The sequence below is a fragment of the Nocardiopsis deserti genome, assembly GCF_008638355.1.
Lineage (GTDB): Bacteria > Actinomycetota > Actinomycetes > Streptosporangiales > Streptosporangiaceae > Nocardiopsis > Nocardiopsis alborubida.
This window is the reverse complement of record NZ_VWVS01000013.1, coordinates 1-56,817: the sequence shown is the minus strand read 5'-3', so window position 1 is coordinate 56,817 and position 56,817 is coordinate 1. Positions and strand designations below refer to the sequence as shown.

Here is a 56,817-nt window from a genome sequence, read left to right as displayed (position 1 = left end):
GGCTACCAGCGCCAGCTCATCGAGACCTTCGCCCGCGGCGTGGAGGTGACCGCGGTGGCCTGCGCGGGACTGGCCGAGGCGGTGGAGTCGGCCGACCCGCGGCTGATCGACGACGCGGTGGCCTACGCCGCCGACCTGACCCCCGGCGACGTGCACGGCGTGGTGCTCGGGTGCACGCACTACGACCTGGTGGGCGGGCGGATCTCCGCGGCCCTGGGCGGACGGGCGGAGCTGTTCACCGCCGCCGGAGCGGTCGCCGCGCAGGCCCTGCGCCGGATCGGCGAGACGCCCGTGGGCGCCGCGCCGGGCCGGGTACGGGTGCTGGCCAGCGGCCGACCCTCCCGGCTGCCCGCCGCCGCGCTGTCCTACCCCGCGGGGCGCTCCCTCGCGTCCGGAGCGGGTGCGGCGACCGTGTGAGGGCGCTCCCTGACGCGATCCAGCTCACTCCCTGCACCGTGATCTTGTACCTCTAGCGAGCCTGGGCCGTCGAACCTCGCTGCAAGTACAAGATCATCGCAGGTCAGAACCCTCGCATCACATCGGCAACGGTTCCGGCCGGTCCACGGGCGGATTCGCCCGCGACCCGACCGTCAGGAATGGGGCGCCAGGGCCCCCTGCCCGGTGATCCCGACCCGCACGGGACCGTCCAGCGCACCGGCGGCGAGGGTGCTCACGAGGGTGCGCACCCCGACGGTGTCGTTGTCGTGCAGGAGGGTCTCCAGCAGCGACAGCGCCGCGCGCTGGTCCCCAGGCTGCTCGCGCACGTGGCGCCACTGGGGCTCGGTCGCCGCGTCCGAGAGCATCAGGGTCCGGCCGACCTGGCCGAGCGCGGTCAGCAGCGGGGTGTCGTGCGGCATCCTCTCCAGGGCGGCGTTGACCTGTTCGGCCTGCTGCTCGGGGTCGACCTCCTCCACGGGCTGCGCCCGCAGGAAGTCCAGCACGCCCTCGGCCGGTGCCAGCGGCCGGACCGGGGGCATCGTCGCTATCATGGCGCGCACCTCGGCCAGGTCGCCCAGGATCTCCTCGGTGCGCCCCAGCTCCCCGATGAGCCGCTCCGCCCGCTGCGCGGAGCAGCCCGCCACCCAGCGGGCGCCGCGGACCGAGGCCAGGCGGGCGGCGGACAGGGCGAGCTCGGCGCCGCGGCGCGGCGCCCCCACCCGCTCGAAGTAGCGCGACCAGGTGGTCACCCGCACCCCCAGCCGCCAGTCGTTGCGCACCGCGCCCTGACACACCAGGTTCTCCACCGCCTCCACCCACGCGGGCCGCAGGCTCGGGTACGCCTCGGCCTCCTCCACGGTGGGCAGCGGGAGGATGGCCTCCTGGGGCGGGCAGTGGCCCAGGCGGGCCAGCCAGGACAGCAGCCGAGCGCGCTCGAAGCGGATGCGGCGGTGCAGTGCCGCCCTGCGCGGGTTGGCCTCGTCCAGGACCAGCTCCGCCTCCATCCGGTCCAGCACCTCCAGGGCCTGGGCGTGCTCGTCCTGGTGACGCAGGGCTCTGACGAGGGCGAACACCCCGTCGGCACCGAGCATGGCCGGGCCGGTGGCGGTGTGCTCATAGCGCCGCAGCTCGTTCTCGGCCCGGTCGGCCAGGTCCTCGTCGATGAGCAGGTTCACCCGGGCGAGGGTGAAGGCGGGCCAGGCGGGGGTGCGCTCCCAACCGGCCAGGCGCCGGGTGGAGAGCAGTTCGCGGCGCTGCTCGGCGGTGCCGCGGGCGTCGACGTTGGCGTGGCAGCGCACCAGGGTCTCCAGCAGGGACACCGGCAGCGGACCGTGGGCCAGGGGCTCGGGTTCGTCGTCGGCCGCCGCGCTCACCTGGGCGAGCGCGCGCCCGCCCTCGGCCAGGGCCCCCACGCGCACGGCCAGGGGCCAGTGCGCGAGGAAGAACAGGGTCGGCGGGCCGAAGACCCCCGGGACCGCGGCCTCGGCCGCGCCTGCCTCGGCGACCAGCCGGCGCGCGGTGCGCAGCGCCGAGCGGGCCACGGCCTCCACGCGCACCGGGTCCCCGGCCTCACTGAGCACGGGCAGGCTCGCGACCGCCTCGGCCAGCTCCGCCTGCCCGGCCGCCCGGAGCCGTCGTGCGGTCTCCCCCGCCCACGTCCACATCGGCATGGTCTGCACCCCCTGTAAGCACCACGTGAGAACAGAACGTAGCAGCGCGGTGACAGAGCTGTCCGGAAAACGCGCAAAGCCGTGGAGCACGGGGATACACGTCCTGTCGGGGCGGTTGCTGCCCGCTAGACTCGGGGGTCGTGGTGCCCGGCGGGGACCGCCGCAGGGTCCCGAGTATCCAGCCGCGCCGAGCCGCACCGAGTTGCACCAAGGGGACATGAGCGCCGATGGGATGGCGAGACCGTTTCGGACTCCGCAAGGCCAACCGCAAGGGCAAGGCCCGTTTCGACCGGGCAGCCGAGGATTCGGACATCAAGGCGCTGATCGACTTCGCCAAGAGCCGGGTGGGGGTGGAGTTCTTCGTCGAGCCGGAGACCTTCGCCACGCAGACCACGGCGGTCGCGGTCGCGACGAACGGCGAGTGGATCCGCCGCCGTTGCGGCTCGCCCGACGTGATCCGCAAGGTGGCCAGGAACCTGGCGACCCCGGCCTACGACGTGCAGATCGTCGGCTACCCGCAGCGGATGCGCGACTGGAGCGCACGCAACAAGCGCGGCCTGTCACTGGACGAGTGAGGGCGCGCGGGCGTACTGGGCGAGCGTAAGACTCGCCACACCGACACGCCGTTGGGAACGGTCCGAAACCCGCGAGCGGGTCATTTTGGGCATTGATGACGAGTCCTTGCCGCGACTTCCTCGCCGAACGGGTTCCCTAACGGGCTTCATCCGTCGCATACTCGCCTCGGAGGGGGGACTCTGATGAAGCAGGATCTCACGGCCCTGTGCTGCGACTGCGGCACGATTCGCGAGGTGAGCGACTACCAGAGTGTGGGCGAGGCGCAGTCCGCCTACGGGCTGGCCCGCTGCGTCGTCTGGCGCAAGTGCCGCACCTGTGGCTACCGCACCTACCACGCCTACATGCGCGCCGACGAGGACCGCGACGAACTGGAGGACGCCCTGCGGCTGGACGGCGCCCTGGCGGCCGAGGCCCTCGACGAGGAGGTGGAGCAGCTGCGGCTGTGCGGGGTCGAGGTCGGGCACGCCCCCGTCCCGGCCATCTGGGACGGCCAGTCCGTGGGCATGGTGACCCAGCGACTGACCGACCGCGCCTACTCGATCGTGCTGGACCCCGAGGCGTCCGTGGTCTCCCGGCTCAAGCTCATCGACATGATGTGGAACGAACTCCTGGTGGGCGAGCACGACGACCGCTGGTTCATCCAGGAGGCGGAGGACGACGAGTCCCCCGCGTACGCGGTCCGGCTGTTCGGCTACCGCACCCGCGGCTGAGGCCGGGACCGCGCTCCCGGACCGCGCTTTCGCAACGCGGGTCCCGGGAGGAGGGCGCGGTCCCGGCGCTATCCGGCAGCGGGTTCGGGCTGGCCGGCGAGGCGGCGCAGCGCCGATCTGGCCACCGCCGGATCGGTGGTCCCCCAGTAGGGCGGCAGGGAGGCGCGCAGGAAACCCCCGTAGCGGGCCGTGGCCAGGCGCGGGTCCAGGACGGCGATGACCCCCCGGTCCTCGGTGGAGCGCAGCAGGCGCCCGGTGCCCTGGGCGAGCAGCAGGGCGGCGTGGGTGGCGGCCACCGACAGGAAGCCGTTGCCCCCGTGCGCGGCGACCGCGCGCTGGCGCGCGGAGGCCAGCGGGTCGTCCGGCCTGGGGAAGGGGATGCGGTCCACGATCACCAGGGAGAGCGAGGGCCCGGGCACGTCCACGCCCTGCCACAGCGACAGGGTGCCGAACAGGCAGGACCGCTCGTCCTCGGCGAAGCGGCGCACCAGCTGCCCGGTGGAGTCCTCCCCCTGGCACAGGATCAGCTGGTCCAGGCGCTCACGGAGCTCCTCGGCGGCCTGCTGGGCGGCGCGCATGGAGGAGAACAGACCCAGCGCGCGGCCGTCGGCGGCCTCGATGAGCTCGCTGATCTCGTCCAGGTAGGCGGGCGCGAGACCGTCGCGGCCGGGTGGCGGCAGGTGGGTGGCCACGTAGAGGATGCCCCGGCGGGCGTGCTCGAAGGGCGAGCCGACGTCCAGCGCGCGCCAGCGGGGCTCCCCGGCCGCGCGGTGCGGGCCGTCCTCGTCGTCGGTTCCGGAGCCGTCGTCGGTGCCGTCCGCGGCCCGGTCCCCGGCGGCGTTCGCCGGGCCGGCCGGCTCCGGACCGCGGCCCGCCGCGGCGCGTTCGGCGGCCTCCTGGGCCACCTCCCGGCCCAGTCCCCACTGGTTGGCCAGGGAGGTGAAGGAGCCGCCCAGGGTGAGGGTGGCGGAGGTCAGGACAACGGTGCGGTCGCCGAAGAGCTTCTCGCGCAGCAGACCGCCCACGCCGAGCGGGGCGACGTGGAGCGCGGGTTGGCGGCCGGGCGCCTTGGTCAGCCAGACGACCTCGGTGCGGTCGCGCAGGGCGGGTTCGAAGGACTCCAGGACGCGCACGGCGGTGTCGTGCACCTCGCCGAGCGCGGCCAGGGCCAGGCGGCGGTCGCTGGCGCCGTCCGGATCCAGCTCCCCGGGGGAGGGACCGATGGCGGTGACGCAGGCCGAGGCGGCGTCGCGGGTGGCTGCGACCGCGTTGGCCAGGGCGTCGTCGATGTGGTCCAGGCGCCCGTCGGGCGACTCGGTGAACATCAGGGCGAGGCCGTCGGCGCACTCGGTCAGGCGTTCGCTGACCCCGGGTTCGATCAGGCGGGCGGCGCGCTTGGCCGCGGCGTTGACGGTGCGCTCGCCCAGGACGCCGGTGGCCACGGATGTGGCGCGGTCGACGAGTTCGTGCGCCTCGTCGATCATGATCGTGTTGTGCTCGGGCAGGATGTGGTAGCCCTGCGACATGTCGATGGAGAGCATGGCGTGGTTGGTGACCACCACGTCCACGCCCTGGGTGGCCTCGCGGGCGAACTCGGCGAAGCACTCCTGGCCGAAGGGGCAGATGCGGGCGCCCATGCACTCGTTGGCGGCCACCGACACCTGGCGCCAGGCCAGGTCGCTGACGCCGGGGACGAGTTCGTCGCGGTCGCCGGTGACGGTGTCCTCCGCCCACTCGTGCAGGCGGGCCACCTGGCGGCCCAGCGAGGAGAGCTGGCGCGGGTCGAACAGCTCGGTGTCCTCGGCCTCCTCGCCCGCGGTCTGGAGCCGGTTGCGGCACAGGTAGTTGCGGCGGCCCTTGAGCACGGCGAACGTGGGCTCGCGGGGCAGCATCGGCGTGAGGGCCTTGGCCAGGCGCGGCAGGTCGCGCTCGATGAGCTGGTTCTGCAGGGCGATGGTGGCGGTGGAGACCACCACGGTGCTCTCCCTGGCCATCGCGTGTCTGATCGCGGGTACCAGGTAGGCCAGGGACTTTCCGGTGCCGGTACCGGCTTGGACCACCAGGTGTTCGCGCTTGTCGACCGCCTCGGCCACGGCACCGGCCATGGTCGCCTGGCCCTCGCGGCGGCTGCCGCCCAGGGCGGCGACGGCCGCGTCGAGCAGGGTGGGAACGTCGGGGAGATCTGCCACGGATCGACAGTACCGGCCGTGAGGGACAGGGCGGGCGCTGTCCACAGGCCGGATCGGCCGGGACCCGGCCGATCCTCCCCCGGAGGCTCTCAGGCCATCGTGGCCAGGAGCTCGTCCAGAACGCCCATGGACTGCTTCAGGCCGTACTCCATGCCGGACTCGACCATACCGTCGCGGTCCTCGACGCTCTGGAACACCGTGGTCGACGTGTAGAGGGTGCGGCCGTCCCGCTCCTCCAGGGTCGTGGTCTCCAGGCACACGTGCCCGGGCATGCCCTCGAACTCGAAGGTCTGCACGAAGCGCTCGGGCGCGACGACGTCGTGGACCACGCCGTGGAAGCCGTACTCCTGGCCGTCGGGGGCGTGCTCGACGAACCTCCAGGAACCGCCCGGGCGCAGGTCCGCACGGTCGATAACGGTCTCGTTCTCCTTGAGCCCCCACCACCGGGCGAGGTACTCGGGATCGGTCATGGCCTTGAACACCACGTCGCGGGGCGCGTCGAAGCTGCGCGTGATGACGACGTCGTGCTGTCCGGGTTCGGCGATCACCGTGAGGTCGCTCATGACTGCTCTCCTGTGTTCTGTGTCTGCTGGATTCGGCGGATCTCCGCGTCGAGCCGGTCGAAGCGGTCCTCCCACTGGCGGTGGTAGCGCTCGATCCACCCCGTCGCCTCCTCCAGGGGAGCGGTCTCCAGTCGGCAGGGACGCCACTGCGCGTCGCGGCCCCGGCTGACCAGTCCCGCCCGCTCCAGCACCTTCAGGTGCCGGGAGACCGCTTGGAGGCTGATGGGAAACGGCTCCGCCAGCTCGTTGACGGTGGCCTCACCCTCGGCGAGCCTCGCCAGCAGCGCCCGACGGGTCGGGTCGGCCAGTGCCGCGAATGTGAGACTCAACGGGTCGGTCGCCATCTGCGTATTCAACTTTCCTGTTAATCAACCGATGCGTTGATTATGACTCGCGACACGCCTCGAGTCAAGAGCGGAGCGAGGAGAACTGCTTCGAGTATCGAAGTGATAGCCTCCCGAAAGTTAGTTCGACCCTCGAAGCGAAAGGAGGCGGGCCATGTCCCCGTGGGATCCCCGCCGACCGCCCAGGCAGCCGGGCAGGACGATGGCCGTGACCGGAGCGACCTCCGGGATCGGCTACTTCGTCGCCGAACAGCTCGCCGCCACCGGAGCGCACGTGGTGCTCCTGGGGCGCCGGACCGATCGTCTGGAGACGGCGATGCGGTCGATCGGCGCACTGGTCCCCGAGGCGGACCTGTCGGCCGTCACGCTCGACCTGGCGGACCTGGACTCGGTCTCCCGGGCGGCGCAGGCCCTCGGCGGCCGAGGGGGGATCGACGTTCTGGTGGCGAACGCGGGAGTCATCTCCGCCGGCCCCCTGCGCCGGACCACCGCCCAGGGCCTGGAGCTGACCGTGGGGACCAACCACCTGGGGCACTTCGCGCTCATCGCGCGGACCCTGCCCTCGCTCCTGTCGGCGCCGGGCAGCCGCGTGGTGTCCCTGGGCAGCTACGTCACCCACAGGGGCGCGTCCGACCTCGACCAACTCATGAGCGAGGACGGCTACAGCGGGCGCGGAGCCTACATCCGCTCCAAGCGCGCGACCGAGGCCTTCGGCTTCGAACTGGACCGCCGTCTGCGCGCGGCCGGGACTGACACCGCTTCGCTCGTCGCGCACCCGGGGGCCGCCCTCGACCAGCTGTCGCCTCGCCGCGAGGGGGTCAACGAGCCCTCCGGGGCGACTCGCGCGCTGTACTCGCTCGCCTCCGCGTTCGTCCAGGGCAAGCACCGGGGCGCCTGGCCGGTCGTCCGCGCGGCGCTCGACCCCGAGGGCGTCGGCGGCGGTTACTACGGGCCCTCACGTCTGGTGGTCGGCAGGCCGGAACCCGTACGACCCCCCGCCGCGAGCACGGACCCCGGAACCGGCGCCCGCCTGTGGGCCCTCTCCGAGGAACTCACCGGCACGCCGTTCACCATCCCCGCGAGGTGAGGCCCCACAACCCCCGGGGCGAAGCCTCGCGTCGCAGGGGACCGCTCCACCCACCCCACCGGTGACCACGGCCCCGACCGCAGGGGGCGCCTCGGGGGGGTCGGGGGTCTCCCCCGGCAAGCAGCAGCCCGCGGCCAAGGCCGAGCGGCGCACCGGGATGTCTGGGGGGTCGTCCCCCCAGAAGAAAAAGGCCCGCGGGGAAGGTGGACGAAGTCCACCCACCACGCGGGCCCAACGTGGAGCTATGGGGATTCGAACCCCAGACCTCCTCCATGCCATGGAGGCGCGCTACCAACTGCGCCATAGCCCCGTGTGCCTTGCAGCAACGGTTCGAGTCTATCGGACGTGCGGGGGTGGGATGACCAGCCGCGGTGTCGGCCACCCCACACGCCTCCGCGCCTCCGGTGCCCCGCAGTCGTTCCGGAACAACCGGGACGCAGTCCGACCGCACGAACCGAAATCCTCTTCGACGGCTCCCGAACGGGCACAGGAGAGGACATGAGCGACAGACCACAGCAGAGCCCGGTCGACACCCTGGTCCGCTGGGAGGACCACGGCGCCGTGTGGCGGGTGGTGGGGCGGTCGGCCTCCGAGGTGACGGTGGCCCTGTGCCGGTGCGACGGGGGCGAGGAGGTGGAGCGCCTGGTCTCCGGCGACCCGGACCTCCTCGCCTTCGTGGACGAACGGGTCAGTCCTCCTCCGCCAGCCTCCTGATCGCCTCCAGCCTGCGGTCCCAGACCGCCGCGACACGTTGGAGGTCGCGCCCCAGGGCGCTCAGGCGCGACCCGACCGGCCGGTGCACCACCTCGCGGCCGCGCCGCTCGGACTCGACCAGGCCGACCCCGCGCAGGACCTCCAGGTGCTTGACGATGGCCTGGCGGCTGACCGGCAGCTCCTCGGCCAGCGCCGAGGCGGACGCGGGCGCGCGGCCCAGCCGGACCAGGATGCTCCAGCGCGTCTCGTCGCCCAGGGCCGCGAAGGCGGTGGCCTCCCCGGTCACGGCGCCGCCGTCCGCGCCAGGTGACCGATGAGGGCCGTGAGCCCCCCGGACCACCCCTCGGTCTCCGTGGCGACGTTGTCGGGGACGGTTCCCAGGCGCGCGGCGAGGGCGTCGAACCCGCTCTGGGTGACGGTGAGCAGGGAGCCCTCGCCGGAGTCGCGGACGCGCAGCGTGACCAGGGTGCTGTCGTCCTTCCCCGGTTCGGTGTCGGGCTCGGCCGCGATGCGGTACGCGAAGAGGTACGGCTCCTCGACGGAGACGACGCGCCCCCGGAAGGTGCCGTGCTCGTCCCAGTGCAGTTCCATCGCCGCTCCGGGCACGGCCTCGAAGTCGGCGCCGCCGAAGGCGTACCAGGCGGCGAAGTGCCGGGGCTCGGTGAGCACCGGCCAGAGCGCGGCGGGGGCGACGTCCACGCGCACGGACCGCTCGACGGTCGCGGGGTCGAGGTAGGACCGTGCGGCCGAGAGCTCCAGCTCCCAGCCGGAGGTGGCCTCCTCCAGGAGTCTGCGCCCGTCGGCCTCGGAGCCGCTCAGCGTGGAGAAGCCGCTCTCCGCCACGCGCAGGGTCACCCCGCCCGCGTCGCGCTCCTCGATCCAGAACTCCACGAGTGTGGAGCCCTCCCCCTCTCTCGCGAGCCAGCGGAAGGCCGCGTAGGAGTGGGGTTCGAGCCTCTCGGCGCGGATCCGGAAGGTCCCGTGGACGGTGTCGTGCACGACGTCCACGTCGCCGTCCCGCTCGACCTCGTGGTCGATGATCGCACCGTCGTTGATCATCCAGCCCGGCCGCGTCACCAGCTCCCAGACGCGTTCGGGTGGCGCCGCGATGTCCACCTGCCGTTCGACCCGGTCCAGCGTCTCGTCCATGACTCTTCCCCGATCTCTCAATGTGCAACCCAATGGTTGCATCAAGTCCACCCTTTCCGCAACCCCTGGGTTGCGGAAAGCCGGGCAAGGGCGTTCACGGCCGGGCGCTCCACCTGCGGACGAAGTGAGGACGCCATGGGAACCGGTCGTCCCGGTCCGGCCCTCGCGTGGGACCACACATGCGCGACGGCCACGGCCCCGAACGGGCCGGAGCCCCAGCCCGGGGCGGTGGCCTCCGCCCTCGACGCCCCGGCGGCGCGCAGGAGGTCGCCGATCCGGCCCCGCGTTCGCCGCACCGAGCCCGTGACCGCGAGGCTCGTCGGGGCGCGCTCGGCGGCGTGGTCGTCGAACCCGTCCGAACGGAACGGAGGGCGCTCGAAGCCCTCGCCCCTCTCCCCTACAGCGAGTTCGTCTCCGGAAGCGGACACTTCCTGACCGGTACCGCCACCAAGGTGAGGGAACGAAGTCACCCCCAGGGAGAGAATCCGTGCACACCCGCCCCCTCGGACGCACCGGCGTCCGGGTCAGCCCCTACACCCTGGGCACCATGATGTTCGGGCGAGCCGGCAATCCCGACCACGACGAGTGCGTGCGCGTCATCCACCGCGCGCTCGATCACGGGATCAACACCATCGACACCGCCGACGTGTACGGCGGCGAAGGCGGGACCGAGGAGATCGTCGGCAGGGCACTGCGCGGACGCCGTAACGACGTCGTCCTCGCCACCAAGTTCAGCGGCCCGATGGGGCCGGAGGCGAACCAGCGCGGCAGCTCCCGCCGCTGGATCGTCTCCGCCGTCGAGGGGTCGCTGCGCCGCCTCGGGATGGACCACATCGACCTCCACCAGGTCCACCGGCCACGACCCACGAGGCGAAGCCCCACGTCGCGAGAGAGCGCTCCACCCGCCCCACCGACAACCACGGCTCCGCCACAGGGGGGCACCTCGGAGGGTTCGGGGGGTCTCCCCCGGAAAGCAGAACGGGCTGCGGCGAGCCGGTCGAAGACCGGCGAGCAGCAGCCCGTGTCACGTGGAGCTATGGGGATTCGAACCCCAGACCTCCTCCATGCCATGGAGGCGCGCTACCAACTGCGCCATAGCCCCTTGTATGCCGGGCGGTTCCCCCGCTCGGCGATGGAATTACTGTACCGGAGGTTGGGAGTGGGTTGCGACCTCAGGGCCTGTGGATGGACGTGCGGTGGCCGGTTTCCGCGCCGAATACCCTGGAGTGGTGCCCGAATCAAAGCTTGAGATCCAGATGCTCCACGACCGCCTGCTGGTGAAGACGGTCCCGGACAGGACCGAGCGGCGCAGCAGCGCCGGACTGGTCATCCCGGACACGGTCAAGCTGGCGACCAGGCTCGCGTGGGGAGAGGTCGTCGGCGCCGGAACCAGCGCCCGCCACGTGAAGACCGGGGACCGGGTGCTCTTCGATCCCGAGGAGCAGGGCGAGGTCGAACTGAACGGCGAGCGCTACGTCATCCTGCGCGAGCGCGACGTGCACGCCGTCGCCAACGAGGCCCCCGAGCACGGCACCGGCCTGTACCTGTAGCCGCCTCGCCCGCCCCGCCAGTCCGGCGGGTCCTCCGCGCGCCGCCCCGGATCAGGTGCCCGCGCCGCTTCCGTCGGGGTTCGCGACGGCCTTGACCAGCGAGTGCACGCACAGGTTGAGGGCCTCGTAGGCGGGCGTGCGACTGACGCTCACGTAGGCCCAGGCCGCGTAGAGCCCCGACCACAGGAGCTGTTGCGCCCACATCGGCGTGATCCTGGGATCGATGCTGCCGTCGGCGTGGCCGCGCTCGACCAGGGCGAACACAGCCCGGTCCGCCTCCCCGCACTCCTCCTCCAGCAGTTCGTCCCAGGAGTCGTCGGCCCCGACCGTCAGCATGATCACCTTCTGGAGCCCGAAGTACTCGGGCACGAGCCGCCGGAAGGCCTCCAGTCCGGTGCCCTCGGTGGTGCGCGCCCGCTCGGTGGCCTCGTTGATGAGCTCGTTGGCGTATTCGCCGAGAGCGCACACCAGGTCGGCGCGTTCGGCGAAGTAGCGCTGGAGCGTACTGCGCGCCACACCCGCGGTTCTGGCCACCTGGGACAGGGGGGCCGAGGAGTTCTCCCCGAGCACCTTCACCGCCGCTTCGAGGATCGCGCGCCGGGTCCGGGCGCGGGTCCTCGTCTCTTCGTCTGAGGGAGCGCTCTTCACCATGCCCTCATCCTAGGCTTGTCGGTAATTGGTTGACAATAATCGGTCAGACATGACCTACTTTAAAACATGACTGATCCATCGAAGGTAGATACTGACTCGAACCCGGGCGCGCCCGAGCCCCGGTTCGCCCAGCTCCGGGTGCTGTGGTCGTTCGTGCGCCCGCACCGGAACAAGCTGGTGCTGGGCCTGGTCCTGGCCCTGTTCGGCTCGGCGCTCGAACTCGCCAACCCGATGGTGATCAAGCTCGTCCTGGACACCGTCTCCGGCGGGGGCGGCCTGCTCGTGCCGATCGCCCTGCTGCTGGGCCTGTTCGTGCTGGGCACGGTGTCCGGCCTGTGGCACTGGATCCTCCTGGGCACCGTCGCCGAGAAGGTGGTGCTGGACGCGCGCACCTCGCTCGTGCGCCGCTACTTCCGCGCCGCGCTCATCCCGCTGTCGCGCCGCTCCTCCGGCGAGCTCGTCACCCGGGCGACCTCCGACACGGTCCTCCTGCGCGAGGCGGCCTCCACCAGCGTCATCAGTCTCATCAACGGCTGCGTGCTGCTGGTGGGAACGCTGGTCATGATGGGCGTGCTGGACCTGTTCCTGCTCACGGTCACCTTCGTCGCGGTGCTCGTGGTCACCGTCCTGTTCCTGACGCTGATGCCCGCCCTGGCCAAGGCGCAGGAGAGGGCGCAGAACTCCCTGGGCCTGATGGGCGGCATGCTCGACGGCGCGCTGCGGGCGGTCCGCACGGTCAAGGTCAGCCGGGCCGAGGAGCGCCTGAGCGGCCAGATCCTCGAACACGCCCGGGAGTCCGCGCGGCACGGCATGCGCTCGGTGCGGCGGGAGGCGGTCGCCTGGACGATCGCGTTCAGCGGGATCCAGCTCGCCATCATCGCCATCCTGGGCGTGGGTGCACTGCGGGTGTCCTCGGGCGCGATCGACGTCTCCACCCTCATCGCCTTCCTGCTCTACGCGTTCACCCTGATGACCCCGGTCATGGAGCTGTCCCAGAGCGTCACCACCCTCCAGTCGGGCGTCGCCGCGGCCAGGCGCATCCGTGAGGTGGAGGCCATCCCGCTCGAACCCTCCGCCGAGGCGGCGGACGCGTCCGCACCGGCCGTCCCCGCGGACGGCGTCGCGAACGAGGACGCGGACGGCCCCGCGCACGGGGAGCGCGCGGGCGCTCTGCTGGAACTGCGCGGGGTCACCGCCCGGTACGCGCCCGGCGCCGAGTCCGCCCTGGACGGGGTGGACCTGGCCGTCCCCCGGCGCGGGCACACCGCGATCGTGGGACCCTCGGGCGCGGGCAAGACCACCGTGTTCTCGCTGCTGCTGCGCTTCCTCGAACCCGAGGAGGGGCAGCTGTTCCTGGACGGGACCCCCTACCGGGAGCTCACCCCGGGCCAGGTGCGCGGCCGCTTCGCCTACGTGGAGCAGGACACCCCCGTCATCCCCGGCACCATCCGGGAGAACCTGCTGTTCAGCCGCCCCGACGCCACCGGGGAGGAGGTGCGCCGGGTCCTGGGCCAGGTGCGGCTGGCCGACAGGATCGACGCCCTGGAGGAGGGGCTGGACACCCCGCTGGACGCCACGTCCTTCTCCGGGGGCCAGCGCCAGCGCATCGCCCTGGCCCGCGCCCTGCTGCGTTCGCCGGACGTGCTCCTGCTGGACGAGGCCACCTCGCAGGTGGACGCGATCACCGAGGCAGCCATCACCGAGAGCGTGCGCGCCCACGCCGCCCGAGCGGCCGTGGTGACCATCGCGCACCGGCTGTCCACCGTGATCCACGCCGACACCATCGTGCTGATGGAGGACGGACGGGTGCGGGCCAGGGGCACGCACCGGGAGCTGATGGACCGGGACGAGCTGTACCGGGAGTTGATCGCGGCACTGCACATCGCCGGGTCCGGGGCTCCGGACCCCGACGGTGACCGGGCGGAGGCGGGCCGGGTGACGCCGGTCACGTGAGGGCGCGGTAGCATCCGGCCGGAACCGGACGGCGCGAACGGTTCGACGGCCACGGCCGCGGGGACGCCGCTCCCCGCGGTCCGGTCCGCCTTCTTTTCGTCCCGTGCGCCGTGCCCCGCGGTGCCCGTACCCGGCGCCGCGGCGCCAGCGAGGGATCCATGACCGACTTCGCCCAGTACCAGGACGGCGTCTACGCCGACGCGACCAACGGCCGCCTGCCCGGGCTGCCCTACCACCACGAGGACCTGCGCGACCTGGCCGGGAGGGCCATGGAGCCGGGGCCGTTCGGCTACGTGGAGGGCGGCGCGGGACGGGAGCGCACCGCCCGCGCCAACGTGGACGCGTTCGCCCGCTACGCGCTGCGCCCGCGCAGCCTGCGGCCGGGAGCCGAGGAGTCCGGGGGGCTGGGGGTCACCCTGTTCGGCAGGGAGTACGCCACGCCGCTGCTGACCGCGCCGATCGGCGTCCTGGAGCAGGTGCACGAGGAGGCCGAGCTCGCCGTGGCCGAGGGCGCCAACGCCCTGGGCGTGCCGATGGTGCTGTCCACGGCCGCCTCCACCCCGATGGAGCGGGTCGCCGAGGTGGCCGACTCCTGGTGGTACCAGCTGTACTGGCCCAGTGACGACGCGCTGGCGGAGTCGTTCGTGCGGCGGGCGACGGCGGCGGGGGCGGAGGCGATCGTCGTCACCGCCGACACCAAGCGGCTGGGGTGGCGGCCCCGCGACCTGGCGCTGGGCCACCTGCCGTTCCTGCGCAGCCAGGGCACGGCGAACTACTTCAGCGACCCCGAGTTCCGGTCCCGGCTCAAGGCCGACCCGGAGCCGGGCGGGGTGTTCACCGAGGCGGTGTTCCACTTCCTGGGCGCGTTCGCCAGCAGGTCCCTGAGCACCGACAACATCGCCCGCATCCGCCGGTGGACGGACCTGCCGGTGCTGGTCAAGGGCGTCGTGCGCGGGGACGAGGCAGCCGACCTGGTGGCGGCGGGCGTGGACGGGATCGTGGTCAGTAACCACGGCGGGCGGCAGGTCGACAACGCCGTGGCGGCACTGGACGCCCTGCCCGAGGTGGTGGACGCGGTCGGCGACCGCGCCACGGTGCTGTTCGACTCGGGTGTGCGCTCGGGTGCCGACGTGGCCGTGGCGATGGCGCTGGGGGCCAAGGCGGTGCTGCTGGGGCGACCGTGGGTGTACGGGCTGGCCGTGGGCGGCGCCGCGGGCGTGGAGCACGTGCTGCGCGCGACGCTGGCCGAGTTGCAGATCACCGCCGAGCTGATGGGCAAGGACGCGGCGGACCTGGACGGAAGCGACGTCGTGCGCCGCTGACCCACGGCCGGTCCCGGCGGCGCCGTGCGCCCCCGGGACCGGTCCGCTTGCTTGCGGTCCTTCCGACCGCGCCGTCAGCCCTTGACGGCTCCGGAGGTCAGGCCCGCCACGATCCTGCGTTGCAGGACCAGGGCGAAGATGATCAGCGGGACCGACACCAGGACCGACGCGGCCATGATCTGCCCGATCGGGTTCTCGTAGCCGACCCGCTGGAAGGTCGCCACGAAGACCGGGACCGTCTGCACGTTCAGGTCGTTCGGGGCGAAGGAGAAGGCCAGCAGGAACTCGTTGGTGGCGTACACGAAGGTCAGGATGGCCGCCGCGCCCACGCCCGGCGCCGCCAGCGGCGCCACCACGCGCAGGAAGGCCTGGAACGGGGTGGCCCCGTCCACCTTCGCCGACTCCTCGATCTCCTTCGGGATGCCCGCGAAGAACGTGGTGAGGATGAAGACGGCCAGCGGCAGGGTCAGCGCCACGTACGGGATGATCATGCCCGCGAAGGAGTTGAGCAGGTTGATCCCGGTCCACTCGTTGAGCTGGAGGTACATCTGGTAGAGCGGGTTGACCAGCGCCACCGGCGGGAACAGGGTCGCGACCAGGGTGGCGGCCAGGATCGCGAACTTGCCCGCCAGCGGCAGCCGGGCCAGGGCGTAGCCCGCCAGCGAGGCCACCGGGATGCAGATCAGCGTGGTCACCGTCGCCACGATCAGCGAGTTGCGCAGTGCGAACTGGAAGCCCTGGTCGAAGATCTCCCGGTAGTTGCTGAGGTCGAAGGGGCCCTGGAAGATGTTCGGGTCGGTGATCGCCGCCGATCCCGTCCGCAGGCTGGTCATGCCCATCCACAGGAACGGGAACAGGCACCAGAGCAGCACCACGGCCAGCCCGAGCAGCTTGAGGGTGTTGCCCACCGCCGGGTGGACGCGTCGGCGCGGCTTGTACACCGACCCGCTCGGCCTCACCGTCTCGGCCGTCATCGCTTCTCCTTCCGCGGCGCCTCACCGATCATGTGGCGGCCCATCCGGCTGATGAAGGCCAGGCCGACGAGCATGACGATGACGAACGTGACCGTGGACAACGCGTTGGCGTAGCCCAGGTCCGGGTCCCGGACCAGGTAGCGCTGCGCGTAGACCGACAGGGTGGCCAGCGAGTTCGAGTAGCCGGTGAACACGTACGCGAAGTCGAACATGCGCAGGGCGTCCACCGTGCGGAACAGCAGGGCCACGACGATCGACGGGCGCAGCAGCGGCAGGGTGATGTTCCAGAACCGCTGGAGCGCGTTGGCCCCGTCCACCCTGGCCGCCTCGTAGTAGTCCTTCGGGATGGTCTGGAGGCCAGCCAGCAGCAGCAGGGCCACGAACGGCGCGGTCTTCCACACGTCGGCGCTGATGATGCCGACCATCGACCAGACCGGGTCGCGCAGCCAGTTGATGTCCGTGCCGAGGACGGCGTTCACGAAGCCCGGGTTGGGATCGAACATGAACCGCCACACCTGCGCGGCCACGGCGGTCGGGATGACCCACGGGATCAGGATGACCGCGCGGGTCAGGCCCCGCCCGAAGAAGGCCTGGTGCATGATCAGCGCGAAGGCCATGCCGACGAGGAACTCCAGCGACACCGACGCGACCGTGAACACCAGGGTGTTCCAGACGGCGTTGAAGAAGCCGGAGTCGGTCAGGACCCGGACGTAGTTGTCGACACCGGTGAACTCCTGGCGGAACCCCCGGATCTGGTAGAGGCTCATCCCGATCGCGTAGAAGACCGGGAAGAGCGCGATCACGGCCATGAAGGCGAACGACGGGGCGAGGAAGATCCGCCCCATCGCACGCTCACCCAGGCCCCTGCTCACGCGGACTGTCTGGGTCGTCGCCATGTGACCTACTCTTGTTCGAGCGCGTCGTTGGCCGCCTGGTCCACCGCCTCCAGGGCTGCGTCGGGCTCCTCCTGTCCCCGGAAGGCCGGGTGCAGGCTGTCCTGCACGGCCAGGGACAGCGAGTTGTAGCCGGGCACCGGCGGGCGGGCCTGGGCCTGGGCGAGGATGTCGCCGAGCATCTGGAAGTCGGGGTCGTCGGTGTTCTCGTAGGCGCTCGCCATGGTCGGCGGCAGGCTGTTCTGGAGCAGGATGTCCTGCGCCTCGGGGTCGGTGGCCGCCCACAGGACGAACTCGCGGGCCAGCTCCTTGCTGTCGCTCAGCGTGCTGACCGCGTTGTTGAGCCCGCCCAGCGCGCTGGTGGTGCCCTCACCGCTGAAGGTGGGCAGCGGGGCGACCGCGAAGTCGTCCGCGACCGCGCTCTCCTCGTCTCCCTCGCCCGCCAGGAGCGGGATGGCGTAGGGCCAGTTGCGCATGTAGACGGCTTCGCCCGCCTGGAACAGGGCGCGCGCGTCGTCCTCGACCATGGTGTCGAAGCCGTCGGCGTAGAACCCGCTCTCGTAGGCCTCGGTCATGAAGTCCAGGGCCGTGGTGGCGGCGTCGCCCTCCAGGAAGGTGCTCTGCTCCTGGGCGTCGTCGAACAGCTGGCCGCCCGCGGACCAGTACATCTCCAGGTAGTTGACGACGAAGCCCTCGTACTGGTCGCCCTGGCCGACGTAGGCGGAGATGCCCTCCTCCTCGGCGGCCGCCATGCCGGTGTCGTAGAGCTCCTCCCAGGTCGTGGGCGGCTCCTCGATGAGGTCGGTGCGGTAGTAGAGGAACGCGCCGTTGGAGGAGTAGGGCAGTGCGTACAGCTCCTGCTGCCACTGGGAGCTGTCGACGGCTCCCTCCAGGCTGACGCCCTCGACCTCCCCGCGCAGGTCCTCCAGGCTCTCGATGTAGCCGTACTCGGCGAACTCACCGGTCCAGATGACGTCCAGACCCAGGACGTCGAACTCCCCCGCCTGGTTCTGTAGGTCCTGGAACATGGCCTGGCGCTGCTCGTCGGCGGTGGGTGCCAGGAAGAAGATGTCGACCTGCTGGTCGGGGTTGTTCTCGTTCCACAGGCGCGCGACCTCCTCGTGGATCGCGCGGTCAGCCCCGGTGACCGCCCAGACGAACGCCGGGTCCTCGGCGAGGCCCGCGGTCTCGCCGCCCTCACCCGCGGTCTCCTCCCCCGGGGGTTCGCCGCACGCGGTGGCCAGGGTGAGGCTCAGTGCGGCGAGCCCGGCAGCGCATGCGCGCACCGTGTACCTCTTCTGGTGTGAATGCACTGGCATGGCTCTCTCTCCTTCCGCGCCGGGTGGGTGTCCGGGCGCGCGGCGTCGAGTGTGTGCTGGGTCATCCCCCCGTGGTCGTGCGCAAACGATGCCACCGAGTATGTGACCTAGTCAACAGAGAATGCGTCTCGATATACGTCATGCGCGGAAAGGGACGGCGTGCCGTCCGAATGTCCTGCTGAAAACGTTGCCATAACCCGGGTCGCACTCCTACCGTGGACGGCATGTCCAGCCAACCCGCGAGCATGCGGGACGTCGCCCATCGAGCGGGGGTCTCCCTCTCGACGGTCTCCCGTGTGCTGCGCGGAGCCCCCGGGGTCGCCCCGGAGGTTCGCCAGCGCGTCCAGCGCGCCGCGGACGAGCTGGCCTACGTGGTCTCGCGCAACGCCTCGGGCCTGGTCACCGGCCGCACGGGGCGGGTCGCGGTGGTCGTGCCCTTCCTCCAGCCGTGGTTCTTCGGGGTGGTCCTGGCGGGGATCAGCGACGCGCTGCGCGATGCGGACCTGGACATGCTCGTCTACCAGGTCGGCGAGACGCGGGCCCGGCAGGGATGGACGCGGGCGCTGCCGCTGCGGCGCAACACCGACGCCGTGGTCACCGTGTCCATGGACCTGTCCGAGGAGGAGTGCCACCGGCTGGACGACGTGGGCGTGCCCGTGGTGCTGGTCGGGCAGAGGGTTCCGGGTCGGGCCAGCGTGTACATCGACGACCGGGCCGGCGCCGCGGGGGCCACCCGGCACCTGCTCAACCTGGGGCACACCCGCGTGGCCTACATCGCCTCCCGGTCCGGGACCTGGTCCAGCACCAGCTCACGGCACCGGCTGGAGGGGCACGAGGCGGCCATGGCGGAGGCCGGGCTGTCACCGCGGAGCGTGGCCAAGGCCACCGGGCACACCGGCGGCGAGCTGGCCATGGGCGAACTGCTGTCGGACCACGACCCGCCCACGGCCGTGCTGGCGGAGTTCGACGACATCGCGCTGGGCGCGTACCGCACGCTGCGCCGCTCGGGCGTGCGCGTGCCGGACTCGATCTCCCTCATGGGCTTCGACAACCACGACACCGCGGCGGTGATGGACCTGACCACCGTCGACCAGGCTCCCTACGACACCGGACTGACCGCGGGTCGGCTCACCGTGGACGTCCTCGGCGGGACGGCCGGGCGCCTCCAGGTGGAGATGCCCACCCAGCTCATCCTGAGGCAGTCCACCGCCGCGCCCCGGGGCACGCGCGGCCTGTTCTCATGACCCAACACCGGGGGGAACCAATATGCAGCAGTGGTGGCGCGACGCGGTCCTGTACCAGGTCTACCCGCGCAGCTTCGCCGACGCCGACGGGGACGGGACCGGTGACATCGCGGGGATCACCGCGCGCCTGGGCCACGTCGCCGACCTGGGCGCGGACGGGATCTGGCTGTCGCCGTTCTACACCTCCCCGTGGGCGGACGGCGGTTACGACGTGGCCGACTTCCGCGACGTGGACCCGCGCCTGGGCACCCTGGAGGACTTCGACGCGATGGTGGCGGCCGCGCACGCGCTGGGCCTGCGGGTGATGGTCGACATCGTGCCCAACCACACCTCCGAGGAGCACCCGTGGTTCCGGGAGGCGCTGGAGGCCGCTCCCGGATCGCCCGAGCGGGAGCTGTACGTGTTCCGCGACGGGCGGGGCGCGGACGGCGAGCTGCCGCCGACCAACTGGCGGTCGACGTTCGGCGGCCCGGCGTGGACCCGCGCGGCGGACGGGCAGTGGTACCTGCACATGTTCGCGCCCGAGCAGCCGGACCTGAACTGGGACGATCCGCGGGTGCGCGAGGAGTTCCGCGGCATCCTGCGGTTCTGGAGCGGACGCGGGGTGGACGGATTCCGGATCGACGTGGCGTACGCGCTGGTCAAGGACCTGGAAGAGCCGCTGCGCGACCTGGTGCTGGTGGAGGGCGGCCGGTTCGAGGACATCGCGGCCAACCCGGACCACCCGTTCCTGGACCGGCCCGAGGTGCACGAGGTGTACCGGGACTGGCGGCGGGTGCTGGCCGAGTTCGATCCGCCCCGGGTCACGGTGGGCGAGGTGTGGCTGCCCGGTGACCGGCGGGTGCTGTACACGCGCCCGGACGAGCTGGACCAGGCGTTCAACTTCGACTTCCTGCTGACCTCGTGGGACGCCGACGCCTACCGGAGGGTGATCGACTCCTCGATCGCCGACGCCGCGCGGGTGGGAACGGTGCCCACGTGGGTGACCGGCAACCACGACGTGGTGCGCCCGGTGTCGGTGCTGGGCCTGCCTCCGGGCACCGACCAGGGGGCGTGGCTGCTCTCCGACGGGCGCGATCCGGAGCCGGACCTGGAGCTGGGCACGCGGCGAGCGCGGGCGCTGGCCCTGCTGGAGCTGTCGCTGCCGGGGTCGGCGTACGTGTACCAGGGCGAGGAACTGGGGCTGCCGGAGGTGGCGGACCTGCCCGCGCAGGCGCTGGAGGACCCGCGGTGGGTGCGCAGCGGGCACACCGACAAGGGCCGGGACGGGTGCCGGGTGCCGCTGCCGTGGACGGTGGAGGGGGCGTCGTACGGGTTCGGCGGAGGGAGCGCTCCGTGGCTGCCCCAGCCCGAGGGGTGGGGCCGGTGGTCGGTGCAGGCCCAGACCGACGATCCCGGATCCGTGCTCTCCCTGTACCGCCGGGCTCTGGCGCACCGCGGGGAGTTCTCCTCGGACGAGACCCTGACCTGGGACGACACGCTTAACCGGGGCCCGGTGCTGGCCTACTGGCGGGGCGAGGACGTGTTGGTGCTGGTCAACACGGGCGAGGAGGCGGTGGAGCTGCCGCCGGGCCGGGTGCTGGTGGCCAGCGCGGAGCTGGACGGGCGGCTCCCGGGGAACGCGGCGGTGTGGCTGCGCCGCTGACCCCGACCACGACCTCTGAGGCGAAGCCTCGCGTTGCGGGAAAGCGCCCCACCCACCCCAACGATGCCCGCGACCCCGACCACAGGGGGGTACCTCGGGGGGTTCGGGGGGTCTCCCCCCGGCAAACACGAAGGGCGACCCGGCGAGCGCGTTCACGCGCGAGCAGGGTCGCCCTGAGTCCGTGGAGCTATGGGGATTCGAACCCCAGACCTCCTCCATGCCATGGAGGCGCGCTACCAACTGCGCCATAGCCCCTCAAGGGAGTCGATCGGACCCGTTGGGGTCCTGCCGACTCCCTGAACCATAGCGGAATCCGGCCCGAACGTCGAAACGGTTTACGCGTCGTCGCTGAGCACGACCGGCTCGGGGAGGCTGGCCGCGTTGTGCTCCATGAGCCGCCACTGCCCCCGGCGTTCCTGGAGCACCGACCAGCAGCAGTTGCTGATCGGTCCCAGGACCTCGCGCTGCTCGTCGGGGATCCCCAGCATCCGGGCGATCCCCACCCTGAGGGCGGCACCGTGGCTGACCACGACGAGCAGCCCCCCGGACGGGGTCTTGCCCAGCCCCCGCTCGACGGCGGCGCGCATCCGGTCACCGACCTCGGCGATGGCCTCGCCGTCGGGGATGGCCATCCGCGCGTGTTCGACCGGCCAGCGCGCGGACAGCTCCGCCCCGGTCAGCCCCTCCCAGGAGCCGCCGAAGCGCTCACGCAGCCCCTCGTCGAACTCCACGGACACCCCGGAGGCCCGGGAGAGGTATCCGGCGGTGTCGGCGGCCCTGGTCAGGTCGGAGGCGACGATGACGTCGGGGTTCATCGAGGCGAGCAGCTCCCCCGCTCGCCTGGCCTGGGCGTGGCCGACCGGATCGAGTGCGATGTCGGTCTGCCCCTGGAAACGGTTCTCGACGTTCCAGGACGTGCGTCCGTGCCGCCAGAACAGTACACGGGGGGTGTCGCTCACGTGGTGTGTCTCTCCGCTCGGAGTGTGGTCGGTGTCAGAGCTCGTCCAGCGGCGTGCGCTCGGCACCGCGCGCGCCCTCGGGCAGGTCGATCTCGGGGCAGTCCTTCCACAGCCGTTCGAGGCCGTAGTAGCCGCGCTCCTCCTCGTGCTGGATGTGCACGACGATGTCGGCGTAGTCCAGCAGGACCCAGCGACCGTCACGCTCGCCCTCGCGCCGGACCGGCTTGGCCCCGGACTGGAGGCGGAGCTGGTCCTCGACCTCGTCGACGATCGCGCGGACCTGCCGGTCGTTGGGGGCCGAACACAGAACGAAGGCCTCGGTGATGACCAGCTGCTCGCTGACGTCGTAGGCGATGATCTCCTGGGCGAGCTTGTCGGAGGCGGCTTCCGCCGCGACCCTGACCAGCTCCAGTGCCCTGTCGGTGGCTGTCACGTTGTGCTTGCTGCCTTTCAGCTCTCTAGGTAGAGCCCGGTCTTGTTGATGTAGCGGACGATGCCGTCGGGGACCAGGTACCAGATGGGTTCGCCCTTGCGGACGCGTTCCCGGCACTCGGTCGAGGAGATGGCCAGCGCGGGGACCTCCACCAGGGAGACCTTGCCCTCGGGCAGTCCGGTGTCACTGAGGTGGTGACCGGGCCGGTTACAGCCTACGAAATGCGCGAGCTCGAAGAGTTCGTCGACGTTGTGCCAGCTCAGGATGGCGCCCAGCGCGTCCGCTCCGGTGATGAAGTACAGCTCCACGTCGGGGCCGTACTTGGCGCGCATCTCGCGCAGCGTGTCGAGGGTGTAGGTGGGCCCCAGGCGGTCGATCTCGATGCGGTCCACCCGGAACTGGGGGTTCTCGGCGGTGGCGATGACCGTCATCAGGTAGCGGTCCTCGGAGGGCGTCACCTTGGCCAGGTCCTTCTGCCAGGGCTGGCCGGTGGGGACGAACACCACCTCGTCGAGCCCGAAGAGGTGGGCGACCTCACTGGCCGCCACGAGGTGGCCGTGGTGGATGGGGTCGAAGGTGCCGCCCATGATGCCGACCTTGGTCGGACCGGTTCCTCCCCGGGGCGCGGGGGAGTCCTCGTTGCGGGATGCGTCGGAAGCTGCGTGCGCCACTGTGCGCTCCGTTTCGCCGTGGACGTTGCCGTTGCCGGGATCGGCCAACCGAGATTAGCCGACGGAGGGCACCACCGCTGTCCTCTTCCTCCCTTTTGGTCCTTGCACTGGGACAACGAACGCGGTGCCGGGTTCCTTCCCCGGGCATGTCGGCGACGCCCGGAGATCGCGTCATATCTCGAAGCCGGAAACCGTGGCCAAGCGCGGGCACGGCGCATAGCATGCCGATATGGCCAACACACCAGACCGCGTCCGCGTCCGGCTCTCCGAGATCTCGCCCCGTGCCTACGAGCACCCCGCCGACCGTGGCGCCCTGGTCGCGCTGCGCTCGCTGCGCGGGTTCGACGAGGTGTTCAAGCGCCTGTCGGGGCTGTTCAACGAGCGCGCCCTGCGACTGATGTTCCTGTCCAGCGCCGTCCGGGTCGGACCCACCCAGTTCCCTCACGTGTACGACTACGTGCGCGACGCCGCCTACGTCCTGGACATGGACGAGGTCCCCGAGCTCTACATCCAGATGAACCCGAAGCCGAACGCCATGGCGATCGGCAGCAACCGCCCGTTCATCGTGATGACCACGGGCCTGTTCGACCTGCTGGACGCCGAGGAGCAGCGCTTCGTCATCGGCCACGAGGTCGGCCACATCCTCAGCGGCCACGCCGTCTACCGCACCATGCTGCTGGCCCTGATCCGGCTGGCCACCCGCGTGGCGTGGGTGCCGCTGGGCTTCATCGGCATCCAGGCCATCGTGGCCGCGCTGGAGGAGTGGTACCGCAAGTCCGAGCTGTCCTGCGACCGCGCCGGGATCCTCGCCAGCCAGAACCCCGAGGCGGGCAAGCGCGCCCTGATGAAGCTGGCGGGCGGCTCCAAGCTCGTGGAGATGAACCCCGACGCCTTCCTGGAGCAGGCCCGCGAGTACGAGTCCGGAGGCGACGCCCGTGACAGCCTCATCAAGCTGATCAGCCTGGTCGGGCAGACGCACCCGTTCGCGGTGGTGCGCCTGGCCGAGCTGCACCGGTGGATCGAGGACGGCTCCTACCAGCGCATCGTCGACGGCGACTACCCGCGCCGCTCCACCGACCGCGACGCCAGGGTGGGCGAGGAGGCGCGCAAGGCCGCCAACTCCTACAAGGAGTCCTGGAACCGCACGGGCGACCCGCTGCTGGGCACCCTGCGCGACGTCGCGGGCAGCGCGGCCAGCGCGGGCGGCAAGATCTTCGACACCGTCGCCGACCGGTGGCGCAACGGCTCCTCCCGCACCAGCCAGGGCTCGGACGCCTCCTCCTGACCGGAACCCGTCGGGGGCACGCGCCCCCGGAAGCCTGGTGCCGGTCCCCGTGCGGGGAAGCCGGTGCCCCGCCGCGAGGGGCGGCCCGTGGACGCGGGCCGTCCCTCGGGTGTGTCCGGCGGGCACACGCCCTCACACGCGGCTCGGCCGAGCACCGGAACCCGCCCGTCGCGGCGTGTGGCCACGCCCTGGCGCTTCTCCGGATCCGCTCCCGCTCTTGGACCACGCGAACGGGTCCCCGGACACGACACGCCCTCGCACGCGTGCGGCTCAGAGCCCCAGAGCGTCACCGCGCGGGAGCTGACCTCCCCGACCCTCGCACGCGTGCGGCTCAGCGCCGGTCGGCGAGGTAGGCGCGCACCCTCCGCCAGGCGGGGTGGGCGGGGTCGATGACCGCGAAGTGGTCGGCCCCGGCCGGCTCGTGGTGGTCCACGGTGTCCCCCGCGGCGCGCGCGGCGGCCACGTAGTCGCGGCTGTGGACGACCGGGACGCGCTGGTCGGCGTCGCCGTGCACGATCAGCTGGGGCACCCCCAACGGCACGCGCAGCAGCGGCGAACTGGCGGCGTACACCCGCGCGGAGGGGTCGGAGCCGAGGAACGGCTCCACGGCGCCCTCACCCAGGCCCTCCCGGGCACAGCGCTCGGTGTCGGTGACGGGCGCGAGGGCGACCACGGCGCGCACGGGAGTGCGGGGGTGGAGCGCGTTGAGCAGGGCCAGATGCCCGCCCGCCGAGTGGCCGACGGACACCGTGCGGGACAGGTCGTAGCGGCCGGGCTCACGGGCCGCGGCCTCGACGAGCGCCTCCAGGGCTCGGTCGACGTCGTCGAGCGTCTGCGGCCAGCCGCCCCCGCCGCCACCGGTGCGGCGGTACTCCACGTTCCACACCGCCCACCCGGCGGCGGCCAGGTCGCGGGCCAGCGGGTCCATGAGTCCGGCGCCGAACCCGTCGCGCCACCAGCCTCCGTGCAGCAGTGCGGCTACGGGCGCGGGTGCGTCCGCGCCGCCCCGCGGTTCCCACAGGTGCGCGATCTGGCTGGGATGGTCTCCGTAGGCCACGGTGGTCGGCACGCGTCGCTCCTCGTCGTCGGTCCGGCTTCCCGCGGACGGTAACAGCCCCCGTCCACCGCGCCCCGCGACGTGTCCCACCATGCGCCCGCGCCGTGAGGCAGGCACGCCCCGGCGGGGCGTGCCTGCCTCACGGCAGCGCCAACGGCGGGGCCGTCGGTGCTGTCGGGCGTCCGGGAGTGACCGGGAGCAGGTCCTAGAAGGCGGGACCGGCGGCCATGGCCTCGTCGATGGTCGTGGAGCGGGCCTCCTCGACCTCCTCGGCGAGGTCGTCCTCGTGGGCCTCGAACTCCTCGACCACGGCGGTGGAGAAGCTGCGCAGGGCGATCTCCTCGGTGAGGATGTCACCGCGGACGCGGTTGTTCTCACCGATCTGGGCGGTCGGGCTGTTGGCGGAGGTGGACAGGTCACCGCCGACGATGTTGTTGTCGATGTAGACGCCGCCGCTGACGCCGGTGACGCTCAGGTCGCCGTCGACGTAGTTGACGGAGGAGCAGAAGCCCTCCTGCTCCCCGGCGCCGACCGCGACCGGACCCGCGCCGCCGCTGTAGGTGGCCGCGCCGATCACCTCGCTGTCGCAGAGGATGCCGCCGCTGGCGGGGTTGTTGACGGTCAGGGCGCCGCGCACCACGGAGTCGTAGATGTCGGCGTACTCGACACCGTCGGCCTTGACGGCGCCGCCGATGCGCGAGCCAGAGACGTAGACGGCGCCGACCTCGGCGTTGATGCTGCGGACGGAGGAGTCCACCACGTAGGCGAAGCCGTCGGTGTTGCCGCCGTCGACCGGGACGGCACGCAGGGCCGCGCCCGTGGAGCTGTTCTCCAGGTAGGTGCCGTAGGAACCGCGGTTGACCACGCGGTCACCGACGGAGCTCTCCTGGGAGTCGAAGTAGGCGTCCTGCTGGACGGTCACCTTCCCCTCGATCTCACCGCCGATGATGTGCAGGTTGGCACCCTGTCGAACGGTGACGTCGCCCTGGATGACCGTGCCGTCCAGGAAGCAGCTCTTGCCGGCGGGGACCGCGAGGTCCGTGGGCAGGGTGATGGCACCGCCGTGGCCCGAGCAGACGGTGACCAGGTCAGCCTGGGCGGGGGCGGCCATCAGCGTGACACCACCGACGGCCAGGGCGGTCGTGGCGATGGCAGCGACCTTGCTCCGGAGCTTCATTCGGGGGATTCCTTTCGTTGTGACCGTGGGGGGGCGACACTCCGAGCGATGCGGAGGCGCGCCGTGAGACACCACAGTGAAATTACCGACCAGCCGTCGCTTTGGGAATACGTGCTAGACGAAGATTCGCTTCTGTCCAGGTTTCCAACGGGAAAACGCTCCAGATGCCAACGGCCCCCCGGGCCCCGCCCGTCACTCTCGGTTCCGTACCGAACACATGCGTGCGACCGGCGCCGCGGACGGCACCGTGTGGTGTACGGCTTCTCGCTGTCCGGGGGCCGCACACTCGCGGGCGGCCCCCGACACGTGCGGCTATCTGAGGTGTCCGTCCCCGGTGACCACGTACTTGGTGGAGGTCATCTCCGTGAGGCCCATCGGACCTCTGGCGTGCAGCTTCTGGGTGGAGATGCCGATCTCGGCGCCGAAGCCGAACTCGCCGCCGTCGGTGAACCTCGTGGAGGCGTTGACCATGACCGCGGCGGAGTCGACCCGGGAGACGAAGTACCGGGAGGCCTTCAGCGAGTCGGTGACGATGGCCTCGGTGTGCTGGGTGGAGTACCTGCGGATGTGGGCGAGCGCCTCGTCGATGGTGGACACCACGCGCACGGCCAGGTCCATGGACAGGTACTCGGTCGCCCAGTCCTCCTCCGTGGCCTCGACCACCCGGGCCCCGGTCGGGCGTGCGGCGGCGGCCTCCAGCACCCGGGGGTCGCCGTGCACGGTCACACCGCTCTCGCCGAGCGCCTCCAGCACGCGCGGCAGGAACTCCTCGGCGACGGCCTCGTGCACCAGCAGGGTCTCGGCGGAGTTGCACACCGAGCAGCGCTGCGCCTTGGCGTTGGTGGCGATGGCCACGGCCTTGTCGAGGTCGGCGTCGGCGTCCACGTAGACGTGGCACAGGCCCTCACCGGTCTCGATGACCGGCACGGTGGAGTCGCGCACCACGGCCTGGATGAGGGAGCCGCCGCCGCGCGGGATGAGCACGTCCACCAGGCCGCGCGCCCGCATGAGCGCGGTGGAGGACTCGCGGGTGCGGCCGGGCACCATCTGGACGGCGTCCACCGGGACCCCGGTGCCCTCCAGGGCGTCCCGCAGGACCCCGACGATGGCGGTGTTGGAGGAGTAGGCCGAGGAGGAGCCGCGCAGCAGGGCGGCGTTGCCGCTCTTGAGGCACAGGGCGGCGGCGTCCACGGTGACGTTGGGACGGCCCTCGTAGATGATGCCGATGACACCGAGCGGCACCCGGATCTGGCGCAGGTCCAGGCCGTTGGGCAGCACGGACCCGCGCACGGACTCGCCCACCGGGTCGGGGAGCTCGACGATCTCGCGGACGGCCTCGGCGATGGCCTCGATCCGCTGCGGGGTGAGGGTGAGCCGGTCGACCATGGCCGGGCTGGTGCCCTCGTCACGGGCCCGCGCCACGTCCTCGGCGTTGGCCGCGGTGATCTCGTCGGACCGCTTGACCAGGGCGTCGGCGATCGCCAGCAGTGCGGCGTCCTTGACCGCCCGGCTGAGCGGGGCGAGGTCGGCCGCCGCGTCCCTGGCCCGCCCGGCTACCGCGTGGACCTCGCGCTCGATGTCACTCATGGTGCTCTCTCTTGGTTGGGAGGCCATCCCGGCGTACCCGCCCTGCGGCGTCGAAGGGTCTCAGGGGCATGCGCCGGGGTGAACACTTCCAGCGTATAGCGCCGCGCGGTCGTCGACGCGGTCGTCCACAGGCAGGATCCGGCGCGCTCCGCCGGAGCGGTGCGGCCCCCGCCCGCCGCGCGCCCCGGGCACGCCCGCCCTCCCCTGCGCTCAGCTCCACCCGTAGCGGGCGCGCAGGACGTCGGCGACCATCCAGAACAGCTCCTCGTCCATGACGGCCGCCTCGCGGCGGATGTCGTCCTCGTCGAACTCGAAGAGCCGGTCCGCACGCACGTAGGAGTCGCGCTGCTCGCGGTCCCAGGGACCCGAGCCGATGGGCAGCCAGTCCTGGCGCTCCCACTCGTCGGGGCGTTGGGAGGACAGCATCAGCCCGTGCAGCCGCCTGCCCCGGCGGCCGACCACCAGCAGAGGGCGGTCCTTGCCCTGCCCCGGGTCCTCCTGGTAGGGAACCCACGTCCACACGATCTCGCCCGCGTCGGCGAGGCCGTCGCGCTCGGGCGCGTAGACGAGCCTGGTGGCGCTGGCGGCGGTGGGGATCTCACGGACCTCGCCCCGATGGGGGTGGTCCTCGCTTCGGCGCGTCGTTCGTTCGCTCACGTCCGCATCCTAGGGCGTGTGCGGTGGACGCCGCCCGTCACGCGGCGGGGTACGTGCGCGCCGGGCACCTCCCGGTCCCACGGGGCTTCGCCCTCCCGCTCCCGCGGCTCCGTCGGCCCCGCCCGGGAGGTCTCACAGGTCCTGGACGGTGCCGATGATCCGCGCCCGCGCCCGGCTGCCCTCGGGAACCGGGACCAGCGGGTAGACGTGGAAGGCCCCCTCCTCCTCGTGCAGGTCCACCTCTCCCCCGGCCCGCGCGACGAGCGCGTGCAGGCGCCGGGTGTCGGGCAGGAACACGTCGCGGGTACCGATGTAGAGGTCCATGGGCGGCAGGCCGGAGAGCACGCCGTTGACGGGGCTGAGCCGGGGCAGGGACAGGTCGTCGCCGTCCGCCCACACCTTGGCGGCCTCCTTGAGGCCGACCGGGCTGAGCCAGGGGTCCCTGCCCTCCACCTCGGCGATGTCGGGGTTGGACATGGTCAGGTCCGTCCACGGGGAGACCAGGATGAGCCGCGCGGGCTGGGGCAGGCCCTCCTCCGGCAGCGTCTGTGCGAGGGCGAGCGCCAGCCCCGCCCCGGCCGAGTCCCCCGCGAACACCGTGCGCTCGGGCACGACGTGCTCCAGCAGGTCGCGGTACACGGCGTGGAGGAAGCCGAACGCCTCGCGGTAGGTGTGCTGGGGCGCCAGCCCGTAGACGGGCACCTCCACCCGGCAGCCCACGTCCGCCATGCGCGAGATCAGGACCCAGTGCCACGGGGAGATCTCACTGATGTAGGAGCCCCCGTGCACGTACAGGACCGCCTTGTCGGGCTCCTCCTCCCGGTCCCGGGCGAGGACCGTGTAGCTCGTGAAGCCCCCCACCTCGCGCCGGGTGGTCTCGTGGCGCTTGGCGACCCAGAGCGGTGGCTCGGGGTCGTCCTTGGCCTCGTCGATGCGCTCCCGCGCACCCTCCACGGTCTCCATGGGGCGCTTGCGCGCCACCCGGAACGCCACCGCGAGCATTCTCGCCACCAGACTAGGCATGGGTGTCTTCACTCTCCTCGGGGGGTTTCCCCGACATTGCCACAGAGGTGTCGCGGCGGGACGGGACCGCGGCTGTCCGGGAAACGCGGCCTAGAGCACGACGAGGTCGTCCCGGTGCACCAGCTCGCGCTCGTAGGAGGGGCCCATCTCCCGGGCCAGCCACCGGGTGGACCGACCCATCAGGTCGGGCACCTCGGCGGCGTCGTAGTTGACCAGTCCGCGCGCGACGACGGTGCCGTCCTCTCCGCACAGGTCCACCGGGTCGCCCGCGTTGAAGTCGCCCGTCACCCTCACCACACCGGCCGGGAGCAGGGACGCCTTCTCCCGCACCACCGCAGTGACCGCGCCGGGGTCCAGGACCAGGCTGCCCCGGCCCGCTGTGGCGTGCGCCAGCCAGAGCTGGCGGGCCGAGGGCCGGCGTCCGCGCCCCGGGGCGAACAGGGTGCCCGCGGGCCCGCCCTCCAGGGCCGTGCGGGCGTTCGCGGCGGAGGTCAGCAGGGTGTACACGCCGGCCTCCGTGGCGATCCGCGCCGACGCCACCTTGGTGACCATCCCGCCCGTGCCCACGCCCCGTCCGCCCGCACTGCCGATGTCGATCCCGTCCAGGTCGGCCGGGCCGCGCACGAGGCTGACCACCGACGACCCCGGGTCGGAGGGGTTGCCGTCGTACAGGGCGTCCACGTCCGAGAGCAGCACCAGCGCGTCGGCGCGCATCAGGTGCGCCACCAGGGCCGCCAGACGGTCGTTGTCGCCGAACCGCAGCTCGTGCGTGGCCACGGTGTCGTTCTCGTTGACGATGGGCAGGGCGCCGATGTCCAGCAGGCGGCGCAGTGTGCGCTGGGCGTTGCGGTGCTGCACCCGCCGCATCATGTCCTCGACCGTGAGCAGGACCTGAGCCGCGGTGAGGCCGTGCCCGGCCAGCTCGGCCGTGTACGCGGCCAGCAGCAGCCCCTGGCCCACGCTGGCCGCGGCCTGCTGGGAGGCCAGGTCACGGGGCCTGCGGACCATGCCGAGCGGGGTCATCCCCGCCGCGACCGCCCCGGAGGAGACCAGGATGACCTCCTGGCCCGCGGCGCGGCGGTCCGCCAGCACCCGGACCAGGTCGCGGATGCGGCAGGAGTCGATCCTGCCGTCGGGTGTGGTCAGGGACGACGATCCCACCTTCACCACGACCCGGCGCGCGGCGGCCACCGCCGCGCGCCCGGAGGCCTCCAGGGAGTCGGTCTGTTCGAGTCCTGCGCTGTGCACCGTGTGGGACTTTCCATCCAGTGGCGCGGCACCGGGCGCCGCGCTCGTACCTGTCGGCCGGGCCGCCGGTCCCCGCGCGGGTCAGCCCAGCCGGGTGTCGGACCCGCGCGGGCCGGACGGGACGACCTCGGCGTCCATGGAGGGGTCCCAGTCGAAGACCACGGAGTCCTCCTCGGTTCCGATGTGCACCTCGGCGCCCTCGGTGGCGCCCGCCTTGGCCAGCTCGGCCTCGATGCCGAGGCGGTTGAGGCGCTCGGCGAGGTAGCCCACGGCCTCGTCGTTGGCGAAGTCGGTCTGGCGCACCCAGCGGGCGGGCTTGTCGCCGCGCACCTGGAAGGCGTTGCCGCCCAGCGGTACCACCTGGAAGGGCACGTCGCCGATGGCCTGCGGGCGGATCACGACCCGGGTGGGTTCGGCGGGCGGTGCGGCCTGGCGGGCCGCGGCCACCTGCTCGCCCAGGGCGAAGGACAGCTCGCGCAGTCCCTCGCGGGAGGCCGCGGAGACCTCCAGGACGCGGTAGCCGCGCTCGACCAGCATCGGGGTGACCAGCTCGGCGAGCTCGCGGGCCTCGGGGACGTCCACCTTGTTCAGGGCGACCAGGCGCGGCCGGTCGGACAGGTCCACTCCGGTGCTGCGGCCGTAGGCGGACAGCTCCGCCTCCAGGGCCTCCAGGTCGCTGACCGGGTCGCGGCCCTGCTCGTAGGTGGCGCAGTCCAGCACGTGCAGGAGGGTGGAGCAGCGCTCGATGTGGCGCAGGAACTCCAGGCCCAGTCCCTTGCCGTCGCTGGCGCCGGGGATGAGGCCGGGCACGTCGGCGATGACGTACTGGACGTTGCCCGCCTCCACCACGCCCAGGTTGGGCACCAGGGTGGTGAACGGGTAGTCGGCGATCTTGGGGCGGGCCGCGGACATGGCGGCGATCAGGGACGACTTGCCCGCGCTGGGGAAGCCGACCAGGCCGACGTCGGCGATGGTCTTCATCTCCAGGCGCACGTCGAAGCCCTGGCCCTCCTCGCCCTTGAGGGCGAAGCCGGGGGCCTTGCGCCGCTTGGTGGCCAGCGCCGCGTTGCCCAGGCCGCCGTGGCCGCCCTCGGCGAGCACCAGCCGGGTGCCGTGGCCGACCAGGTCGGCGATGACCTCGCCGTCCACACGGGTGACCACGGTGCCGTCGGGCACCTTGAGGACCAGGTCCTCGCCCTTGGCCCCGGCGCGGTGGCCGCCCTGGCCGGGCGTGCCGTTGCTGGCGGCGCGGTGCGGGCGGCGCTGGTAGTCCAGCAGGGTCGCGGTCTGGGTGTCGACCTCCAGGACGACGTCCCCGCCGTGGCCGCCGTTGCCGCCGTCCGGACCGCCCAGCGGCTTGAACTTCTCCCGGTGCACGGAGGCGCAGCCATGCCCGCCGTTCCCGGCCTTGACGTGCAAGACCGCCTCGTCGACGAAGTCAGGCATAGCTCTCCCCGTTACTCTCCGGCCCCCGGGCGGGGACCTGGACACACACGCGTCATCCAGTGACAACGCGAGGGGCGGGCCAGTGTTCCCTGGCCCGCCCTGTACAACGTCCGCGCGCGAACCTACTCGGCGGCGACGGGAACGATGTTGACGGCCTTGCGGCCGCGGAAGTTGCCGAACTTGACCTGACCGGCGACCAGCGCGAACAGCGTGTCGTCGCCACCGCGGCCGACGTTGGCGCCGGGGTGGAACTTGGTGCCGCGCTGACGGATCAGGATCTCACCAGCCGAGACGCTCTGGCCGCCGAAGCGCTTGACGCCGAGGCGCTGAGCGTTCGAGTCACGACCGTTACGGCTGGACGAAGCGCCCTTCTTATGTGCCATTTCTTCCAGGCCTCCTACTTCGCCGCGATGCCGGTGACCCGCACCTGGGTGTGCTTCTGGCGGTGACCCTGGCGCTTCTTGTAACCGGTCTTGTTCTTGTACTTCAGGATGTTGATCTTGGGGCCCTTGGTCTCACCGAGGATCTCGGCGCTGACCGTGTAGCCGCTCAGCTTGTCGCCGTCGCTGATGACGTTGTCACCGTCGACGACGAGGATGGGCTGCCATGTGATGGTGGCGCCGGTCTCGTCGGAGACCTTGTCGATGTTCAGGACGTCATCGACAGACACCTTCTCCTGTCGGCCGCCCGCTCGCACGATCGCGTACACCGGGTAACTCTCTTCCTGCTCGCTCAACGAATAATGCTCGGGACCATCCCCGAGACATGAGCCCGGGGTCCGGGTCCGGCCGCACCTGTGCCCAGATCGGCCGGGAGGCTCATCCCCGTGTGGGCGGGGAGGGGCCTCGTTCCACGATCCACTGATCGCCTGTAGCGGGGCGCGGGGATCCGAGGGAAACAAACCCTGCGTGGAGAGCACTTCGGTGTCGGGGCGCGCGATTGTGGTGGAGCGCGCCGACGCACCGTCCCTCAGATTACCATCGGCCCGCCACGGGCCTGTACACGCGCCGTGGTCCGGACCGGACTTCTCCGGCCCGGACCACGGCGGGGCTACCGCCCCTGACTCAGCCCGCGTCCACGGCGGTCGGCGGGGTGGCCGCCGCCCTGGTGCGCCGGGTGCGGCGACGCTTGGGCCGCTCGGCGGCCTCGTCGTCACCGGCCTCGGCGGGCGTCTCGGCGGCGTTCGCGTCCGCCTCGGCGGGGACGCTCTCACCGCCCGCTGCCTCGGCCTCACCGGTGTCGGCCGCCGTGCGGGCGGTACGACGGGTGGTGGTGCGCCGGGCGCGGGTCTTCTTGGCCGGGGCCTCCTCGGGGGCCTCCGCGGCCTCCACCGCCTCAGGAGCCTCCTCGGCGGCGGTGATCTCCTCCTGCTCCTCCGCCACGGCCTCGGCCTTGCGGGAGCGGGAGGCCCGCTTACGGGTCTTCTTGGCGGGCTCTGAGGCCGGAGCCTCGGTGGCCGGCGGGACCTCGGTGGCCTCCTCGGGCCGCGCCGTGTCGGCCTCGGCGGACTTCCCGGAGTCCTTGCCCGTCTTCACGGCCTTGTCGGCCTTCTCGGGCTTGTCAGCCTTCTCGGGCTTGTCGGAGGACGGCTTCTCTGCCTTCTCCGGCTTCTCGGCGGCCTGGTCGGACTCGCCCTTGCCCTTCTTCTTCTTGCGGCCGTTGCCGTTGCCGCCGCCCTTGCCCTCGACCGGGTCGCTGGCGACCACCAGGCCGCGGCCGTTGCAGTGCTCGCAGCTGTGCGAGAACGCCTCCAGCAGGCCCTGGCCGACCCGCTTGCGGGTCATCTGGACCAGGCCCAGCGAGGTCACCTCGGCCACCTGGTGCTTGGTGCGGTCGCGGGAGAGGCACTCCAGCATGCGCCGCAGCACCAGGTCGCGGTTGGACTCCAGGACCATGTCGATGAAGTCGATGACGATGATGCCGCCGATGTCGCGCAACCGGAGCTGGCGGACGATCTCCTCGGCCGCCTCCAGGTTGTTCTTGGTGACCGTCTCCTCCAGGTTGCCGCCCTGGCCGGTGAACTTGCCGGTGTTGACGTCGACCACGGTCATGGCCTCGGTGCGGTCGATGACCAGCGAGCCGCCGCTGGGCAGCCAGACCTTGCGCTCCAGGGCCTTGTTGATCTGCTCGTCGATGCGGTAGGCGGCGAAGACGTCGCGGTCCTCGCTCCAGTGCGAGAGGCGCTCGGCGAGGTTGGGAGCCACGTAGTCCACGTACTCGTGGACGGTGGTCCAGGCCTCCTCACCGGATACGACGAGGCTGGAGAAGTCCTCGTTGAACACGTCGCGCACGACCCGCACCGTCAGGTCGGGCTCGCTGTTGAGCAGCGACGGGGCGTTGGCCGACTTGGACTTGCGCTTGATGGAGTCCCACTGCTTGGCGAGACGGTTGATGTCGCGCTCCAGCTCCTCCTCGCTGGCGCCCTCGGCGGCCGTGCGCACGATGACACCCGCGCCGGAGGGCATGACCTTCTTGAGGATCTGCTTGAGGCGCGCGCGCTCCTTGTCGGGGAGCTTGCGGCTGATGCCGGTCATCGAACCGCCGGGCACGTACACGAGGTAGCGGCCGGGCAGACTGATCTGGCTGGTCAGGCGGGCGCCCTTGTGGCCGACGGGGTCCTTGGTGACCTGCACCAGGACCGACTGGCCGGACTTGAGCACCGACTCGATGCGCTTGGGCTGGCCGTCCAGGCCGAAGGAGTCCCAGTTGACCTCGCCCGCGTACAGGACGGCGTTGCGGCCCTTGCCGATGTCGACGAACGCGGCCTCCATCGAGGGCAGCACGTTCTGCACCCGGCCCAGGTACACGTTGCCCACGTAGGAGCGGTGCGTGGCCCGGTCGACGTAGTGCTCGACGAGGATGTCGTCCTCGAGGACGGCGATCTGGGTGCGGTCCTCGACGCGGCGCACCACCAGGTCCCGCTTGACCGACTCGCGCCGGGCCAGGAACTCCGACTCGGTGACGATGGGGGCGCGGCGGCGGCCCTGCTCGCGGCCCTCGCGGCGGCGCTGCTTCTTGGCCTCCAGCCGGGTGGAGCCGCGGACCGCCTGGACCTCGTCCTCGATCGGCTTCTCCTGGCGGGGCTCGCGCACCCGGACCACGGTGTTGGGCGGGTCGTCCGCGGTGGCCTCGGGGCCGTCTCCCCCGCCGGAGCGGCGGCGACGGCGGCGACGGCGACGGCTGCTGCGGTCATCGGACTCGGCGGCCTCGTCGGCCGCGTCGTCGTCCTCGCCCCGGTCCTTGTCCCCGCGCTGCTCAGCCCTGTCCTCCGCGGGCTCCGGGGCCTCGGCTGCCTCGTCCTCGTCCGCACGGGAGCGGCCGCGTCCCCGGCCTCCGCGGCGGCGGCGCCGACGGCTGGGGCGGTCGTCGTCCCCGTCGCCGGTCTCCTCGGCGCCGGTGGCCTGGGCGGTCTCCTCCTCCTCGGACTCCTCGTCCCCGTCCTCGTCGGCCTCCGCCGCGGCGGTGCTGCGAGCGGGCACGGGGGCGGCGCTGGCCACCGGGGGCTGGAAGAGCATGGAGGGGGCCTGGAAGACGTTGCCGCCGCCCGCCTCCACGGTCTCCTCGTCCTTGTCGGCCGCCTTGTCGACGGCCTCGGAGGGTGCGGGCCCGGCGGTCTCCACGGCCGCGGCGGAGCGGGTGCGCGCACGGCCGCGGCTCCTGGGCGTGGAGGGGGCGGTGTCCTCTGTGGCGGGGACGGAGGCCCGGGTGCGGGTGCGGCGTGGCGCGGTGTCCTCGTCAGCGGAGGCGCGGGCGCGGCGCGGCGCGGCGTCCTCGTCGGGACGGCCCGCGGCGCGCACGGTGCGCCTGCGCGAGGTGGTGGCCACCGAGGTCTTGACCGTGCCTCCCTCACCGGACCCGGCGAGGGAGGTGACGGGTGCGGAGGGGGGAGTGAAGACGTCGTCGGGTTCGGGGGGTGGTCCGGCGGCGCGGCGGACACCCTTGGCGGGTGCGGGCGTGGTCACGCGCACCTCGCCGCCCCCCGCGGGGGGCGCCGCCGCCGTGTTGTTGGTTGTTTCAGTTGTACCCGCGGTGCCGTCGGCACCGTTGTTGGGCTCGTTGTCGAGCATCCGGGCGGTCTCCCGTCAGAGTCCTCGGGCGCGCCGCGACCTCTCGGTCGGCGGCGCGGCTCACGAGAACTGTCGTCGCTGTGTCAGCGCCGGCGGCGCCGAGGCGCCGTCGGGGCAAAGTCCTGTGGTGTCGCCCATGTTCCCCGCTTCGGGGCCGCTCATCCGTGCGGTCCCGCCATGGGCGTTGACGGCCGTGGTGCGTTGCCGCGCCGCTCCTCCGCGTTGTCTTCCGCGGGTCCGGAGCTCGTGTGGGCTTCGGGCCGGTCCCGGGAGAGCGGGTCCGCGATCGCACCTGTCGTCTCGTCCAGCGGCCCCTGCGCCAGCCGGGTCATCATGGGTGATGACGGCGGCGCGAGGTCGGCCACGTGGCGAAGGCCGGTCAGCACGTCGTCCGGTCGAACAGCAGGTGTCGTGTGCCGTACGACCATCCGAAGTATGGCATATGTCGTGTGATGTTCCTCTGGGGCGCGCCCATGGGAGTCAGCGCACACGTCGATACGGACCACTGCCGGCCGTGTGTCGAAGCGTCGACGACCCTTCTTCGTCATCCGCTCCACCTCGACGCTGTCGGCGGCCAGATAGGCGGCCACCGCCCTGGAGGCGTCGTCGGGGTCGACGCCAGCCATCTCCACGCGCCATTCGGAGGCCTGGAGCCGGTCGGCCAGCCCGGGATGTCGGGCCTCGACGACCTCGACGACGTCGATGCCCTGGGGCATGGCCGCGTCGATGTCGGCTCGGACCCTCTCGGGTGGACGGTGCTCGGCCAGAGTGAGTTCAAGGTACTCCGCCTCGCTGGCGACCCCGGTGGGGGCCGCTCCGGTGTAGGAGACCTTGGGGTGAGGTGAGAAGCCAGCGGAGAAAGCCACGGGTACGGAGGCCCTGCGCAGGGCGCGCTCCAGAGCCCGGGCGATGTCGCGGTGGCTGGCGAACCTCATACGTCCGCGCTTGGCGTAGTGGACGCGAAGCCGTTGTCCGGGTTTGGCGGTGGAGGGTGAGGTGGTGCCCTCGGATGCGGGGGGCAGCTCAACTCCTTTCCTCATGCCCCCTGGTGCGGTCGGCGGGGCGACCTGAAGGGGCTGTTCCTCGTCCTGCTCAGCGTACGGTGCGCCGTGGTGCACATGCGCCAACAGGACTACGCATACCGGTATCTCCCCCACTGACCTGCGGTCGAAAAGTCCCCGAGCGGTCGGAGCGGATACCGAAGCCGTGTTCACCACCAGAACGCGGGGTTCCCCGAAAAAAATCCGAAGAAAATCTGGATCCGATGGCAACCCCCCGCGTAACCCGCGAGTCCTATTACACGTACGGCCCGGCGCGAGCGGGGCGCCGGGCCGTACACCTTCCTCCCCCGGGCCGTTCTCCCCTTCAAGGGTCGAGCAGAGCGCCCGGAGCGCGAAATCCTACGTCACCCCCTCCTGGGACACATGGGCCGACCCCTGTCCCCGGCACGGACACCAGAACCCCTGGCCCCACCGGCGACCGGTGGAACCAGGGGTTCGTCCGTGTACGGCCTCGCCGGGGGCCTCCCTGGCTCCGCGCGGCATGCCGCCGTGGTCGGAGCCGTCCTCCGCACGGGGCCGCGGCGCACGGCCCGCGAGGCCCCGCCCCGCGCCCCTCACCGATCCGGCTGGGCAGTGTTTCTGGGACCTCCGCTTCGCTTCGGCCCGTGTTCGGGCGCCCGGAGCACGGGAGCCGGGTCGCAGCAGGCCCGGTGGCGCCTACGGCGGGTTCGCTCGTGCCGCCCGTCGCCCGCCACCACCCCAACCGACGCCTGCGGCGCGGTTCTCCCGCGGAAACCCGCCTCCGCCACCACCGGAACCCCGTGGGCGCCCGCCACCGCAAGCCGAGGCCGGTTCGAGAAACAGACCCTAGACCACGTTCAGCGGCAGCAGCGGGCGGCCCTCCGCCGGGGCGTTGATCTGGATCTCGGTGCCCATGCTCGGGCAGACTCCGCAGTCGTAGCAGGGGTTCCAGCGGCAGTCGTCCACCTCCAGCGACTCCTCGCCGTACAGCGAGTCCTGCCAGTCCTGCCACAGCCACGACCGGTCCAGGCCCGCGTCCAGGTGGTCCCAGGGCAGGACCTCGTCCTCATCGCGCTCTCGGGTGGTGAACCAGTCCACGTCCACCGGGAGGCCGGCCAGGCCGTCCTCGGCGGCCCTGGACCACCGGTCGTAGGAGAAGTGCTCGCTCCAGCCGTCGAACCGGCCCCCCGAGCGCCACACCTCCTCGACCACCCGGCCGACCCTGCGGTCTCCCCGGGAGAGCAGGCCCTCGATGATGGAGGGGCGCCCCTCGTGGTAGCGCAGACCGATCGACTTGCCGTACTTGCGGTCGCCCCGCAGCCTGTCGCGCAGCTTGCGCAGCCGGGCGTCGACGGCCTCGTGCGAGGTCTGCGCCGCCCACTGGAACGGGGTCTGCGGCTTGGGCACGAACCCGCCGATGGACACCGTGCAGCGGATGTCCTTGCGCCCGGTCACCTCGCGGCCCGTCCGGATCACCTCGGTGGCCAGGTCGGCGATGGCCAGGACGTCCTCGTCCTCCTCGGTGGGCAGGCCGCACATGAAGTACAGCTTCACCTGCCGCCACCCGGCCGCGTACGCGGCGGTGACGGTGCGGATGAGGTCCTCCTCGGTGACCATCTTGTTGATCACCCGGCGCATCCGCTCGCTGCCGCCCTCCGGCGCGAACGTCAGGCCGGAGCGGCGTCCGTTGCGGGTCAGCTCGTTGGCCAGGTCGATGTTGAACGCGTCCACGCGGGTGGAGGGCAGCGACAGACCGGTGTTGGTGCCCTCGTACCGGTCGGCGAGCCCCTTGGCGATCTGCCCGATCTCGCTGTGGTCGGCGCTGGACAGCGACAGCAGCCCCACCTCCTGGAAACCGGAGGCCCTGACGCCGTCCTCGACCATCTTGGTGACGGTCTCCTTGTTGCGCTCGCGCACCGGCCGGGTGATCATCCCCGCCTGGCAGAACCGGCAGCCGCGCGTGCAGCCGCGGAAGATCTCCACGCTGTAGCGCTCGTGCACGGACTCGGCGGTCGGCACGATCGGCTTCTTGGGGTAGGGCCACTGGTCCAGGTCCATCACGGTGTGCTTCTGCACCGTGGCGGGCACCCCGGGCCGGTTGGGCGTGTAGGAGGCGATCCGCCCGTCCTCGTGGTAGTCCACGTCGAAGAAGCGGGGTACGTACACGCCGCCGGTCGCGGCCAGGCGCAGCAGCAGGCCGTCGCGCCCGCCGGGCTCGCCCTCCTCCTTGAACTCGCGGATGATCTCGGTGACGGCGAGGGTGATCTCCTCGCCGTCGCCCAGGACCACCGCGTCCAGGAAGTCGGCGATCGGCTCGGGGTTGAAAGCCGAGTGCCCGCCCGCCAGCACGACCGGGTGGTCGTCGGTGCGGTCGGCCGAGCGCAGCGGGATGCCCGCCAGGTCCAGCGCGGTGAGCATGTTGGTGTAGCCCATCTCGCTGGCGAAGCTCAGCCCGAGCACGTCGAAGGCGGCCAGCGGCCGGTGCGCGTCCACGGTGAAGTGGGGCACGCCGTGCTCGCGCATGAGCTTCTCCAGGTCCGGCCACACCGCGTAGGCGCGCTCGGCCAGCACTCCCTCGCGCTCGTTGAGGACCTCGTACAGGATCTGGACGCCCTGGTTGGGCACTCCCACCTCGTAGGCGTCCGGGTACATCAGCGCCCAGCGCACCCGGGTCTCGTCCCATTCCTTGACCACGGAGTTGAGCTCGCCACCGACGTACTGGATGGGCTTGGCCACCTGCGTCAACAGGGGCTCCAGCCGCGGGAAGAGGCTTTCGACGGACATGGTGTGGGCCTTCGTTCGGCGGACATCGTGTCGGGTGTGCGTGGACCCCCGCCGTCGCGGGAGTCGGCGCCGTGACGCGTGGAGCGCGCCCGCGCGGATGTTCCCAGGCTACCGGCGACCCGGGCTCCGGACCGCTCCATCCACAGGCCCGGTCGGACCACCGCGGGTCCGGTCCGTCCGCGCGGCGCCGCTTCCCCCGGCGGCCCGGCCCGGCGGACGGCCTGGGGGCGGACCCGGCTGCTCCGCCGCGCCCGCCCCCAGGCGTTCCGGTCCGTTTTCCCGGGGCGCCCGCTAGGCGAAGCCCCGGTCCCGGGAGTCGACGCCCAGCACCAGTCCCAGGGCCACCATGTTGGCCACGACCGCGGTACCGCCGTAGGACATGAACGGCAGCGGCAGGCCCGTCACCGGCACGACCCCCAGGCCCATCCCGATGTTGATGAAGGCCTGGAACCCGAACCAGGCGACCACGCCCACGCACAGCAGGCGGGGGTAGGGCTGCTCGCACCCCTGGGCGATGCGCAGGATCCGCCACAGGATCAGCGCGAACAGACCGATGACCACCACCGACCCCACGAACCCCAGTTCCTCGCCCGCCACCGTGAAGATGAAGTCGGTGTGCTGCTCGGGCACGAACTGCCCGTGCGTCTGCTCGCCCTGGAACAGCCCGGTCCCGTTGAACCCGCCCGATCCCACCGCGATCAGCGCCTGGTTGGAGTTGTACCCCGCGCCCTGCGGGTCGGCGGTCGGGTCCATCAGGGTCGCGATGCGGTCCAGCTGGTAGGGCTCCAGCATGTCGAACCACCACACGCACAGCGCGCCGACCACCCCGCACGCCAGCATGCCCGCCACCCACACGATCGGGGCGCCCGACAGCGTGAGCATGCCCAGGAAGATCATGACGAGCACCAGCGTGGTGCCCAGGTCCGGCTGCGACATCACCAGGGCCAGCGGCACCGCCAGGACCACCAGGCAGAACACCACGTCCCGCGTCATCGGCCGGGCCTCGCCGTCGCGGGGCTCCCCCAGCAGCGTGGCCAGGACCAGGACCAGCCCGACCTTGGACAGTTCACTGGGCTGGAACTGGAAGCCGCCGACCACGATCCAGCCGCGTGACCCGTTGATCACCTCGCCGAGCGGGGTGAGCACCAGGACCAGCGCGATCACCGTGACCAGGTAGACGATCGGCGCGTACGCGCGGATCGTGCGGTGGTCCACCGCGGCGACCACCAGGCACAGCGCCCACGCCACCATCAGGTGGAGCAGGTGGCGGGCCAGGTGTTCGGTGGATTCGAGCGGGTCGCTGCCGTCGCCCGGGATGGTCGCCGACCACACCAGCAGCGAGCCGATGGCGCACAGGGCCGCCACCGACGCGACCAGCGTCCAGTCCAGTCGGCGGGCCAGGCCCGCCGCGCTGCGTCCGATCTCGGCGCCCCGTGATCCGGGCGCCCCCACGTAGGTGCTCATGACTACCGATCCAGCAGGTCGATGGAGCCGTCGGGACGGACGGCGGGCAGCCGCTCGGGCGGCGCGCCGCCCGGGATCAGCGGATCCCCGCCGCCGGCCCCCTCCTCCGCGGCCTCGGCCCCCTGCGCCGGGGAGTCGAACCCGTAGATGCCGTCGTAGATGGCGCGCGCGATGGGCGCCGCGGTCATACCGCCGGTACCGCCCTGGGAGACCAGGACGACGATGGCGAACTGCGGGTCGTCGGCGGGCGCGTAGGAGGCGAACCAGGAGGAGACCTGGCGCCCCTCCACGTCGGCGCTACCGGTCTTGCCCGCGACGGACACCTCGTCCTGCGGGAACCCGGCGAAGGCGCCGCGGGCGGTCCCCTCCTTGGGGACCGCGGTGAGCGCGGTCTGGAGGTACTCCAGCGTCTCGTCGCTGACCGGGAGCTCGCCGCGCACGACCGGCTCGATCTCCCGTACCTCCGTCCCGTCGGCGGAGACCAGCGCCCTGCCGATGCGGGGCTCGTAGAGCGTGCCGCCGTTGGCGATGGCCGCGTAGGCGCTGGCGAGCTGGAGCGGGGTGACGAGGACGTCGCCCTGGCCGATGGCGAAGTTGACGGCCTCGTTGGCCCGCCACTGGAAGCCCTCCACGCACTGCTCGTAGGCCAGCAGCTTGAGGTAGGCGGCGCGCGACGGGTCGGTCTCGGAGACCTCGGGGTAGCCGTGCTCGCCCCGGTAGCAGTTGTTCTCGCGCGTCTCCTGCCAGAAGGTGCGCTTCCACTCGCGGTCGGGGATGCGCCCGGAGGTCTCGTAGGGCAGGTCGATCCCGGTCGGGGAGCCGAAGCCGAAGCCCTTGGCCATCTCGGCCATCGCCTCGTCGGCCTCGCCGTCGGGGTAGAGCCCGCCGTCGTCCTTCCACATCTGGTAGCCGAAGTTGTAGAAGACGGTGTTGCAGGAGACCACGATGGCCTGGTGCAGGCTGATCGGCCCCTGGCCCTGGCCCTCGTAGTTCTGGTAGTTCTGCCCCGCCAGGTTCACCGACCCCGGGCAGGCGTAGGTGCTGCGCAGCGAGTACCCGTTCTCCGCGGCCGCCGCGAGCGAGGAGACCTTGAACGTGGAACCCGGCGGGTAGGTGCCCTGCACGGCGCGGGAGAGCAGCGGCTCGCCCGCCTCCTCGCTGAGCATCTCGTCGAAGGTCTCCTGGTCGATGCCGCCGCGCCAGATCGCGGGGTCGTAGGTGGGCAGGCTCGCCATGGCCACCACTCCGCCGGTGCGCACGTCCAGGACGATGGCGGCGCCGGAGTCGGCCTTGTAGCGGGGCCGTGCGCCCGCCATCCCCTCGGCCAGCGCCTCCTCGGCGACCTTCTGCACGCCCAGGTCGACGTGGGTGACCAGGTGCGCCCCCGGTTCGGGAGGCGTCTCGGAGATGACCTCCATGACCTCGCCGTGGTTGTTCACCCCCAGGACGCGCTTGCCCGCTGTGCCGCGCAGCTGGGCGTCGTAGACCGCCTCCACTCCGTCGCGGCCCACCATGTCGATACCGGTGAACTGGGTGCGCAGGTCCTCGCGGGCCTCCAGCTCCTCCTGGGTCACCGGTTGCAGGTAGCCCAGCATCTGGGAGCCGTGCTCGCCCTGCGGGTACTCGCGCACGGCGTGGGCCTGGGCGCTGATCCCCGGGAAGCGGTCGGCGCTCTCCATGATCTGGAGGGCGACGGACGGCTCCACGTCGTCGGCGAGGGTGACGGGCTGGTAGGGCGAGCCGGGCCAGCACGGGCGGCTCACCTCGGGCCCGCACAGGCGCATGCGCTTCTGGAGCTCCTCCAGCGGGACGTCGAGCACCTCGGACAGGTCGGTCAGGACCTTCTCGCCGCCGTCATCCATGCCCACGATCTCGTGGTAGTCGGCGGAGACCACCAGCTCGGTGCTGTTGTTGACCAGCGGTCGGCCGGTGGCGTCGAGGACCTGCCCCCGCGTGGCGGGGACGAGGAGCTGCTGGTGGTGGTTGGCCACCGCGAGCTCGCGGTAGTGGTCCCACATCGGGATCTGGAGGTACCACAGCCGCACGGCCAGGGCCGCGAAGAGCACCAGGACCAGGATCTGGGCGAGCAGCAGTCCGGCCCGGCCGAGCCTGCGCCCGGGCAGTTCGACGTCGCCGACGGGTGACATGTGCACGTTCACCACCCCCCCGGGGACACGGTGCCCCGGACGCCGGCGAGCTCGCTGTCGGAGAGCGCCCCCCGCGCCCACAGCAGCGGAAGCGTGACCAGTGGCGAGACCAGGGCCGTCAGGGCGGCTCCGACGAGGGTGTTGACCGCCACGGCGGCCAGCGACACCCGCGGGTCGCCCATGAGTACGCCGACCAGCGCGTAGCCCAGGCCCACTCCCACGGTGGTGACGGCGGTGACGGCCGTCAGGGCCCACACCGAGGGCCTGCCGCCCAGTACTCCGGCCGAGCCGGTGTTCCTGTGCAGCAGGGCCAGCAGGTAGGCGGCAACGCACAGCACCAGGGCGTAGCGGCCCAGCGCGTGCTCGGCGGGCGGCAGGACGTCCATGGCCAGCCCGGCGGCGAAACCGCAGGCCGCCGCGGCGGCTGGGCTGCTGGTCAGGGCGACCGCGACGATCGCCGCGACCACGAGGTCGGGTCCGGCACCCCACTCGAACGGGAGCCGGTTGACGACGGTGGCCTGGGCGAGGACGGCGACGGCCACCAGGCCCAGGGCCGCTGCGTTCCTCATGAGCGTTCCCCCTTGTCGGGTCGGGGCGGGAGCACGGAGTCGCGCGGGTCCTCCTCGGGACCCCCGACCACCACGCCCACCACGTCCAGGGACGAGAAGTCCACGGCCGGTGCGATACGGGCGAGACGGCTGAGCGCTCCGGGTGCCACCTGCACCTCCTCGACGGTGCCGATCGGCACGCCGGGCACGAAGGGCGCGCCCTCGTGCGAGCCGAGCGTGACCAGCCGGTCCCCGGCCTCGACCGGCGCCTGGAGGTCGAAAAGCTCCAGGGTCAGTTCGGCGTCGGGACCGCCGGGGACGGTGCCGCCCCGGACCACGCCGATCTTGCGCGTGGCCTCCAGGCGGGAGCCGACGGCGGAGTTGACGTCGGTGGCGAGCATGACGGTGGCGGTGCTCGGACCGGCCTCGATGACCTTGCCCACCAGACCGGAGCCGTTGACCACGGTCATGTCCGGGCGCACTCCGGAGTCGGTGCCGGCGTCGATGGTGACCGTGTCGGCGTAGCCGCGCGCGGTGACGCGGGTGACGGACTGGGCGGGGACGATCTCGTAGCCGCCCAGACCGGCCAGTCCCAGCATCGCGTCGAGCTGCTCGGCGCGCGCGCTGTCGATGCGCGCGGCCCGCAGGTCGTCCTCCAGCTCGGCGTTGGCCTGCTCCAGCTCGGCGACGCGCTCGGATTCGGGTCCCCGGACCAGCCCCTCGTAGAGGCCGGACACGGGCCCGGTCGCCCAGCTGATCCCCGCGGCGGCGGGCGCGAAGACGAGTTCGCCGCCCGTGCGGGCGACGGAGGTGACGGGGTTGGCGCCGGGACGGGCGTCCAGGACGAGCAGGGCCACCGCCACGGCGACGAGTACGGCGAGGAGTACACGGGATCTTCGTGAGTCGCGGAACATGGGTCACCTCCGCCGTTCGGGGACGAGTACCTGGTGGAGCCGTTCGTAGTTCTCGACGCAGGTGCCCGAGCCGACGGCGACGGAGTCCAGCGCGTTGTCGGCGACGTGGATGGGCATCCCGGTCTCGTGCAGGAGCCTCTCGTCGATCCCGCGGAGCAGCGCTCCGCCGCCGGTGACGGCGATGCCGCGGTCCATGATGTCGCCCGACAGCTCCGGGGGGCACTTGTCCAGGCTGGTGCGGACCGCGTCGACGATGGCGGTGACCGGCTCCTCGATGGCCTGGCGGACGTCGCTCTCGGCCAGGACGATGGTCTTGGGCAACCCGCTGACGAGGTCGCGTCCGCGCACCTCGGCGCGGATCTCCTCGGAGCCGGTCGGGTAGGCGGAGCCGATGGCCATCTTCAGCTCCTCGGCGGTGCGCTCCCCGATCATCAGGGAGAACTCCTTCTTGACGAAGGTCGCGATGGCCTGGTCGAGTTCGTCGCCGCCCACGCGGATGGACTGGGAGGTGACGATGCCGCCCATCGAGATCACGGCGACCTCGGTGGTGCCGCCGCCGATGTCCACGACCATGTTGCCGGTGGGCTCGTGGACGGGGAGCCCGGCGCCGATGGCGGCGGCCATGGGCTCCTCGATGATGTAGACCCTGCGCGCGCCGGCCTGGTAGCCCGCTTCCTTGACGGCGCGGTGCTCGACCGAGGTGATACCGCTGGGGACCGCCACGATCAGACGCGGCTTGGCGAAGTGGCGCCGCCGGTGGATCTTCTGGATGAAGTAGCGCAGCATGCGCTCGGTGATCTCGAAGTCGGCGATGACACCGTCCTTCAGAGGACGGATGGCCGTGATGTTGGTCGGTGTGCGGCCGATCATCTGCTTGGCCTCGATGCCGACAGCGACGATCCGGCCCGTTGAGGTGTTGAGCGCGACCACCGACGGCTCGTTCAGAACGATGCCGCGTCCTCGCACGTACACGAGCGTGTTGGCGGTACCCAGGTCGACGGCCATGTCCCGGCCGAGAAAAGCAAGGTTGTTCGGCATGTAACGTCCTCAGAGGCGCCGTGTCGGACGTGGTTACCCGGGGCGACCATACGTAGTCGTTCCGGCACGATAGGTATCCAGTCCCCCGTATCGTAACGGTCAGCACTTAGTCCGTTACGCAAACACACCGAATTGTTGCCCCGTCGGCGGACGAACCGACAGAAGTCGCCCGTGGCCGCGGGCCCCACATGCCGAAGGACCCGCGGACCGCTCCGTTTCCCCTACAGGTCGGGGAAGAACAGCTTGATTTCGCGCTCGGCGGAGTAGGTGGAGTCCGAGCCGTGCACGATGTTCTGCTGCACCTCCAGCGCGAAGTCGCCGCGGATGGTGCCGGGGGTGGCGGTCACCGGGTCGGTGGCGCCGGCCAGGGCGCGGAACGCCTCCACCGCGCGCTCGCCCTCGACCACCATGGCCACCAGGGGGCCACCGGTGATGAACTCGACGAGGGAGCCGAAGAACGGGCGCTCGGCGTGCTCCTCGTAGTGCGTCCTGGCGGTCTCGGCGTCGAGCGTGCGCAGCTCCATGGCGACCAGCTTCAGGCCCTTGCGCTCGATGCGCGAGATGACCTCGCCGACGATGTTGCGGCGGACGCCGTCCGGCTTGATGAGAACGAGAGTGCGCTCCACGTGCGTGTCAACTCCTCACTGGGGCTCCGCGTGGCGCACGTGGGCACCCGCCCACGGCAGCGGCCGCACGCGGAGGAATCGGGTGATGGGTCACAGGTGCGAGGGCCGCAGAAGGAGGGATCTCCCCGGGCCGCCCGCCCGGACCTGCGTCACACTATCGCGTTTGGCGCGCGGGCGCGGAGGCCGCGGCGTCCCCGCCCTGCCCGGCGGCCTCCGCCTCGGCGCGGGCCAGGTGGGCGGCCTTCATCTCGTCGGTGCGGCGGCCCATGATGACGCCGGTCACCCACAGCGAGACGAACACCACCGCGATCAGCATCGCCCCGGAGACCAGGAAGGAGGTGAACAGGAAGGCGGCCTGCAACGCCCAGGCCGCGTAGTGGGCCCAGCGGTGCTTCTGGAGCCCGGAGAGCACGAGGGCGGCGACGGCCATCCCTCCCCACAGGCTCCCGGCCAGGACCGGGTCCATCCCCTCCAGGGAGATGGCGACGGGGATGAAGAGGCCGATCACGATGACCTCGAACACCAGGATGACGGCGCAGACTACACGCACGGCGGGTTCCCTTCGTAGTAGACCTGGCCCGTCACTCCTGCACACCGCGCAACAGATGGACGGCGTCACCCGCGGTGACGACCGATCCGGTGACCAGTACACCGGTGCCGCCGAACTCCCCGCCTTCCTCGGCCAGGCCCACGGCCCGGTCGATGGCGTCGTCGAGTCGGGGCTCCACGTGCACGCGGTCCTCACCGAAGATGTGCTGGGCGACGTTGGACAGCCGCTCCGGGTCGAGGGAACGCGGGGAGGAGTTACGGGTGACGACGATCTCGTCGAGCAGTGGTTCGAGGGGTTCGAGAATCCCCTCGACGTCCTTGTCGGCCATGATCGCGACCACTCCGACCAGCCGGGAGAAGGTGAAGGCCTCCTCCACGGCCGCCGCGGTGGCGGTCATCCCGGCCGGGTTGTGCGCCGCGTCGGCGATGATGGTCGGGCTGGTGCGCACGACCTCCATACGGCCCGGGGAGTCCACTCCCGCGAGGGCCTCGCCGACGATGGCGGGGTCCAGGCCCCCGGCGTCGTCGCCGGATGAGGCGAACGCCTCGACCGCGGCGACGGCCACGGCGGCGTTTCCGGCCTGGTGCGCCCCGAACAGGGGCAGGAACAGGTTCTCGTAGCTGCCGGTCAGGCCCTTGACGGCGAGCTGCTGGCCGCCGACGGCGATCTCGCGGGAGGTGACCCCGAACTCCAGGCCCTCCCTGGCCACCTGCGCCCCGACCTCAGCGGCGTTGCGCATCAGAACCTCGGCGGCGGGCAGCGGCTGCTGGGCCAGGACCGCCACGGAGTCGGGCTTGATGATGCCCGCCTTCTCCTCGGCGATGCCCTCCACCGTGTCGGGCAGGTACTCGGTGTGGTCGATCCCGATGGGGGTCACCACGGCGACGTCTCCGTCGACGACGTTGGTGGCGTCCCACCGGCCGCCCATGCCGACCTCGACGACGGCCACGTCCACGGGGGCGTCGGCGAAGACGGCGTAGGCCATCACCGTGAGGATCTCGAAGAACGACAGCGGGGCGTCGTTCATCGAGTCGGCCATCTCGACGTAGGGGCGGATGTCGTCGTAGGTCTCGACGAACCGCTCCTGGGAGATCGGCTCCCCGTCGATGACGATGCGTTCGCGCACGGTGCGCAGGTGCGGGCTGGTGTAGCGGCCCACGCGCAACCCCCGCCCGCGCATGAGCGCGTCGATCATGCGGGCGGTGGAGGTCTTGCCGTTGGTACCGGTGACGTGGATGGCCCGGAAGTTGCGGTGCGGGTCGCCCAGGAGGTCCAGCAGGGTGCGGACCCGGTCCAGTCGAGGATCGATGTCGGACTCGGGCGCGCGGGAGAGGATCTCCGCGGTCACCTCGGCGTAGCGCTGCTCGGCGCTGGCTTCGCTCACGGTGTCTCGGTGTCTCGTGTGTTCGGGGTGTACACCCGCGTCAGTCTACGCGCCCCCACCTGGGCTCGGACCCCGGGCAAAGGATCCGGTGGCCTGTGTCGCACAGACCATACTGGGAGCATGCCAAGCCTTGACCTGTTCTTCTCCGAGTGGGCGCGGCGCCGCCCCGGACAGACCCGGAGCCTGGAGCGCGCCGCGGCGCTGATGCGCGCGCTGGACCTGGACGCCGAACGCCCGCCGGTGCTGGGGGTGGTGGGTTCCAAGGGCAAGGGGAGCACCGCGACCACGGCGGCGGCGGCGCTGTCGTCTGCCGGGCTGCGCACGGTGCTGGTCACCGGGCCGAGCTTTCGCTCCTACCGCGAGCGCGTGCGGGTGGACGGGACGTCGGTGACCGACGGCGAACTGGACGCGCTGGGCGAGCGGATCGAGGCCGCCCGCCGGGAGCTGCCGTCGGTGGAGGAGTCGGGCGGCTACCTGGCGCCGAGCGGGCTGTTCCTGGTGGCGGGCCTGCTGCGCGCCCGCGAGGCGGACGCCGACGTGTGCGTGCTGGAGGCCGGGATGGGCGGTCACCGCGACGAACTGCGCCTGGTCGGTCCGGAGGTCGTCGCCCTGGGGAAGGTCTTCGCCGAGCACGTGGGCGTCCTCGGCGACACCGTTGCGCAGATCGCCCGGGAGAAGACCCGGGTCGCCGGGGAGCGGACCCGCGCGCTGGTGCGCCTGCCGCAGACCGCGGAGGTGGCCGCCGAGGTCGACGCCGCCCTGGCCGAGGCCACCGGGGGCCGGGTGCGGGCCGAGGTGGTCGATCCGGATCGGCCGGGGGTGGAGCCGCCGCCCGAGCTGCGCCCGCCGGGGCTGTCCGCGGCCTCGGGGGTGCTGGGAACGGCGGCGGCCGCGCGGATGCTGGACCACCTGGACCGCCCGCCCCTGGACCGGGAGCGGCTGCACGCCGTGCTGGGCACCGTCCGGCTGCCGGGAAGGCTGTCCCGCCACGCCGTGCCCGGCGGGGCCGGAGAGGACTCCGGTCGGATCGGAGGGGCTTCCGGAGGGACCGGCGGGGGGCCGGTGAGGGGCGGAGCCGCGCCGGACGCGGAGGTGGGCGCCGAGGTGGTCGTGGACTCGGCCATCGACCGCAACGGGGTCGCCGCCGCCCTGGCCCACGCCCGCGGACTGTGGGGCGGGGTGGACCACGTGCTGCTGTGCCTGCCCGACCACAAGGACGTGTCGGGGGCGGTGGAGGTCCTCGGCGACCTGCCCGTGACCGCCGTGCGCCTGCCCGAGGCCCACCTGCGCTTCGAGCGCGCCCTGCCGGAGCACTGGGGCCGCATGGACGCCGCGGACCTGTCCCCCGCGGCCCTGCGAGCGCTCGGCGGACGCGTGCTGGCGCTGGGCACGGTCTACTTCACCGGCCGGGTCCTGGAGGCCGTGGACGCCCCCACCGACCGCCTCTTCGGCTGAGGCCGCGCGGTCGGGCGGTTGGGCGGCCGCCCACGCCGCCCACGCCGCCCACGCCGCCCACGCCGCCCACGCCGTCCACGCCGTCCACAGGGCGGAGGTGGCCCTGGCGGTGCCGGGCGCCGGCCTGCTTTCCTGGAATCGGGGGGTCCCCGAGCCCGCCCCGCTGCGCCGTGCCCTCTCCCCGGACAGGGCGGCGAGGCGGGACCGCACCACGGCGACGGGGGCGGCGCCGCGGCACCGCCCCCGTCCGGGTCACGGGCTCGGGGAGCCCGTCAGCCCTCCACCCGCCGTCAGTGCCGTCCCGGCCGGTAGCTCTCCTGGCTCTGCGGGTTGAACTCCTCCATCCGCACCCGCTCGGCCGCGCGCACGCGCGGGTCGTCGATCCGCAGCACGTCCAGGCCGCGTTCGATGTCGGACGAGTACACGTAGCCGTTGTAGTAGTACGTCGACCAGGTGTCGTTGTCCTGCACGCCCTCCTCCACGCGGGAGTCCACGTCGAAGAAGCCGATCTCACTCGGGGCGCTCGGGTCGTTGAAGTCGATCACCGAGATGCCGCCCTGGTACCACGACTGCACGAAGTAGTCCTGGCCGGGCACCGGGATCAGCGAGCCGTTGTGCGCCACGCACACCTGGTCGCCCTGGTGTCGGTCGATCTTGAAGTAGCTGGCGAAGTCCAGCTCCGGCGAGTCGCCGCCGCCCACCTCGTAGATCGCGTCGGCTCCGCGCTGGGGACCGACCTCCTCGGTGCAGGTCGGGGCGCCGCCTCCGCCGAGCTCGTCGGTGAACAGCACGGTCCTGGCGTCGTTGGTGAAGGTCGCCGAGTGCCAGAACGCGAAGTTCTCGTCCTGGACCACCTCGGTGACGACCGGGTTCACCGGGTCGGAGATGTCCATCAGGACGCCGTCGCCCATGCAGGCGCCCGCGGCGATGTCGCGCTCGGCGTAGACGGTGATGTCGTGGCAGCCCTGGGTGGGCAGCAGCAGACCGTCCTGCCCGTGGTTGCCGCCCTCGGGGAACAGGACCGGCTCGTTGACGACCGCGGCCTCCTCGGGCGCGTCGTGCGGCACCTCGATGACGGAGATCTTGTCGTGCGGCGGCTGGCAGTTCGGGAAGGCCTCGGAGGGCGAGTACGACGACACGTAGACCAGGTCGCTGTCACCGGTCTTGCTCGGCACCAGCGTGTTGGTGTGCGAGCCGCAGTCGGTGCGCACCGCCGACACGTACTGCGGGTTGGCCTTGTCGGAGATGTCGAAGATCCGGATCCCCTCGAAACCGTCCGGATCGGTCACCGAGACGGAGGGGGCACCGCACTCGGTGCCCGCGCGGGGGTAGTCCACCGAGAAGTAGAGCAGGTCGCCGCTGACCGACACGTCGCCCTGGCCGCCCGGGCACAGGACCTCGGAGACGACCTGCGGCTCCTCCGGCTCGGAGATGTCGTAGATGACGAAGCCGTCGTAGTTGCCGCCGATGGCGTAGTCGCCGCTGAAGGCGAGGTCGGAGTTGACGTTGCGTACGGCCGAGGGCTTGGGCATGTGGGCGACGTGGGTGATGTTGTCGCTGTGGATGTCTTCGGCGGGAGCCTCGTCCGCCTGCGCGGCGGCCGGACCGAGGAGCCCGACGAGCAGGGACGCGGCCGCGGCGGACGCGAGGACCACGGTACGGCGCAGGGCCGTCCTGGCCCGTGGTGCTGCGGGAGGTGCGGGCATGGGTTCTCCTGTGTGCACTCGGGGGTGGGGGTGGACGCACCGGGGCCGCGGCGTACACGGCCGCGGCCCCGGTCCTTCGTCACCCGGTCACGTGCCGGGCGGCGTTCGGGCGGGCGCCCCGGTCCCCTCGGGGGCCCGGGGCGCCCGTGCGGTCAGCGGCCGTTGCCGCGTCCCGGCCGGTACTCGGGCTGGGACTGGGGGTTGAACTCGTCCATCTGCACCTGCTCGGCCACCCGGAACCGGGGGTCGTCCAGCTTCAGGACGTCGAGCCCGCGGGTGATGTCGGAGGAGTAGACGTAGCCGTTGTAGTAGTAGGCCGACCAGGATCCGCCCAGGACGAGCTCGTCCTCGCTGATCGGGTCGCGGTCGAAGTGACCGATCTCCTGGGGGTCGCTCGGGTCGTTGAAGTCGATCACCGAGACGCCGCCCTGGTACCAGGACTGCACGAAGTAGTCGCGTCCGGGGACCGGGATCAGCGAGCCGTTGTGCGCGACGCAGTTCTCGGTGTCGGCCTGGTGGCGGGGCAGCTTGTAGTAGCCCTCGAACTCCAGCTCGGGGGAGTCCTGGCCGCCGCCGATGGCGTAGATGGCGTTGGCGCCGCGCTCGGAACCGACCTCCTCGTTGCAGGTGGCGCCGCCGCCACCGCCGAGCTCGTCGGTGAACAGCACGGTCTGACCGTTGTTGGTGAAGGTCGCCGAGTGCCAGAACGCGAAGTTGTCGTCCTGGACCACCTCGGTGACGACCGGCGCGGCCGGGTCGGAGATGTCCATCAGGACGCCGTCGCCCATGCAGGCGCCCGCGGCGACGTCACGCTCGGCGTAGACGGTGATGTCGTGGCAGCCGGCGGTACCGGTGTTTCCGCCGTCGGGGAAGAGCACCGGGGTGTCGATGACCCTGGCCTCGGACGGTTCGTCGACGGGGATCTCGATGACGGAGATCTTGTCGTGCGGCGGCTGGCAGTTCGGGAAGCGCTCCGAGGGCGAGTACGAGGAGACGTACACGTACTCGTGCTCGCCGTCCTTGCCCGGTACCAGCGTGTTGGTGTGCGAGCCGCAGTCGGTGCGCACCGCCGACACGTACCGCGGGTTGGCCTTGTCGGAGATGTCGAAGATCCGGATCCCCTCGAAACCGTCCGGATCGGTGGTCGGCACCGAGGGGGCTCCGCACTCGGTGCCCGCGCGGGGGTAGTCCACCGAGAAGTAGAGCAGGTCGCCGCTGACCGACACGTCGCCCTGGCCGCCCGGGCACAGGACCTCGGAGACGACCTGCGGCTCCTCCGGCTCGGAGATGTCGTAGATGACGAAGCCGTTGTAGTTGCCGCCGATGGCGTAGTCGCCGCTGAAGGCGAGGTCGGAGTTGAAGTCACTCATGGCCTCGGTCTTCGGGACGTTGGTCACATGGGTGATGTTGGCGCTGGTGTCGGCGTCACTGACGAACTCTTCGTCCGCCGAGGCAGAGGCCGGGCCGAGGAGCCCGACCATGAGCACCGCCGCTCCGGCGAGGGAGACTCCGGTCAGTCCGCGTCTGGTACGCCGGAAGCTGGGGGTCGGGGGGGATGACGCCATCCTGTGTACTCCTGATTCTGATTGGAGCGAAACAGGAAGAAGGTACACAGTTCAACATCTATATGTATAGGGGGAGACAAAAGAAACCTTGTTCTTAACACGGTGTCGAGCTGACCCGATTCGGCTACACAACGCGCCTAACCCGGGTGCCGCGCGGCGCGCCGGAGGGCTCCGGCGCGCCGCGCCCCGACGGCTCAGCCGGAGGGCGGGGACGGCTGCGACTGCGGGTTGAACTCCTCCATCCGCACCTCCTCCGCCCCGGCCAGACGGGAGTCGGTGAGCCGGAGCACGTCGAGCCCGCGCATGATGTCGGAGGAGTAGACGTAGCCGTTGTAGTAGTAGGCCGACCACGAGCCCGCCGTCGTCAGGGCGTCGGGGTTCCAGGGACCGCGGTCGAAGTGGCCGATCTCCCGGGGGGCGGCCGGGTCGTTGAGGTCGATGACCGAGACTCCTCCCTGGTACCAGGACTGCACGAAGTAGTCCTGGCCGGGCACCGGAATCAGCGAGCCGTTGTGCGCCACACAGTTCTCAGTTTCGGTCTGGTGACGAGGCAGTTTGTAGTAGCTCCGAAATTCGAGCTTCGGATCCGCGCCGCTCTGGTCCAGCGAGTAGATCGCGTCGGCTCCCCGTTCGGGCCCCGTCTCGGTGTCACAGGTGGCCGCGTGCCCGCCGCCGAGCTCGTCGGTGAAGATCACGGTGCGGGCGTCGTTGGTGAAGGTCGCCGAGTGCCAGAACGCGAAGTTGGGGTCGCTCACGCGCTCGACCACCACCGGGTTGACCGGGTCGGCGATGTCGAGCAGCAGGCCGTCCCCCAGGCAGGCCGCGGCGGCCAGGTCCCGCTCGGGGTAGGCCGTGATGTCGTGGCAGCCGGTGGTGGTCCCGTGGCCCCCGTCCGGCAGCAGCACCGGCTCGCTGACCACCCGGGCCGAGGCCGGGTCCGCCAGCGGCACCTCGACGACGGAGATCCTGTCGTGCGGCGGCTGGCAGTTCGGGAAGTCCTCCGAGGGCGAGTACGAGGAGACGTACACGTACTCGTGCTCGCCGTCCTCGCCCGGTACCAGCGTGTTGGTGTGCGAGCCGCAGTCGGTGCGCACCGCCGACACGTACTGCGGGTTGGCCTTGTCGGAGATGTCGAAGATCCGGATCCCCTCGAAACCGTCCGGATCGGTGGCCGACACCGAGGGGGCGCCGCACTCGCTGCTGGCGCGCGGGTAGTCCACCGAGAGGTAGAGCAGGTCGCCGCTGACCGACACGTCGCCCTGGCTTCCGGGGCACACGACCGTGGACACCCGGCTCGGGTTCTCCGGATCGGAGATGTCGTAGACGACGAAGCCGTCGTAGTTGCCGCCGATGGCGTAGTCGCCGCTGAAGGCCAGGTCGGTGTTGTAGGACGCGGCGCCGTCCAGACCCTCCGGTCTGGGCAGGTTGGCCACGTGCACGACGCCCCCGCCCGTGCTCACCCCGTCGGCCCTCGCCCCCGGAACGGCCAGGAGGGCGGTGACCAGGAGGGGTGCCGTTCCGAGCGTCCCCCAGCGCAGTCCGTTCGCGTGCCTTCGCGTCTCCGACACCACCGCACACCTCCCGGAAATACACAAAGCATCTAACTAGTTACTATGGGTTGTACTCCCCTCCATTGGTAATAACCAGACGAAACGCCGCGACCGGACATCTAATACTTCATGACACCAAAAGCACACAGAAGTCCTCAGGGCGACGGGCGCCCCGTCTTCCGCGCCCGGCACCGCGAAGTTGAACGAGATGGCACCAACCCGCGCCCGGGGCTGGACAGAACACCCGTCGAGTGAGTAAGAAAGCCCGCAGGACGTTGCCCCAAGGCACAACGCCCACCGGCACAGCGGCCCCGTCCGCAGCCCCACCCCATCGGAGGACACCTCGTGCGTCGCCTGGTACTCGCGGCCGGAACCGCTCTCGCCCTGCTCGGAGCCTCAGCCTGTACGGGTGACGGGGGCGGGCAGGAGCAGGAGTCGGCCAACGTCATCGCCCCCGGCGCGCCCGGGGAGTCGTCATCCCCCGCCACCGCCGACCAGATCGCCGCTCTCGCCGAGGAGCAGGGCCACAACGAGGCCGACGTCACCTACCTGGTGATGATGATCGAACACCACTCGCAGGCCCTGGAGATGACCGACCTGGTACCCGAGCGCCACGAACGCGAGGACATCGAGCTCATCGCCGACCGCATCGCCGACGCTCAGGGGCCGGAGATCACCGCCATGGAGAGCTGGCTGGAGGAGAACATCTTCGGCCCGGCCAGGGAGAACCCGGCGCACCAGAACTTCTGCGGGCTGGAGGGGGACGGTACCCATCACGACGAGAGCGGTGACGTGCCCACGTGCGAACTGGAGGTCGACCACGGCGACATGCCGGGCATGGCCACCGAGGAGGAGCTGGAGCAGCTGGCTGCGGCCGAGGGCGACGAGTTCGACCGCCTCTTCGTGGAGCTGATGACCACCCACCACGAGGGCGCGGTCACCATGGCCGAGGACGTGCTCTCCGAGGGCAAGGACCAGACGGTGATGCGCATGGCCAACGACGTGATCGCCGAACAGAAGGCCGACATCGCGCGCATGGAGCAGGCGCTGGAGGGTTAGGTTCGGCTGGCCCGCGCGCCCCTTCCCCGCGGAGAGCGAGCAGCGGTCCCGGGCACACGCGAGGGGGCGCCCCGGTCGGGGCGCCCCCTCGCGTGTACTGGGCCTCGCCGTCCGGGCGGACGAACCGCCGGAGCGCGGGTCCTGGCCCCGCCGAGGCGCTGCCGGACCCGTCGTACGCGCGGAGGACTCGTGTGCGCGGGGCCTGGTGTGGCGGGGTCCGGGAGGACGCTGCTAGGCGGACTTCTCCTGGCGGGACCGGCGCAGCTGGGCCCGCGGGACGATGGTGGGGTTGACGTTGTCGATCACCGTCTCCCGCGTAATGATCACCTGACCCACATCCTCACGAGAAGGCACCTCATACATCACCGACAACAACACCTCCTCGATAATCGCCCGCAACCCAC

Annotated in this window: 49 protein-coding genes, 3 tRNA genes and 2 pseudogenes (1 of these 54 only partly in view); 14 read left to right on the top strand and 40 right to left on the bottom strand. The window is 71.7% G+C overall.

The genetic code is table 11. From position 1 onward, the window contains the following. Positions 1-417, top strand: partial view of a glutamate racemase gene (locus tag FYW99_RS17120; protein ID WP_190394699.1) — the 3' portion only. It extends 369 nt beyond the left edge of the window; the window shows 417 of its 786 coding nt (coding positions 370-786); the start codon falls outside the window, past its left edge; its stop codon occupies positions 415-417. A 173-nt stretch (positions 418-590) separates the two neighbouring features. On the opposite strand, the gene FYW99_RS17115 is transcribed toward FYW99_RS17120, so the two are convergent. Then, the gene (locus FYW99_RS17115) at positions 591-2,108 is read right to left on the bottom strand and encodes a hypothetical protein (RefSeq protein WP_150253035.1); all 1,518 of its coding nucleotides are present in this window, start codon (positions 2,106-2,108) and stop codon (positions 591-593) included. Positions 2,109-2,335: 227 nt separating this feature from the next. Here FYW99_RS17115 and FYW99_RS17110 point away from each other — a divergent pair, with 227 nt between their 5' ends. Both FYW99_RS17110 and FYW99_RS17105 read left to right on the top strand, forming a co-directional pair. Next, positions 2,336-2,683, top strand: a complete 348-nt coding sequence (locus FYW99_RS17110) for a hypothetical protein (protein WP_150253034.1) — start codon at positions 2,336-2,338, stop codon at positions 2,681-2,683. 183 nt (positions 2,684-2,866) lie between these two features. Next, on the top strand, positions 2,867-3,394 hold the full coding sequence (locus FYW99_RS17105) for a DUF6315 family protein (RefSeq protein WP_047870739.1): 528 nt from the start codon (positions 2,867-2,869) through the stop codon (positions 3,392-3,394). 68 nt (positions 3,395-3,462) lie between these two features. On the opposite strand, the gene FYW99_RS17100 is transcribed toward FYW99_RS17105, so the two are convergent. The 3 genes from FYW99_RS17100 to FYW99_RS17090 all read right to left on the bottom strand — a co-directional run bounded on the left by FYW99_RS17100 (position 3,463) and on the right by FYW99_RS17090 (position 6,490). Further along, the gene (locus FYW99_RS17100; protein WP_150253033.1) at positions 3,463-5,583 is read right to left on the bottom strand and encodes an ATP-dependent DNA helicase; all 2,121 of its coding nucleotides are present in this window, start codon (positions 5,581-5,583) and stop codon (positions 3,463-3,465) included. Between the two features lie 89 nt (positions 5,584-5,672). Then, positions 5,673-6,146 carry an SRPBCC family protein gene (locus tag FYW99_RS17095; RefSeq protein WP_150253032.1) on the bottom strand — a complete coding sequence of 158 codons (474 nt, stop codon included), beginning with the start codon at positions 6,144-6,146 and terminating at the stop codon, positions 5,673-5,675. Further along, a complete protein-coding gene (locus FYW99_RS17090) occupies positions 6,143-6,490 on the bottom strand; it encodes an ArsR/SmtB family transcription factor (RefSeq protein ID WP_061078890.1) in 348 nt (115 codons plus the stop codon). Before FYW99_RS17090 ends, FYW99_RS17095 begins: the two co-directional genes overlap by 4 nt. 154 nt (positions 6,491-6,644) lie before the next feature. On the opposite strand from FYW99_RS17090, the gene FYW99_RS17085 reads away from it, so the two are divergent. Further along, entirely contained in the window at positions 6,645-7,577 is a 933-nt protein-coding gene (locus tag FYW99_RS17085) for an SDR family NAD(P)-dependent oxidoreductase (protein ID WP_150253031.1), read from the top strand. 237 nt (positions 7,578-7,814) lie between these two features. On the opposite strand, the gene FYW99_RS17080 is transcribed toward FYW99_RS17085, so the two are convergent. Beyond that, positions 7,815-7,887: transfer RNA gene (locus FYW99_RS17080), tRNA-Ala, on the bottom strand. Between the two features lie 188 nt (positions 7,888-8,075). On the opposite strand from FYW99_RS17080, the gene FYW99_RS17075 reads away from it, so the two are divergent. Further along, the gene (locus tag FYW99_RS17075; RefSeq protein WP_150253030.1) at positions 8,076-8,291 is read left to right on the top strand and encodes a hypothetical protein; all 216 of its coding nucleotides are present in this window, start codon (positions 8,076-8,078) and stop codon (positions 8,289-8,291) included. Here the strand turns inward: FYW99_RS17075 and FYW99_RS17070 are convergent. Then, positions 8,266-8,577, bottom strand: a complete 312-nt coding sequence (locus tag FYW99_RS17070) for an ArsR/SmtB family transcription factor (protein ID WP_150253029.1) — start codon at positions 8,575-8,577, stop codon at positions 8,266-8,268. The two genes, FYW99_RS17075 and FYW99_RS17070, sit on opposite strands and share 26 nt — an antisense overlap. Further along, positions 8,574-9,440, bottom strand: a complete 867-nt coding sequence (locus FYW99_RS17065; protein WP_150253028.1) for an SRPBCC domain-containing protein — start codon at positions 9,438-9,440, stop codon at positions 8,574-8,576. Before FYW99_RS17065 ends, FYW99_RS17070 begins: the two co-directional genes overlap by 4 nt. Positions 9,441-9,987: 547 nt before the next feature. Here FYW99_RS17065 and FYW99_RS17055 point away from each other — a divergent pair. Next, positions 9,988-10,248 (top strand): annotated as a pseudogene (locus FYW99_RS17055) (aldo/keto reductase); the annotation flags it as partial. 221 nt (positions 10,249-10,469) lie between these two features. Here the strand turns inward: FYW99_RS17055 and FYW99_RS17050 are convergent. Continuing rightward, positions 10,470-10,542: transfer RNA gene (locus tag FYW99_RS17050), tRNA-Ala, on the bottom strand. 154 nt (positions 10,543-10,696) lie between these two features. Here FYW99_RS17050 and FYW99_RS17045 point away from each other — a divergent pair. Next, on the top strand, positions 10,697-10,990 hold the full coding sequence (locus FYW99_RS17045) for a GroES family chaperonin (protein ID WP_150253262.1): 294 nt from the start codon (positions 10,697-10,699) through the stop codon (positions 10,988-10,990). 51 nt (positions 10,991-11,041) lie between these two features. Here the strand turns inward: FYW99_RS17045 and FYW99_RS17040 are convergent, their stop codons facing one another. Then, positions 11,042-11,641: a TetR/AcrR family transcriptional regulator gene (locus tag FYW99_RS17040; RefSeq protein ID WP_150253026.1), complete on the bottom strand. Its 600-nt coding sequence runs from the start codon at positions 11,639-11,641 to the stop codon at positions 11,042-11,044. Positions 11,642-11,779: 138 nt separating this feature from the next. On the opposite strand from FYW99_RS17040, the gene FYW99_RS17035 reads away from it, so the two are divergent. Next, positions 11,780-13,594 carry an ABC transporter ATP-binding protein gene (locus tag FYW99_RS17035; protein WP_150253261.1) on the top strand — a complete coding sequence of 605 codons (1,815 nt, stop codon included), beginning with the start codon at positions 11,780-11,782 and terminating at the stop codon, positions 13,592-13,594. Positions 13,595-13,752: 158 nt separating this feature from the next. Then, positions 13,753-14,916, top strand: a complete 1,164-nt coding sequence (locus FYW99_RS17030; protein ID WP_150253025.1) for an alpha-hydroxy-acid oxidizing protein — start codon at positions 13,753-13,755, stop codon at positions 14,914-14,916. A 74-nt stretch (positions 14,917-14,990) separates the two neighbouring features. Here the strand turns inward: FYW99_RS17030 and FYW99_RS17020 are convergent, their stop codons facing one another. Genes FYW99_RS17020 through FYW99_RS17010 form a run of 3 tightly spaced genes read right to left on the bottom strand, consistent with a single transcriptional unit; the run spans position 14,991 to position 18,102 of the window. Continuing rightward, positions 14,991-15,890: a carbohydrate ABC transporter permease gene (locus tag FYW99_RS17020; protein ID WP_150253024.1), complete on the bottom strand. Its 900-nt coding sequence runs from the start codon at positions 15,888-15,890 to the stop codon at positions 14,991-14,993. Further along, positions 15,887-16,735: a carbohydrate ABC transporter permease gene (locus FYW99_RS17015; protein WP_017568469.1), complete on the bottom strand. Its 849-nt coding sequence runs from the start codon at positions 16,733-16,735 to the stop codon at positions 15,887-15,889. The genes FYW99_RS17020 and FYW99_RS17015 overlap by 4 nt, the downstream gene beginning before the upstream one ends. Positions 16,736-16,791: 56 nt before the next feature. Beyond that, positions 16,792-18,102 carry an ABC transporter substrate-binding protein gene (locus FYW99_RS17010; protein WP_190394698.1) on the bottom strand — a complete coding sequence of 437 codons (1,311 nt, stop codon included), beginning with the start codon at positions 18,100-18,102 and terminating at the stop codon, positions 16,792-16,794. 224 nt (positions 18,103-18,326) lie between these two features. On the opposite strand from FYW99_RS17010, the gene FYW99_RS17005 reads away from it, so the two are divergent. Together FYW99_RS17005 and FYW99_RS17000 are read left to right on the top strand one after the other, a co-directional pair. Further along, a complete protein-coding gene (locus FYW99_RS17005) occupies positions 18,327-19,346 on the top strand; it encodes a LacI family DNA-binding transcriptional regulator (RefSeq protein ID WP_190394697.1) in 1,020 nt (339 codons plus the stop codon). Positions 19,347-19,368: 22 nt separating this feature from the next. Further along, on the top strand, positions 19,369-20,991 hold the full coding sequence (locus FYW99_RS17000) for a glycoside hydrolase family 13 protein (protein ID WP_150253023.1): 1,623 nt from the start codon (positions 19,369-19,371) through the stop codon (positions 20,989-20,991). Between the two features lie 182 nt (positions 20,992-21,173). Here FYW99_RS17000 and FYW99_RS16995 read toward each other — a convergent pair. From FYW99_RS16995 to nadD, 4 genes are all read right to left on the bottom strand, one after another. Then, positions 21,174-21,246: transfer RNA gene (locus tag FYW99_RS16995), tRNA-Ala, on the bottom strand. An 80-nt stretch (positions 21,247-21,326) separates the two neighbouring features. Continuing rightward, positions 21,327-21,950, bottom strand: coding sequence for a histidine phosphatase family protein (locus FYW99_RS16990; RefSeq protein WP_150253022.1), 624 nt, complete (start codon positions 21,948-21,950; stop codon positions 21,327-21,329). A 34-nt stretch (positions 21,951-21,984) separates the two neighbouring features. Continuing rightward, positions 21,985-22,383, bottom strand: a complete 399-nt coding sequence (gene rsfS, locus FYW99_RS16985; protein ID WP_150253021.1) for a ribosome silencing factor — start codon at positions 22,381-22,383, stop codon at positions 21,985-21,987. Between the two features lie 17 nt (positions 22,384-22,400). Further along, positions 22,401-23,054 carry a nicotinate-nucleotide adenylyltransferase gene (nadD, locus tag FYW99_RS16980; protein WP_263364073.1) on the bottom strand — a complete coding sequence of 218 codons (654 nt, stop codon included), beginning with the start codon at positions 23,052-23,054 and terminating at the stop codon, positions 22,401-22,403. Positions 23,055-23,283: 229 nt separating this feature from the next. Between nadD and FYW99_RS16975 the strand changes: the two genes are divergently transcribed. After that, positions 23,284-24,339, top strand: coding sequence for a M48 family metallopeptidase (locus tag FYW99_RS16975; protein ID WP_150253020.1), 1,056 nt, complete (start codon positions 23,284-23,286; stop codon positions 24,337-24,339). A gap of 331 nt (positions 24,340-24,670) precedes the next feature. Here FYW99_RS16975 and FYW99_RS16970 read toward each other — a convergent pair whose 3' ends face one another. The 20 genes from FYW99_RS16970 to FYW99_RS16875 form a co-directional block, all read right to left on the bottom strand. Continuing rightward, positions 24,671-25,408 carry an alpha/beta hydrolase family protein gene (locus FYW99_RS16970; protein ID WP_150253019.1) on the bottom strand — a complete coding sequence of 246 codons (738 nt, stop codon included), beginning with the start codon at positions 25,406-25,408 and terminating at the stop codon, positions 24,671-24,673. Between the two features lie 193 nt (positions 25,409-25,601). Continuing rightward, positions 25,602-26,573 (bottom strand): hypothetical protein, encoded by a 972-nt coding sequence (locus FYW99_RS16965; protein WP_150253018.1) that lies wholly within the window; start codon positions 26,571-26,573, stop codon positions 25,602-25,604. A 312-nt stretch (positions 26,574-26,885) separates the two neighbouring features. After that, positions 26,886-28,160, bottom strand: a complete 1,275-nt coding sequence (locus FYW99_RS16960; RefSeq protein WP_150253017.1) for a glutamate-5-semialdehyde dehydrogenase — start codon at positions 28,158-28,160, stop codon at positions 26,886-26,888. Positions 28,161-28,370: 210 nt separating this feature from the next. Further along, on the bottom strand, positions 28,371-28,817 hold the full coding sequence (locus FYW99_RS16955; RefSeq protein WP_150253016.1) for a type II toxin-antitoxin system PemK/MazF family toxin: 447 nt from the start codon (positions 28,815-28,817) through the stop codon (positions 28,371-28,373). A 132-nt stretch (positions 28,818-28,949) separates the two neighbouring features. Then, entirely contained in the window at positions 28,950-29,840 is an 891-nt protein-coding gene (locus tag FYW99_RS16950) for an alpha/beta hydrolase fold domain-containing protein (RefSeq protein ID WP_190394696.1), read from the bottom strand. A gap of 90 nt (positions 29,841-29,930) precedes the next feature. Beyond that, a complete protein-coding gene (proB, locus tag FYW99_RS16945) occupies positions 29,931-31,088 on the bottom strand; it encodes a glutamate 5-kinase (protein ID WP_150253015.1) in 1,158 nt (385 codons plus the stop codon). An 81-nt stretch (positions 31,089-31,169) separates the two neighbouring features. After that, on the bottom strand, positions 31,170-32,534 hold the full coding sequence (obgE, locus tag FYW99_RS16940) for a GTPase ObgE (protein WP_150253014.1): 1,365 nt from the start codon (positions 32,532-32,534) through the stop codon (positions 31,170-31,172). A gap of 122 nt (positions 32,535-32,656) precedes the next feature. Beyond that, positions 32,657-32,917 carry a 50S ribosomal protein L27 gene (gene rpmA, locus FYW99_RS16935; protein ID WP_150253013.1) on the bottom strand — a complete coding sequence of 87 codons (261 nt, stop codon included), beginning with the start codon at positions 32,915-32,917 and terminating at the stop codon, positions 32,657-32,659. Between the two features lie 14 nt (positions 32,918-32,931). Further along, complete coding sequence (gene rplU, locus FYW99_RS16930) at positions 32,932-33,243, bottom strand: 50S ribosomal protein L21 (protein WP_017568486.1); 312 nt, start codon at positions 33,241-33,243, stop codon at positions 32,932-32,934. Between the two features lie 355 nt (positions 33,244-33,598). Further along, positions 33,599-36,601, bottom strand: a complete 3,003-nt coding sequence (locus FYW99_RS16925) for an Rne/Rng family ribonuclease (RefSeq protein ID WP_150253012.1) — start codon at positions 36,599-36,601, stop codon at positions 33,599-33,601. Between the two features lie 158 nt (positions 36,602-36,759). Further along, positions 36,760-37,536 (bottom strand): TIGR03936 family radical SAM-associated protein, encoded by a 777-nt coding sequence (locus FYW99_RS16920; protein WP_263364075.1) that lies wholly within the window; start codon positions 37,534-37,536, stop codon positions 36,760-36,762. Positions 37,537-38,469: 933 nt separating this feature from the next. Beyond that, complete coding sequence (locus FYW99_RS16915) at positions 38,470-40,407, bottom strand: TIGR03960 family B12-binding radical SAM protein (protein ID WP_150253011.1); 1,938 nt, start codon at positions 40,405-40,407, stop codon at positions 38,470-38,472. 291 nt (positions 40,408-40,698) lie between these two features. Then, a complete protein-coding gene (rodA, locus tag FYW99_RS16910; protein ID WP_150253010.1) occupies positions 40,699-41,871 on the bottom strand; it encodes a rod shape-determining protein RodA in 1,173 nt (390 codons plus the stop codon). A gap of 2 nt (positions 41,872-41,873) precedes the next feature. Further along, positions 41,874-44,018, bottom strand: a complete 2,145-nt coding sequence (gene mrdA / locus FYW99_RS16905; protein WP_150253255.1) for a penicillin-binding protein 2 — start codon at positions 44,016-44,018, stop codon at positions 41,874-41,876. Positions 44,019-44,026: 8 nt separating this feature from the next. Then, positions 44,027-44,587: a rod shape-determining protein MreD gene (gene mreD, locus FYW99_RS16900; RefSeq protein WP_150253009.1), complete on the bottom strand. Its 561-nt coding sequence runs from the start codon at positions 44,585-44,587 to the stop codon at positions 44,027-44,029. Further along, positions 44,584-45,480: a rod shape-determining protein MreC gene (gene mreC / locus FYW99_RS16895; protein WP_150253008.1), complete on the bottom strand. Its 897-nt coding sequence runs from the start codon at positions 45,478-45,480 to the stop codon at positions 44,584-44,586. Before mreC ends, mreD begins: the two co-directional genes overlap by 4 nt. A gap of 3 nt (positions 45,481-45,483) precedes the next feature. Continuing rightward, complete coding sequence (locus FYW99_RS16890) at positions 45,484-46,518, bottom strand: rod shape-determining protein (protein ID WP_026115390.1); 1,035 nt, start codon at positions 46,516-46,518, stop codon at positions 45,484-45,486. Positions 46,519-46,739: 221 nt separating this feature from the next. Next, positions 46,740-47,144, bottom strand: coding sequence for a nucleoside-diphosphate kinase (ndk, locus tag FYW99_RS16885; protein WP_061078861.1), 405 nt, complete (start codon positions 47,142-47,144; stop codon positions 46,740-46,742). Between the two features lie 154 nt (positions 47,145-47,298). Further along, entirely contained in the window at positions 47,299-47,694 is a 396-nt protein-coding gene (locus tag FYW99_RS16880) for a DUF4233 domain-containing protein (protein WP_150253007.1), read from the bottom strand. Positions 47,695-47,725: 31 nt separating this feature from the next. Beyond that, positions 47,726-49,078 carry a bifunctional folylpolyglutamate synthase/dihydrofolate synthase gene (locus FYW99_RS16875; protein WP_150253006.1) on the bottom strand — a complete coding sequence of 451 codons (1,353 nt, stop codon included), beginning with the start codon at positions 49,076-49,078 and terminating at the stop codon, positions 47,726-47,728. A 120-nt stretch (positions 49,079-49,198) separates the two neighbouring features. On the opposite strand from FYW99_RS16875, the gene FYW99_RS16870 reads away from it, so the two are divergent. Beyond that, positions 49,199-50,533: a folylpolyglutamate synthase/dihydrofolate synthase family protein gene (locus FYW99_RS16870; protein ID WP_150253005.1), complete on the top strand. Its 1,335-nt coding sequence runs from the start codon at positions 49,199-49,201 to the stop codon at positions 50,531-50,533. Between the two features lie 290 nt (positions 50,534-50,823). Here FYW99_RS16870 and FYW99_RS16865 read toward each other — a convergent pair whose 3' ends face one another. From FYW99_RS16865 to FYW99_RS16855, 3 genes are all read right to left on the bottom strand, one after another. Continuing rightward, the gene (locus FYW99_RS16865; RefSeq protein WP_150253004.1) at positions 50,824-52,239 is read right to left on the bottom strand and encodes an LVIVD repeat-containing protein; all 1,416 of its coding nucleotides are present in this window, start codon (positions 52,237-52,239) and stop codon (positions 50,824-50,826) included. A gap of 152 nt (positions 52,240-52,391) precedes the next feature. After that, positions 52,392-53,804 (bottom strand): hypothetical protein, encoded by a 1,413-nt coding sequence (locus FYW99_RS16860; protein ID WP_150253003.1) that lies wholly within the window; start codon positions 53,802-53,804, stop codon positions 52,392-52,394. A gap of 194 nt (positions 53,805-53,998) precedes the next feature. Beyond that, positions 53,999-55,375 carry an LVIVD repeat-containing protein gene (locus tag FYW99_RS16855; RefSeq protein WP_150253002.1) on the bottom strand — a complete coding sequence of 459 codons (1,377 nt, stop codon included), beginning with the start codon at positions 55,373-55,375 and terminating at the stop codon, positions 53,999-54,001. 324 nt (positions 55,376-55,699) lie between these two features. Between FYW99_RS16855 and FYW99_RS16850 the strand changes: the two genes are divergently transcribed. Then, the gene (locus FYW99_RS16850) at positions 55,700-56,413 is read left to right on the top strand and encodes a DUF305 domain-containing protein (protein ID WP_150253001.1); all 714 of its coding nucleotides are present in this window, start codon (positions 55,700-55,702) and stop codon (positions 56,411-56,413) included. A 231-nt stretch (positions 56,414-56,644) separates the two neighbouring features. On the opposite strand, the pseudogene FYW99_RS16845 reads toward FYW99_RS16850, so the two are convergent. Then, positions 56,645-56,817, bottom strand: a pseudogene (locus FYW99_RS16845) (ATP-dependent Clp protease ATP-binding subunit ClpX); the annotation flags it as partial.

Bases quoted from the DNA above. Each gene is read 5' to 3' on its own strand.
- mreC (WP_150253008.1), bottom strand. From the start codon at position 45,480: ATGTTCCGCGACTCACGAAGATCCCGTGTACTCCTCGCCGTACTCGTC.
- FYW99_RS17030 (WP_150253025.1), top strand. From the start codon at position 13,753: ATGACCGACTTCGCCCAGTACCAGGACGGCGTCTACGCCGACGCGACC.
- FYW99_RS16860 (WP_150253003.1), bottom strand. From the start codon at position 53,804: ATGGCGTCATCCCCCCCGACCCCCAGCTTCCGGCGTACCAGACGCGGA.
- rodA (WP_150253010.1), bottom strand. From the start codon at position 41,871: ATGAGCACCTACGTGGGGGCGCCCGGATCACGGGGCGCCGAGATCGGA.
- FYW99_RS16965 (WP_150253018.1), bottom strand. From the start codon at position 26,573: ATGAAGCTCCGGAGCAAGGTCGCTGCCATCGCCACGACCGCCCTGGCC.
- obgE (WP_150253014.1), bottom strand. From the start codon at position 32,534: ATGCCTGACTTCGTCGACGAGGCGGTCTTGCACGTCAAGGCCGGGAAC.
- mrdA (WP_150253255.1), bottom strand. From the start codon at position 44,018: ATGTCACCCGTCGGCGACGTCGAACTGCCCGGGCGCAGGCTCGGCCGG.
- FYW99_RS16925 (WP_150253012.1), bottom strand. From the start codon at position 36,601: ATGCTCGACAACGAGCCCAACAACGGTGCCGACGGCACCGCGGGTACA.
- FYW99_RS17040 (WP_150253026.1), bottom strand. From the start codon at position 11,641: ATGGTGAAGAGCGCTCCCTCAGACGAAGAGACGAGGACCCGCGCCCGG.
- FYW99_RS17105 (WP_047870739.1), top strand. From the start codon at position 2,867: ATGAAGCAGGATCTCACGGCCCTGTGCTGCGACTGCGGCACGATTCGC.
- FYW99_RS17065 (WP_150253028.1), bottom strand. From the start codon at position 9,440: ATGGACGAGACGCTGGACCGGGTCGAACGGCAGGTGGACATCGCGGCG.
- FYW99_RS16920 (WP_263364075.1), bottom strand. From the start codon at position 37,536: ATGAGGTTCGCCAGCCACCGCGACATCGCCCGGGCTCTGGAGCGCGCC.
- FYW99_RS17110 (WP_150253034.1), top strand. From the start codon at position 2,336: ATGGGATGGCGAGACCGTTTCGGACTCCGCAAGGCCAACCGCAAGGGC.
- FYW99_RS16950 (WP_190394696.1), bottom strand. From the start codon at position 29,840: ATGCCTAGTCTGGTGGCGAGAATGCTCGCGGTGGCGTTCCGGGTGGCG.
- FYW99_RS17095 (WP_150253032.1), bottom strand. From the start codon at position 6,146: ATGAGCGACCTCACGGTGATCGCCGAACCCGGACAGCACGACGTCGTC.
- FYW99_RS16890 (WP_026115390.1), bottom strand. From the start codon at position 46,518: ATGCCGAACAACCTTGCTTTTCTCGGCCGGGACATGGCCGTCGACCTG.
- FYW99_RS17015 (WP_017568469.1), bottom strand. From the start codon at position 16,735: ATGGGGCGGATCTTCCTCGCCCCGTCGTTCGCCTTCATGGCCGTGATC.
- FYW99_RS17005 (WP_190394697.1), top strand. From the start codon at position 18,327: ATGTCCAGCCAACCCGCGAGCATGCGGGACGTCGCCCATCGAGCGGGG.
- rpmA (WP_150253013.1), bottom strand. From the start codon at position 32,917: ATGGCACATAAGAAGGGCGCTTCGTCCAGCCGTAACGGTCGTGACTCG.
- FYW99_RS17000 (WP_150253023.1), top strand. From the start codon at position 19,369: ATGCAGCAGTGGTGGCGCGACGCGGTCCTGTACCAGGTCTACCCGCGC.
- FYW99_RS16960 (WP_150253017.1), bottom strand. From the start codon at position 28,160: ATGAGTGACATCGAGCGCGAGGTCCACGCGGTAGCCGGGCGGGCCAGG.
- FYW99_RS17010 (WP_190394698.1), bottom strand. From the start codon at position 18,102: ATGCCAGTGCATTCACACCAGAAGAGGTACACGGTGCGCGCATGCGCT.
- FYW99_RS16915 (WP_150253011.1), bottom strand. From the start codon at position 40,407: ATGTCCGTCGAAAGCCTCTTCCCGCGGCTGGAGCCCCTGTTGACGCAG.
- FYW99_RS17090 (WP_061078890.1), bottom strand. From the start codon at position 6,490: ATGGCGACCGACCCGTTGAGTCTCACATTCGCGGCACTGGCCGACCCG.
- FYW99_RS17085 (WP_150253031.1), top strand. From the start codon at position 6,645: ATGTCCCCGTGGGATCCCCGCCGACCGCCCAGGCAGCCGGGCAGGACG.
- FYW99_RS17075 (WP_150253030.1), top strand. From the start codon at position 8,076: ATGAGCGACAGACCACAGCAGAGCCCGGTCGACACCCTGGTCCGCTGG.
- mreD (WP_150253009.1), bottom strand. From the start codon at position 44,587: ATGAGGAACGCAGCGGCCCTGGGCCTGGTGGCCGTCGCCGTCCTCGCC.
- FYW99_RS16975 (WP_150253020.1), top strand. From the start codon at position 23,284: ATGGCCAACACACCAGACCGCGTCCGCGTCCGGCTCTCCGAGATCTCG.
- FYW99_RS17115 (WP_150253035.1), bottom strand. From the start codon at position 2,108: ATGCCGATGTGGACGTGGGCGGGGGAGACCGCACGACGGCTCCGGGCG.
- FYW99_RS16865 (WP_150253004.1), bottom strand. From the start codon at position 52,239: ATGCCCGCACCTCCCGCAGCACCACGGGCCAGGACGGCCCTGCGCCGT.
- FYW99_RS16870 (WP_150253005.1), top strand. From the start codon at position 49,199: ATGCCAAGCCTTGACCTGTTCTTCTCCGAGTGGGCGCGGCGCCGCCCC.
- FYW99_RS17045 (WP_150253262.1), top strand. From the start codon at position 10,697: ATGCTCCACGACCGCCTGCTGGTGAAGACGGTCCCGGACAGGACCGAG.
- FYW99_RS17020 (WP_150253024.1), bottom strand. From the start codon at position 15,890: ATGACGGCCGAGACGGTGAGGCCGAGCGGGTCGGTGTACAAGCCGCGC.